Annotated in this window: 53 protein-coding genes; 30 read left to right on the forward strand and 23 right to left on the reverse strand. The window is 63.1% G+C overall.

Annotated features, from left to right (window positions below; genetic code table 11):
- Positions 1–111: 111 nt before the first annotated feature.
- Positions 112–999, forward strand: coding sequence for a sulfurtransferase (locus C446_RS12270; RefSeq protein WP_049920204.1), 888 nt, complete (start codon positions 112–114; stop codon positions 997–999).
- Positions 1,000–1,084: 85 nt separating this feature from the next.
- On the opposite strand, the gene C446_RS12275 is transcribed toward C446_RS12270, so the two are convergent.
- Positions 1,085–1,630, reverse strand: a complete 546-nt coding sequence (locus tag C446_RS12275) for a CDP-2,3-bis-(O-geranylgeranyl)-sn-glycerol synthase (protein ID WP_006673430.1) — start codon at positions 1,628–1,630, stop codon at positions 1,085–1,087.
- A 126-nt stretch (positions 1,631–1,756) separates the two neighbouring features.
- Positions 1,757–2,740: a D-2-hydroxyacid dehydrogenase gene (locus C446_RS12280; RefSeq protein WP_006673431.1), complete on the reverse strand. Its 984-nt coding sequence runs from the start codon at positions 2,738–2,740 to the stop codon at positions 1,757–1,759.
- A gap of 204 nt (positions 2,741–2,944) precedes the next feature.
- On the opposite strand from C446_RS12280, the gene C446_RS12285 reads away from it, so the two are divergent.
- The 3 genes from C446_RS12285 (at position 2,945) to C446_RS12295 (ending at position 5,927) form a co-directional block, all read left to right on the forward strand.
- Positions 2,945–3,781 (forward strand): proline dehydrogenase family protein, encoded by an 837-nt coding sequence (locus tag C446_RS12285; RefSeq protein ID WP_006673432.1) that lies wholly within the window; start codon positions 2,945–2,947, stop codon positions 3,779–3,781.
- A gap of 68 nt (positions 3,782–3,849) precedes the next feature.
- Positions 3,850–4,533: a DUF502 domain-containing protein gene (locus C446_RS12290; protein WP_006673433.1), complete on the forward strand. Its 684-nt coding sequence runs from the start codon at positions 3,850–3,852 to the stop codon at positions 4,531–4,533.
- A gap of 83 nt (positions 4,534–4,616) precedes the next feature.
- Positions 4,617–5,927: a DUF418 domain-containing protein gene (locus tag C446_RS12295; protein ID WP_006673434.1), complete on the forward strand. Its 1,311-nt coding sequence runs from the start codon at positions 4,617–4,619 to the stop codon at positions 5,925–5,927.
- 180 nt (positions 5,928–6,107) lie between these two features.
- On the opposite strand, the gene C446_RS12300 is transcribed toward C446_RS12295, so the two are convergent.
- Positions 6,108–7,037: a branched-chain amino acid transaminase gene (locus C446_RS12300; RefSeq protein ID WP_006673435.1), complete on the reverse strand. Its 930-nt coding sequence runs from the start codon at positions 7,035–7,037 to the stop codon at positions 6,108–6,110.
- Positions 7,038–7,218: 181 nt separating this feature from the next.
- Between C446_RS12300 and C446_RS12305 the strand changes: the two genes are divergently transcribed.
- Together C446_RS12305 and C446_RS12310 are read left to right on the forward strand one after the other, a co-directional pair.
- Entirely contained in the window at positions 7,219–8,508 is a 1,290-nt protein-coding gene (locus C446_RS12305; RefSeq protein WP_006673436.1) for a beta-propeller fold lactonase family protein, read from the forward strand.
- Between the two features lie 3 nt (positions 8,509–8,511).
- Positions 8,512–10,557 (forward strand): copper resistance CopC/CopD family protein, encoded by a 2,046-nt coding sequence (locus C446_RS12310; protein ID WP_006673437.1) that lies wholly within the window; start codon positions 8,512–8,514, stop codon positions 10,555–10,557.
- A gap of 366 nt (positions 10,558–10,923) precedes the next feature.
- Here C446_RS12310 and C446_RS12315 read toward each other — a convergent pair whose 3' ends face one another.
- A complete protein-coding gene (locus tag C446_RS12315) occupies positions 10,924–11,457 on the reverse strand; it encodes a winged helix-turn-helix transcriptional regulator (RefSeq protein ID WP_006673438.1) in 534 nt (177 codons plus the stop codon).
- 229 nt (positions 11,458–11,686) lie between these two features.
- On the opposite strand from C446_RS12315, the gene C446_RS12320 reads away from it, so the two are divergent.
- A complete protein-coding gene (locus C446_RS12320; RefSeq protein WP_006673439.1) occupies positions 11,687–12,082 on the forward strand; it encodes a DUF7471 family protein in 396 nt (131 codons plus the stop codon).
- Positions 12,083–12,179: 97 nt separating this feature from the next.
- On the opposite strand, the gene ribB is transcribed toward C446_RS12320, so the two are convergent.
- The 11 genes from ribB to glpK form a co-directional block, all read right to left on the reverse strand.
- Positions 12,180–12,881 carry a 3,4-dihydroxy-2-butanone-4-phosphate synthase gene (gene ribB / locus C446_RS12325; RefSeq protein ID WP_006673440.1) on the reverse strand — a complete coding sequence of 234 codons (702 nt, stop codon included), beginning with the start codon at positions 12,879–12,881 and terminating at the stop codon, positions 12,180–12,182.
- Positions 12,878–13,585 carry a DUF120 domain-containing protein gene (locus C446_RS12330; RefSeq protein ID WP_006673441.1) on the reverse strand — a complete coding sequence of 236 codons (708 nt, stop codon included), beginning with the start codon at positions 13,583–13,585 and terminating at the stop codon, positions 12,878–12,880. Before C446_RS12330 ends, ribB begins: the two co-directional genes overlap by 4 nt.
- 167 nt (positions 13,586–13,752) lie before the next feature.
- Positions 13,753–14,541 (reverse strand): hypothetical protein, encoded by a 789-nt coding sequence (locus C446_RS12335; RefSeq protein WP_006673442.1) that lies wholly within the window; start codon positions 14,539–14,541, stop codon positions 13,753–13,755.
- A 350-nt stretch (positions 14,542–14,891) separates the two neighbouring features.
- Positions 14,892–15,890 (reverse strand): 4-demethylwyosine synthase TYW1, encoded by a 999-nt coding sequence (gene twy1, locus C446_RS12340; protein WP_006673443.1) that lies wholly within the window; start codon positions 15,888–15,890, stop codon positions 14,892–14,894.
- A gap of 96 nt (positions 15,891–15,986) precedes the next feature.
- Entirely contained in the window at positions 15,987–16,274 is a 288-nt protein-coding gene (locus C446_RS12345) for a hypothetical protein (RefSeq protein WP_006673444.1), read from the reverse strand.
- A gap of 71 nt (positions 16,275–16,345) precedes the next feature.
- Positions 16,346–17,029 carry an HAD-IIB family hydrolase gene (locus C446_RS12350; RefSeq protein WP_006673445.1) on the reverse strand — a complete coding sequence of 228 codons (684 nt, stop codon included), beginning with the start codon at positions 17,027–17,029 and terminating at the stop codon, positions 16,346–16,348.
- 107 nt (positions 17,030–17,136) lie between these two features.
- Positions 17,137–17,337, reverse strand: coding sequence for a hypothetical protein (locus tag C446_RS12355; protein WP_006673446.1), 201 nt, complete (start codon positions 17,335–17,337; stop codon positions 17,137–17,139).
- Positions 17,338–17,411: 74 nt separating this feature from the next.
- The gene (locus C446_RS12360; protein ID WP_006673447.1) at positions 17,412–17,810 is read right to left on the reverse strand and encodes a hypothetical protein; all 399 of its coding nucleotides are present in this window, start codon (positions 17,808–17,810) and stop codon (positions 17,412–17,414) included.
- A 112-nt stretch (positions 17,811–17,922) separates the two neighbouring features.
- Positions 17,923–18,438, reverse strand: coding sequence for a universal stress protein (locus C446_RS12365; protein ID WP_006673448.1), 516 nt, complete (start codon positions 18,436–18,438; stop codon positions 17,923–17,925).
- Between the two features lie 122 nt (positions 18,439–18,560).
- Positions 18,561–19,670, reverse strand: coding sequence for a hypothetical protein (locus tag C446_RS12370; protein WP_049920205.1), 1,110 nt, complete (start codon positions 19,668–19,670; stop codon positions 18,561–18,563).
- A gap of 2 nt (positions 19,671–19,672) precedes the next feature.
- The gene (gene glpK, locus C446_RS12375; RefSeq protein ID WP_006673450.1) at positions 19,673–21,211 is read right to left on the reverse strand and encodes a glycerol kinase GlpK; all 1,539 of its coding nucleotides are present in this window, start codon (positions 21,209–21,211) and stop codon (positions 19,673–19,675) included.
- Between the two features lie 275 nt (positions 21,212–21,486).
- On the opposite strand from glpK, the gene glpA reads away from it, so the two are divergent.
- The 5 genes from glpA (at position 21,487) to C446_RS12400 (ending at position 29,745) form a co-directional block, all read left to right on the forward strand.
- Complete coding sequence (glpA, locus tag C446_RS12380) at positions 21,487–23,211, forward strand: anaerobic glycerol-3-phosphate dehydrogenase subunit GlpA (RefSeq protein ID WP_006673451.1); 1,725 nt, start codon at positions 21,487–21,489, stop codon at positions 23,209–23,211.
- Position 23,212: 1 nt separating this feature from the next.
- Positions 23,213–24,649, forward strand: coding sequence for a glycerol-3-phosphate dehydrogenase subunit GlpB (gene glpB, locus C446_RS12385; protein ID WP_006673452.1), 1,437 nt, complete (start codon positions 23,213–23,215; stop codon positions 24,647–24,649).
- Positions 24,646–26,118, forward strand: a complete 1,473-nt coding sequence (locus C446_RS12390) for an anaerobic glycerol-3-phosphate dehydrogenase subunit C (RefSeq protein WP_006673453.1) — start codon at positions 24,646–24,648, stop codon at positions 26,116–26,118. Before glpB ends, C446_RS12390 begins: the two co-directional genes overlap by 4 nt.
- Positions 26,115–27,371: a Cdc6/Cdc18 family protein gene (locus C446_RS12395; RefSeq protein ID WP_006673454.1), complete on the forward strand. Its 1,257-nt coding sequence runs from the start codon at positions 26,115–26,117 to the stop codon at positions 27,369–27,371. The genes C446_RS12390 and C446_RS12395 overlap by 4 nt, the downstream gene beginning before the upstream one ends.
- 133 nt (positions 27,372–27,504) lie before the next feature.
- Positions 27,505–29,745 (forward strand): hypothetical protein, encoded by a 2,241-nt coding sequence (locus tag C446_RS12400; RefSeq protein WP_006673455.1) that lies wholly within the window; start codon positions 27,505–27,507, stop codon positions 29,743–29,745.
- 62 nt (positions 29,746–29,807) lie between these two features.
- Here the strand turns inward: C446_RS12400 and C446_RS20285 are convergent, their stop codons facing one another.
- Both C446_RS20285 and C446_RS12405 read right to left on the reverse strand, forming a co-directional pair.
- A complete protein-coding gene (locus C446_RS20285; protein WP_006673456.1) occupies positions 29,808–29,942 on the reverse strand; it encodes a DUF7503 family protein in 135 nt (44 codons plus the stop codon).
- 373 nt (positions 29,943–30,315) lie between these two features.
- Positions 30,316–33,189, reverse strand: coding sequence for an oligosaccharyl transferase, archaeosortase A system-associated (locus tag C446_RS12405; RefSeq protein ID WP_006673457.1), 2,874 nt, complete (start codon positions 33,187–33,189; stop codon positions 30,316–30,318).
- A gap of 209 nt (positions 33,190–33,398) precedes the next feature.
- Between C446_RS12405 and C446_RS12410 the strand changes: the two genes are divergently transcribed.
- Entirely contained in the window at positions 33,399–34,538 is a 1,140-nt protein-coding gene (locus C446_RS12410; RefSeq protein WP_006673458.1) for a glycosyltransferase, read from the forward strand.
- 10 nt (positions 34,539–34,548) lie between these two features.
- On the opposite strand, the gene C446_RS12415 is transcribed toward C446_RS12410, so the two are convergent.
- Entirely contained in the window at positions 34,549–35,457 is a 909-nt protein-coding gene (locus C446_RS12415; RefSeq protein ID WP_006673459.1) for a glycosyltransferase, read from the reverse strand.
- 122 nt (positions 35,458–35,579) lie between these two features.
- On the opposite strand from C446_RS12415, the gene C446_RS12420 reads away from it, so the two are divergent.
- From C446_RS12420 to aglJ, 9 genes are all read left to right on the forward strand, one after another.
- On the forward strand, positions 35,580–36,728 hold the full coding sequence (locus C446_RS12420) for a hypothetical protein (RefSeq protein ID WP_006673460.1): 1,149 nt from the start codon (positions 35,580–35,582) through the stop codon (positions 36,726–36,728).
- Positions 36,729–37,106: 378 nt separating this feature from the next.
- Positions 37,107–37,661, forward strand: coding sequence for a hypothetical protein (locus C446_RS12425; protein ID WP_006673461.1), 555 nt, complete (start codon positions 37,107–37,109; stop codon positions 37,659–37,661).
- A gap of 295 nt (positions 37,662–37,956) precedes the next feature.
- Positions 37,957–38,511 carry a hypothetical protein gene (locus C446_RS12430; RefSeq protein WP_049920207.1) on the forward strand — a complete coding sequence of 185 codons (555 nt, stop codon included), beginning with the start codon at positions 37,957–37,959 and terminating at the stop codon, positions 38,509–38,511.
- Between the two features lie 153 nt (positions 38,512–38,664).
- On the forward strand, positions 38,665–39,813 hold the full coding sequence (locus C446_RS12435) for a glycosyltransferase family 61 protein (protein ID WP_239639503.1): 1,149 nt from the start codon (positions 38,665–38,667) through the stop codon (positions 39,811–39,813).
- A 1-nt stretch (position 39,814) separates the two neighbouring features.
- Positions 39,815–40,672, forward strand: a complete 858-nt coding sequence (locus C446_RS18795; RefSeq protein WP_160162972.1) for a hypothetical protein — start codon at positions 39,815–39,817, stop codon at positions 40,670–40,672.
- A 49-nt stretch (positions 40,673–40,721) separates the two neighbouring features.
- A complete protein-coding gene (locus C446_RS12445) occupies positions 40,722–42,164 on the forward strand; it encodes an oligosaccharide flippase family protein (RefSeq protein ID WP_006673465.1) in 1,443 nt (480 codons plus the stop codon).
- Positions 42,165–42,215: 51 nt separating this feature from the next.
- Positions 42,216–42,965, forward strand: a complete 750-nt coding sequence (gene aglF / locus C446_RS12450) for a UTP--glucose-1-phosphate uridylyltransferase AglF (protein ID WP_006673466.1) — start codon at positions 42,216–42,218, stop codon at positions 42,963–42,965.
- A gap of 120 nt (positions 42,966–43,085) precedes the next feature.
- Entirely contained in the window at positions 43,086–44,468 is a 1,383-nt protein-coding gene (gene aglM / locus C446_RS12455) for a UDP-glucose 6-dehydrogenase AglM (RefSeq protein WP_006673467.1), read from the forward strand.
- A 111-nt stretch (positions 44,469–44,579) separates the two neighbouring features.
- Complete coding sequence (aglJ, locus tag C446_RS12460; RefSeq protein WP_006673468.1) at positions 44,580–45,644, forward strand: S-layer glycoprotein N-glycosyltransferase AglJ; 1,065 nt, start codon at positions 44,580–44,582, stop codon at positions 45,642–45,644.
- Between the two features lie 167 nt (positions 45,645–45,811).
- Here the strand turns inward: aglJ and C446_RS12465 are convergent, their stop codons facing one another.
- Positions 45,812–46,141 (reverse strand): DUF5789 family protein, encoded by a 330-nt coding sequence (locus C446_RS12465; RefSeq protein ID WP_006673469.1) that lies wholly within the window; start codon positions 46,139–46,141, stop codon positions 45,812–45,814.
- A gap of 182 nt (positions 46,142–46,323) precedes the next feature.
- Between C446_RS12465 and C446_RS12470 the strand changes: the two genes are divergently transcribed.
- The 3 genes from C446_RS12470 to C446_RS12475 all read left to right on the forward strand — a co-directional run bounded on the left by C446_RS12470 (position 46,324) and on the right by C446_RS12475 (position 49,029).
- Positions 46,324–46,533: a ribbon-helix-helix domain-containing protein gene (locus C446_RS12470; protein WP_006673470.1), complete on the forward strand. Its 210-nt coding sequence runs from the start codon at positions 46,324–46,326 to the stop codon at positions 46,531–46,533.
- Between the two features lie 81 nt (positions 46,534–46,614).
- The gene (locus tag C446_RS19345) at positions 46,615–46,767 is read left to right on the forward strand and encodes a hypothetical protein (protein ID WP_169331365.1); all 153 of its coding nucleotides are present in this window, start codon (positions 46,615–46,617) and stop codon (positions 46,765–46,767) included.
- A 384-nt stretch (positions 46,768–47,151) separates the two neighbouring features.
- A complete protein-coding gene (locus C446_RS12475; RefSeq protein ID WP_006673471.1) occupies positions 47,152–49,029 on the forward strand; it encodes an aldehyde ferredoxin oxidoreductase family protein in 1,878 nt (625 codons plus the stop codon).
- A 24-nt stretch (positions 49,030–49,053) separates the two neighbouring features.
- On the opposite strand, the gene C446_RS12480 is transcribed toward C446_RS12475, so the two are convergent.
- Positions 49,054–49,686, reverse strand: coding sequence for a hypothetical protein (locus tag C446_RS12480; RefSeq protein WP_049920209.1), 633 nt, complete (start codon positions 49,684–49,686; stop codon positions 49,054–49,056).
- Between the two features lie 303 nt (positions 49,687–49,989).
- On the opposite strand from C446_RS12480, the gene fdhF reads away from it, so the two are divergent.
- Positions 49,990–52,098 carry a formate dehydrogenase subunit alpha gene (fdhF, locus tag C446_RS12485; RefSeq protein ID WP_049920212.1) on the forward strand — a complete coding sequence of 703 codons (2,109 nt, stop codon included), beginning with the start codon at positions 49,990–49,992 and terminating at the stop codon, positions 52,096–52,098.
- Between the two features lie 151 nt (positions 52,099–52,249).
- Here fdhF and C446_RS12490 read toward each other — a convergent pair whose 3' ends face one another.
- A complete protein-coding gene (locus tag C446_RS12490) occupies positions 52,250–52,678 on the reverse strand; it encodes a hypothetical protein (protein ID WP_006673474.1) in 429 nt (142 codons plus the stop codon).
- Positions 52,679–52,750: 72 nt separating this feature from the next.
- Complete coding sequence (locus tag C446_RS12495) at positions 52,751–53,440, reverse strand: hypothetical protein (protein WP_006673475.1); 690 nt, start codon at positions 53,438–53,440, stop codon at positions 52,751–52,753.
- A gap of 139 nt (positions 53,441–53,579) precedes the next feature.
- Between C446_RS12495 and C446_RS12500 the strand changes: the two genes are divergently transcribed.
- Positions 53,580–54,311 carry a VOC family protein gene (locus tag C446_RS12500; RefSeq protein ID WP_006673476.1) on the forward strand — a complete coding sequence of 244 codons (732 nt, stop codon included), beginning with the start codon at positions 53,580–53,582 and terminating at the stop codon, positions 54,309–54,311.
- 117 nt (positions 54,312–54,428) lie between these two features.
- A complete protein-coding gene (locus tag C446_RS12505) occupies positions 54,429–54,926 on the forward strand; it encodes a YciE/YciF ferroxidase family protein (RefSeq protein WP_006673477.1) in 498 nt (165 codons plus the stop codon).
- Positions 54,927–55,008: 82 nt separating this feature from the next.
- Here the strand turns inward: C446_RS12505 and C446_RS12510 are convergent, their stop codons facing one another.
- A complete protein-coding gene (locus C446_RS12510) occupies positions 55,009–55,299 on the reverse strand; it encodes a DUF5779 family protein (RefSeq protein ID WP_006673478.1) in 291 nt (96 codons plus the stop codon).
- A gap of 145 nt (positions 55,300–55,444) precedes the next feature.
- Between C446_RS12510 and C446_RS12515 the strand changes: the two genes are divergently transcribed.
- Positions 55,445–56,038 carry an AsnC family transcriptional regulator gene (locus tag C446_RS12515; RefSeq protein WP_049920213.1) on the forward strand — a complete coding sequence of 198 codons (594 nt, stop codon included), beginning with the start codon at positions 55,445–55,447 and terminating at the stop codon, positions 56,036–56,038.
- Positions 56,039–56,262: 224 nt separating this feature from the next.
- Positions 56,263–57,624, forward strand: a complete 1,362-nt coding sequence (locus C446_RS12520; RefSeq protein ID WP_006673480.1) for a LeuA family protein — start codon at positions 56,263–56,265, stop codon at positions 57,622–57,624.
- Positions 57,625–57,671 lie beyond the last annotated feature (47 nt).

Raw genomic sequence — 57,671 nt, forward strand, 5'->3', positions numbered from 1 at the left:
GTCCCTGATCTCTCGGCGCTGAAAGACTACATCTCACGAGGAGTGAACACGATCAACGAACCAAACATTTGGCCGTCTCTTACCGGTAAAGATTCGACCTAAACACTACGTATGATGGAGCACGACACCGACGTTCTGGTTTCGGCAGAGTGGGTCGAAGACCACCTCGAGGAGTTTCAGTCCGACGATCCGGAGTATCGTATCGTCGAGGTCAACAGCCCCGAATCACCGGCGGAGAGTGACTTCCCCTCGAGATACGACGAAGGGCACGTCCCGGGTGCGATCGGGCTTCAGTGGGACGAGGACCTCTCGGATCAGGACCAGCGCGACATCCTGAAAAAAGACGAGTTCGAGGACGTGGTCGGCGAACACGGCATCAGCGAGGACTCGACGGTCGTCTTCTACGGCGACGGCTGGATTCCGAACTGGTTTGCCCTGTTTGCCTACTGGGAGTTCAAATACTACGGCCACGACGATGTCCGCGTCCTCGATGGCGGGAAAGACTACTGGGTCGACGAGGAGTACCCGCTGACCGACGAGGTACCGGCGTTCCCCGAGCAGGAGTACGACGCGAACGGCCCCTTCGAGAGTATCCGCGCCTACAAGGACGACGTGGACAAGGCCCGCGAGGCCGGCATCCCGATGGTCGACGTCCGCTCGCCGGAGGAGTTCTCCGGGGAGATCATCGCCCCCGAGGGACTGCAGGAGACCGCCCAGCGGGGCGGGCACATCCCCGGCGCGTCGAACGTCCCCGTCAAGACGAACCTGCGTGACGACGGCCGGTTCAAGGACCCCAACGAACTCGAGGAACTGTACGCCGAGGCGGGGATCGACGGCGACGAGACGGTTGTCACCTACTGTCGGGTCGGCGAGCGGTCGGCGATCGCCTGGTTCGCACTCCACGAGTTGCTCGGGTACGAGGACGTCCACAACTACGACGGCTCCTGGACCGAGTGGGGGAACCTGATCCGCGCACCGATAGAGAAAGGCGAGGGGTAATCGGTTCTCCCGATCGAGAGCGATCTCGAGCAGTCGATCGACTACCGACCGGCCGCGGATAGCCAACTCCCCAGTCGGAGAGTCGCTACCACGGCTCGTCTTTCAGCCCGAGCTTGTACGCGATGACGTTCGTCGTCACGTGCAATACGGGCGTGAGCACGACCACCACGAGGATCACGTCCCAGGTGAACCACTCGAGGAACCACTCGGTCGCAAGCAACGCAGTCAACGGCAGCGAGACGACGACGAAGTCGAGTTGGTCCACGCCGGGGAACATCGCTCCGCGCTGGCGGCCGGTTCGGCGCTTCAGGAAGGACGCGAGAATGTCCCCCAACATCGCCCCGGCGGCCAACCCGATCGCAGCGAGCGGCTCGAACGCCGGGAGTTCGAACCCGAGTGCGGCGCTGACGTCGTCTGATAGCAGCGTAAGCACGGCTGCGAGCGCGAGACCAGCGGTGATTCCCGCGGCGGTGCCGCGCCAGGTTTTCCCGTCCCCCAGCACCCGTTTGTCTCCCCAGGTGCGACCCCTGTCGATCGGGCGGCCGCCGCCGGCGAGGACGGCGGCGTTGTTCGGTACGTAGGCGGGCAACATCGCCCAGAACGCGATCACGACTGTCTCGAGCAGTGTCATATCGGCCGGGACGAACTGACGGGTCTTAACCTGCGGTGGTTTTCGATCACCGTGGTCGGGGTGGAGAGAACGGAACGACAGCGGGTTGCGACGCCGGGTCGGTCGTTTCCGGACAGTTACGGACAGTTACGGTGACTGAACGACGTTCTCGAGCCGTCCGTCCGTCTCGAGTGCGTCGGCGTTGTGCGCGACGATGTCGGCCATCCGATCCCAGTGTTTCGGGGTGTGGCCTCCGGTGTGTGGCGTAATGAGGCAGTTCTCGAGGTCCCACAGCGGGTGGTCGTTCGGCAGCGGCTCGGGATCGGTCACGTCCAGTGCGGCTCCGCGAATCTTGTTCTTCTGCAAGGCCGAGAGCAGCGCGTCCGTCTCGACGATCCCCCCGCGAGCGACGTTGACGACGACGGCCTCGGTCGGCAGCGTCGCGAGTTCGGCCTCGCCGATCAGCCCGCGAGTCGTATCGGTTAGTGGGCAAGCGACGACGACGTACTCGCTACGGGCGAAGGCGTCGTGAATCGCCGCCTCGTCGAAACCGACGACCTCGTCGGTCGGACCGCCTTTCTCGGGAGTGTAACGAACCCCGATCGTCTCCACCTCGAACCCCTCGAGACGCTGGACGAGTGCCTGTCCGATCGAGCCCAGTCCGAGGATCGTGACGGTGCTGCCGGTAAACTCGCGGGACTGGAAGTGCCGCCACTCGTTGTTCCCCTTGCGTCGCCACCCCTCGTGGAGTCTGCGAGCGAAGACCAGCATGTTGCCAAGCGCCTGTTCGGCGAGCCCCGGTGCGTGGATTCCGCCGGCGTTGGTAACGGTGACGCCTCGGTCGGCGAGTGCGTCCGTCGGCAGGTGTTCGGTCCCCGCGGAGGTAGCGGCGAACAACTCGAGCCCGTCGGTGGCCTCGAGCAGGTCCTCGTCGATTCCGATGCCGGTGACGATCGACGCGTCGGCGACGAGTTCCCGTTCTTCGCGGGGTGTCCGCGCGAGCACGACCTCGTGATCCGGCAGTCGCTCGCGGATGGCGTCGGCGTACGCCGCCATCGATAGCCCCTCGGTTCCTTCACGGAGGACGACGATGTCTGGCTCGGTTCCGTCGTCGGTCGAACGTTCGCTCATTCTATCGGGCGTGTCGTCCGACGGGGCTTTGAGTTACCGGTCGCGGCTGGCGCTGCGTGACGTGTGGGCTGTCACGTCTCTCGTCGGGACCGTCACGAACCTCGTCACTTGGGCACGAATCCGTCCGTACGTGGACGACATCGGCGGCCGACGAACGACGCCGGTATACCAAATTCCTTATGACTGGCGTTCCTTCTCTCGCGTATGATCCCGCCGATCGCGAACCGGTTCGTCGCGGGGGAGTCGCCCGCCGAGGCGCTCGACCACGTCCGATCGCTCAACGAGCGCGACGTGGAGGCGATCGTCAACCTGCTCGGCGAACACTACGACGATCGCGAGCCGGCAAGCCAGGACGCAGCGGCGTATCGCTCGCTCGTCGACGATATCGCGGACGCCGACCTGGGAGGCTGTCTCTCGGTCAAACCCTCCCAGCTCGGGCTCGATCTCGGTGAAGAGGTCTTCCGCGAGGAACTCGACCCGATCGTCGAGGCCGCACAGGACCGCGATGTCTTCGTCTGGATCGACATGGAGGATCACACGACGACGGACGTGACCCTGGACGCCTACGAGGAGCTGGCCCGCGAGTACGGCGGTGGCGTCGGGGTCTGTGTCCAGGCCAACCTCAAACGCACCCGCGACGACGTCGAACGGATCGCGGACGTGCCCGGGAAAGTCCGGTTCGTCAAGGGAGCGTACGACGAGCCCGCGGACGTGGCCTACACCGACCGCGAGCGTGTCGACCGCGAACTCGAGGAGTTACTCGAGTACGCCTTCGAACACTTCGAGGGCGGTATCGGCGTCGGGAGCCACGACCCCGAGATCGTCGAACACTCGATCGACCTCCACGAGGAGTACGGCACCGACTTCGAGATCCAGATGCTGATGGGCGTCAGGACCGACACACAGTACGAACTCGCCGAGGAGTACGATGTCTACCAGTACGTTCCGTACGGCGATCGCTGGCTGTCGTACTTCTACCGCCGGATGATGGAGCGAAAGCAAAACGTCCGGTTCGCGCTCCGAGCCATCCTGGGGCGATGATCCCGCTTTTCGGTGCCCGAAGCCGATAAAGGAAAGCGCTCTTTATCCCCTGGTGTGAGTTGTCCTACATGGCTTCGTGGAAGCGGGACTTCGCGAGCGGGCTGATCGTCCTCGGCCCGATCCTCGTGACCCTTTACGTCCTTTACTGGCTCTACGGACTCGTGGCCGGGATCTCTCCCGACCTCATCCTCGATGCCGAGTCTCTAGAGGCACTCACTTTCATCGATGGCGAGCAGACCCGCGAGGAACTCGCCCAACTGCTTCGCGTGCTGATCGTGTTGACCGTCGTGACGGTACTGACCTTCTCGGTCGGCTATCTCATGCGAACGACCGTCGGCGGCCTCGTCGAACGCGTCGTCGACAACGTCGCCAACCGCGTGCCGGTGATGCGGGTCATCTACAACGCGTCGAAGATGGCCGCCGAAACGGCGTTCGGTGAACAGGAATCGCTCCAGACGCCGGTCAAACTCGAGGTCTGGGACGGGCTTCGAATGACGGCGTTCAAGACCGGAAAGACGACCGACGACGGACGACACGTCCTCTTCCTGCCGACCTCGCCGAACATCACGACCGGGTTCGTCCTCGAGGTCCACCCCGACAGATTCACCGAACTCGACGAGGACGTCGAGGACGCGCTGACTCGCGTGTTGAGTGCCGGCTTCGGCGACGCGGATCGGCGCGGCATGGATGCCGGCGTCCCGATCGATGTCGTCGACGAGCGGTCGGTGAAACGGTCCGAGGACGACGACTAGCCCGCTTATGTCCGGCGGTTAGCACGCCCCGATAGTTCGTAAACCTATATGTGGCGGCGGAAGAAAGATCGCACACTCCCGCCATGACGACCGACGATCCGCCCGCCCCCGAGCCCGACGCCGACGCGACGACCTCCGATTCGGAGGAGACGCAGGGTCCGACCGATCCCGGGGATCGGATTTTGAGTCTCGACGTGCTCAGAGGATTCGCGTTACTCGGTATTCTCGTCATCAATATCTGGCTGTTCGGGCTGCCGATGGCCGGCGCGCTCAACCCGACGTTGTACGGGGACTTCTCCGGGGGCAACTACGTGGCCTGGTTCGTCAGCCACGTTTTCTTCGAACGGAAGTTCGTCACGCTGTTTACGTTTCTCTTCGGGGCCGGCGTGGTCCTGTTCATGGAGTCCAAAGAGCGCAAGAACCAGCCTGCACGGCGGCTCCAGTTCCGTCGGCTCTTCTGGCTGCTCGTGATCGGGCTCGGCCACGCCTACCTGCTGTGGCACGGCGACATCCTCGTTGCGTACGCGCTCTGTGGCTTCGTCATCGTCTTCGTCCGTCACTGGTCGCCGAAGCGCCTGCTCGTTCTCGGTCTCGTCATGTTCGCGCTCCCGTCGCTGCTGTATCTGCTCGGTGGAGCCGGCTACGCGATGGCCGACGCCGACCTCCAGGCGGAGATCGAGGACGACATCCTGGTCGGGTTCGGTGCCGACGACATCCAGAACGAAATCGACACCTACCAGGGCGGCTGGCTCGAGCAGATGGACAACCGAGCCTCGACCGTGCTCACGCTCCAGACGGTCGGGTTCGTCTTCGAGTCGTTCTGGATCTACGGGGGGCTGATGATCGTCGGCATGGCCCTCTACAAGTGGGGCGTGCTCTCGAACGAGCGGAGTAGCCGGTTTTACCGACGGCTGCTCGTCGCGGGCAGCACCACCGGCCTCGCGTTGATCCTGACTGGGGTCTGGTACCGGGAACTGGTCGCCTGGGATACGGCGTACGTGCTGTTGATAGCCCACCAGTTCAACTACTGGGGATCGCTGTTGCTTGGGCTCGCGTACGTATCCGCCATCATGTTGCTGTGTCGCGTCGCTGCTGGCGGCCTCGTGACGGATGCGCTCTCGGCCGTCGGCCGGACCGCCTTCTCGAACTACCTGTTACAGACCGTCCTCGCAACGTCGATCTTCTACGGCCACGGGCTCGGGCTGTTCGGCCAGTTGAGCCGACTCGAGTTGCTGGGCGTGGTCGTCCTGATCTGGGCGATCCAGATTCCGCTGTCGGTGGCCTGGCTGAACCGGTTCCGGTTCGGTCCGGTCGAGTGGGTCTGGCGGACGCTCACCTACGGCGAACGACAGCCGTTGCGACTCGAGGAAGATACAGAGCAAGACGAAAGGTAGGGGACCGAACGCGAATACGAGTGTGCGTGTGAGTGCGAGTGCGAGTGCAAGTGCGACCGTACGAGACGCTCGTACTACTGGACGACAGTCAGGACACACCCGATCGCGTCTCGACGCTCGGCGCGGAAGGCGACGACGTCTCGAGTGCGATCGGTGTGTGCAGTGTTTCGTCCGGCAGTATCAGACGTACTGGAACCACTCGTCGTACTCGTCGGTTTCCCGCTCGACGACCTCGAAGAACGTCGACTGAATCTCTTCGGTGACCGGTCCGCGGGAGCCGTCGCCGACGACGACGTTGTCGACCTTGCGGATCGGGGTCACTTCGGCTGCGGACCCGGTGAAGAACAACTCGTCCGCCGTGTTGAGTTCGCCACGGGAGATCGAAACGTTGTCGTGGACGGTGTATCCGAGGTCTTCGGCGAGCGTGATCACGGTGTCGCGGGTGATGCCGTCGAGGATCGACTCCGAGAGCCCGGGCGTGTAGATTTCGCCATCCCGGACGAGAAAGAGATTCTCCCCAGGGCCTTCCGCGACGTCGCCTTCCTTGTTGAGAACGATCGCTTCGGCGTAGCCGTTCCGGCGTGCCTCCTCTCCAGCGAGCATGCTGTTGACGTACAACCCAGTCGTCTTGGCGTTGGTCGGAATCTGGCTCGAGGCGTGTTTCCGCCACGAGGAGACCATCACGTCGATACCGTTCTCGAGTGCGTCCTCGCCGAGGTAGGTCCCCCACGGCCAGGCGGCGATAGCGGTCTTCGTCGGACAGTCGCCCGGACTCACTCCCAGCGACTCGTAGCCGTAGAAGGCGATGGGCCGGATATAACAGGAAGCGAGATCCTGACGGCGGATGAGCTCGAGGGTCGCCTCGGTGAGTTCCGCCGCCGTAAACTCGATCTCCATCTCGTAGGGCTTCGCGGACTGGAAGAACCGCTCGAGGTGTTCCTCCCAGCGGAAGATGGCTGGCCCCTCGGCGGTGTCGTAGCATCGAGCACCCTCGAAGATGCCGCTTCCGTAGTGAAGGCCGTGGGTCAGCACGTGGATCTGCGCGTCGTCCCAGTCGACGAACTCCCCGTCCATCCAGATCGTGTCGACATCCATCTCGTCGAATCCCATGGTGGAGTGTGTCGAAAGCCACCGTACTAAGTGTTCGCTATTTTCGTGACGGAAACGGTCGCGGGAAACCGTCCACCGTTCGCTCGAGCGGCCGGTCGCTTGCTTCCGTCGTGAGTCTGCTGGGACGTTTTTTACAATCGCACCAGAACCCCCAATATGGCGGGTACTCTCTCATCATCGTATGAACGACTCGATCGACCGGCGACGGTTCGTCCAGGTAGCGACCGGTGGAACAGTGATCGCTCTCGCCGGTTGTCTCTCGGATGACGGTGACGGTGACGGTGACGGTGACGGGAACGAGGGCGAGGACGAGGGCGAACCCGACACCGGAGACAGCACCGACGAAGACGAGAACGGTGATGGCGAGTCACCTGGGGACGACGCCGACGGGAGCGAGGGACTCGTCTACGCGTTCGCCCCGAACACGATCGCAGTCATCGATCCCGAGGAGGGAACAGTCGTCGACGAGATCACGGAGGACCTCTCCGACGAGAGCTGGGCCGATCCACGGATCACGGCTGCGTACGACGAAATCTACGTCGTTCGGGAATCTCCCTCGCAGGTAGTCGTCATCGACACCGATGCCCGCGAAATCGTCGACGAGGTGGATATCGGGCCGAACCCGACCCACATGTACCATCCGAACGACGACGAAATGTGGGTCCACTCCGACGAGGAGGGGACGTTCTACGTCGTCGACACCGATACTCACGAGGTGACCGAAATCGTCGAGTCCGGACTCGAGAACGAAGGCCACGGCAAACTCCTCTATCACGAGGACTTCGGCTCGATGGGGTACGCGACGAACGTCAACGACCCTGCGACACTGCTCATCGACCTCGAGTCCTACGAGCGAACCGACTACGTCGAACTCGAGAACGAAGACGAGGGGACCCACTACAAGGCCTACGCGCCCGAGACGGGACTCGCGTACTTCGAGCACGGCGACGAAACCGCCGTCGTCGACACAGAGAGCGACGAGGTCGTCGAGTACCTCGACTTCGCCGGCGGCATGTATCTCTCCCCCGACGAGACGGTGCTGGGCGTCCTCGACGGGAACAGCATCCGATTCATCGACGCGACGACCGCGGACAGCGAGGAACACGGCGTCGTCGACGTCGACGAAGGCCCGGACGCGCTCCGGTACTACGAGGCCGACGACGGCACGCTGTACGCCTTCACTGCCCACACTCAGACCGATCAGGCGTCGATCATCGACGTCGAGGCACTCGAGATCGTCGAAACGGTCGATATCGGCGATATCGTCCGGCCCGAGGGTGCGCCCTTCCTCTACCGTAGCGGCGTGGCCGGCGGTGGCTACTTTATCTCCCCGGCGGACGACGACGGGATCGTCGCGATCGTCGACATGGCCTCACAGGAGGTCGTCGACCACGTCGAGGTCGAAGAGGGAGTCGACACGGTCCAGTTCGTCGGCGATTCCGGCGTCGGATACACGGGCACCCTTCGGTAGCCGATGGAACAGCACGCGTCGTCCAGTGGCGTCGATTCGTCCCCTCGCAAGACGCTACTGGCGTCGGTTCTCGTCGTGTTCGTCGTTGTACTTGCGGCCGGGCTCGTCGCAACCCCTGTCACAGCCCACGCGTATCTGAGCGAGTCGGACCCGGCAAACGGCGAACAGATCGACGACGTGCCCGACGAGATCACTCTCTCCTTCTCCGGCGACGGTATCGTCAACGCCGATGTCGCCATCGAGAATCCGGACGGTGAGATCGTCTCGAGCGAGCCCGAGATCGTCCCCGAGGATAGCCAGATCGTCCGCGTGCCGATCGAAGCGAGCGAGGACGACGCCGATCTAGAGGGGATGTACACCGTCGACTGGGAGGTCCTCGCCGACGACGGGCATACCACGTCGGGATCGTTCTTCTTCGCCGTCGGCGACGAACCACTCGATCGTGACGCCGTCCTCGAAGCCTACGAGGAGGGTGACGACGGCGAAGAAGACGAATCGATGTCGCCGCTCGAGGCCGGAGCGAAGTCACTGTTGCTCGTCGGGGTCGCTGGCCTGATCGGTATTCCCGCGATCGCAGCCGTCGCAGTCGGTCCCGTCTTCGCTCGGGCAGCGCCACAGCGACGTGACCGGGCCGACGACCGACTCGGACCGCTGCTTGCCGGCGCTGCTTTGCTCACCTCGGTCGGCGCGCTCGGGCTCGGGCTCGCTCGAAGCACAGCATTGGGACCACTCTCGGTCGGGACGATCGTCGAGTTCGGCGGGACGCCGCTCGGACGGGCCTGGCTCTTACAGGTAGTGCTCGCCGTCGGCGTTGCCGCTCTCGTCGCGGGACTGGTTTGCGGGTACCTGTCACGGCGCGAGTCGCTCGCTGGAACGTGTCTCGGAGCACTCGCCGTCGCGGGAACGATCGCGTGGACGAGTCACTCCGCGACCGCGATCGACCGGCTGACCGGGGCAGTCGTCGACTTCGTGCACGTCGTCGGCGCTGGTCTCTGGGTCGGCGGGCTGGCAGTCCTCGCGTTCGTCGTCGTTCCGACGGTTCGCGAGGCCGCCCCTGCCGACCGACCGGGCCTGCTCGCGGCCGTGATTCGCCGGTTCTCGGTTCTCGCGCTGGTCGGCGTGACGTTCGTCGTCACGACGGGATTCGTCCTCGCGTCGTGGCACGTCCCGACCGCCAGCGGGCTCACCGAGACGGTCTACGGTCTCGTGTTGGTGGTCAAACTGCTGGTCGTTGCCGTCGCACTCGCGCTTGGCGGGCTCACCAGGGTCGTCCTCCTGGGACGGCTCGAGTCGACCACCGCCACGGAATCGACCGCAGGCTCACGCCCGACGAGTGCTGACGGCGGGCGAAACGAGGGGGAGCCGTGGGTTTCCCGGATCGCTCGATCCGTCAGACTCGAGGTCACGCTGCTTGTCGTCGTCCTGCTGCTCTCGGGGATTCTCACCTCCGCGCCGACGGCCGCGGTCGCGGGGGTCGGTGCTGACGGCGACGAACCGATCGAGGCGACCATCGAGTACGAGTACGACGACGTGCTCGTCGAACTCACGGTGCTTCCGGCTGTGGCCGACTCGACCGACGACTCGTTCGAGCTTCGAAGCGACGAACCGACCGTCTTCGAGATCGGCTTTCTCGAGAACGAGACGCCGATCGAATCCGAACAGCCGGTTCGGCTGCTGGCGAGCGATCGGGAGGGCACGGAGATCGAACTCGAACTCGAGGAGACCGACGACGGTACGTACGCGACGGTACAGCCGCTCCCGGACGCCGGCGACTGGGAGCTTCGTATCACCGGCGCGCCCGATGGTACCTACATTAGTGAGTGGATCGAGACGACCGTCGTTTCGGCGCAAGCGGACTCGACTCACGAGCACGATCACGGCGGCAGAGAGGAGTCCCACGGCAGTTCCGGACACGACCACGACCGCGAGCCTGCCGACACGTCATCACCGTTCCGAACACTGCTCGAGTTCGCTGCCGTCGTGACCGCGATCGCCGGATCGCTCGCTGTCGTCGTCGACGCGCTCCAAATTCGAAGCAGGAGCGACTGAATAGTGATCCCGACTTCTCCCACGACTGAACTCGTGGGGGTGTACTGGCCACAGACCAGCGTCGGTCACAGATCGGCATCTTCACGTAGACGGTCGCCGGTCGGCTGCCGGCGTTCTGAAGTCAGTGTAGCTCCCGGGCGGGACACGCTGGGCTTGCCCCCACCTCCGCAGGCCACCCTACGGGCGGCCTGCCACTCGAGCGTACGCGCGTTATCCCAAGTGAGCGTTCGCGCTGTACCGACTGCGGATTTGACACTGATCGCCGATCCGTCTGGCGAGTCGGTGTGCACTGACTTGCAGTGGTTGCTATAGAAGGAGCGCTTTTCAACACGCTGATCAGGGAGATCGACCCGTCACTGACTTTGGCTACCGCGAACTCGAGCCTGCCGATCCCTCGAGTAGTTCGTCGATCAGCCGCGTGAACCGATCGACCAGCCGGTCGGGCACTGTGGGTTCGACCTCGCTCAACAGTCGCCCGACCCGTCCGGGCTCGACGAGTTCGAGTTCGACTCGGTTGCTCTCGTCGTATCGTTTCCTGACGATGTCGTGTTCGCCGAGCCGATCGAGGTGGTATTCGAGCGTGCTGCGTGCGATGCCGATCTCGGCTGCGACCGAACTCGGATCGGCGGGTTCGTTTTCGATCAGGTAGACGACGATCTCCCTGGTCGTCTCTCGCCGAAAGAGAGCGAGCGCGGCGCGTTCCCGGTCGTCGTACTCCGGCGGGTAGTAGTGAGTCCGGCCGTAGAACTCTTCACGGACGAGGTCTCCCCGGCTGATCAGCCGACGGACGTGATACTGTATCTGCCCCGGCGCGAACTCGGACTCCCGGACGAGTTCGTTGAAATGAATGCCGGCGTTTGCCTGCACGTGGGTTTTGATCTGGCGTCGGGTGTCGGTCATTGGTATCGATTCCAGTCAGTTAGCTGCGTCTAGTCCGGGTACACTGATAACGGCTTTTGCTCGTTCCTGCATATTGGGAACGGGTCATATGACCGGTCTACTGGCTATTGTATGCGGATCGGGGGTGAAAGGCGGAAGGGAGTCACGACTCGAGGTCGGACAGCGTACCCGATCGTTCCGTCCGACCGAAGCACATACGTAGCGTTCTCACCGACGTACAGTCCGGACGATGGATCACACGAGTCCGTTTCGGGTCGAGTGGGTCGATCCACAGCTCGCGCCGGTGTTGCTCGGGATCATCGTGTTAGCAGCGCTCGGAACCGCGGTCCTCTTTGCTTGTGGGCTCGTGGCCTATTCTCGCCGGCGCTCGATCCGGTACTTGCTCGTGACGGTCGTACTCGGCCTGCTCGTGGTTCGATCGGTGGTCGGGCTCGGGACGGTTTTCGGGGTCGTACCGATGACGTTTCACCACCTCCTCGAGCACGGGGTCGACTTCACGATCGCAGTGTTGATCCTGTATGCGGTGTATCGAACCGGATCGGACGGCTCGACCGACCCAGAATCGGAACCGGAAGCTGACACGGAAGAAGAGCCGAGCGAGCGGCGTTTCGAGACCGACGCCTGAGACGGATCGCTGTAACTAGTTACCATCGATCGACAGAACGAGGTCGGCAATCGGCGGTAAGTGACTACAGTAAGCCGTGTGAGAGGAGGAACTCGGCTTACTCGAGTCGTTCGAGCACGTCCCGGCCCTCGAGGTAGGTAAAGTCGTGACGCTCCGCGTAGGTTCGGGCGTCGACGGGCGAGAGGGCGTCGCCGGTTTCGTCGTCGAGCATCTCGCAGACGACAACCGCCGGCGGGAGATCGGCGGCTTCAGCGAGCGCGACGCCCAGTTCGGTGTGTCCTTCGCGTTGCTCGAGCAGTTCCGGAGCCGCCTTCAGTAGGTGAACGTGTCCGGGGACCCGAAACTCGTCGCTGAACGCCGTCTCTTCGGGAGCGGCCGCGGCCGAACCGAGCGCCCGGATCGTCTGCGAGCGGTCGTTGTCAGTAATCCCGGTGTAAGTGTCCCGATGATTGACCGTCAGAGAGAACGAGGAGCGCTCGTCGTATCCCAGGTCGTGGCTCCCAGCGGCGGGGTGGTCGATCTCCTCGGTGTAGAACGGCAGGTCGAACGCCTCGGCGATCCCGTGACCGAGCGCGACACAGACCAGCCCGCCGGCGTCGTTTCGCAGGCGGGAGACGGCCTCGGGTGTCACCGCGTCGGCGTGGTAGATCAGGTCCGTCTCCCCCTCGCGGTCGGCCGCGTCGTGGACGAGGATCGGCTCGCCGGCCTGCAGCGACTCGAGGGCGCGGTCGACGGTGGCGGTCGTCGACGTCTGTGGGTTCGATCCGCGGGAACGTACGTGACGGTCGGTTCCGGTCATCGGCGATCACCCACCGAGACGGTGACGTGCTCTCCGTCTTCCAGGTCGAGTTCCTCCCGGAGTTTGTCGGGGGCGATAACCTCGAGTTGGTCCTCGTCGTGGTGGGTTCGCTCGGGGGCGATCGTGTGTGCTTTCTCGTAAGTCCGCCCGTCGCCCGTTTCGATCGTCGCGGGGTAGCAGACGGCGGGGCCGTAGGTGCGCTCTTCGTCTTCCCAGCCGTCGATCGGCACCGGCTCGAGCGACGAAATGGCGCTGCGCCGGCGGACGCTGTCGTCCCGGAGGTCGACGTTCAGCGTGCCCGGGAATGGTTCGTAGCCGAGTCGATCCTCGAACTGTCGCTGGTAGCCCGACAGCGAGATGTAGTGGCGACCCTCTCCCATCCCGCTCGTGACGACACCCTCGAGTTCCACCTCGGCGTCGCTTTCGAACACGCGGCGGTAATCCTCGTACTCTGCGCGGAGGGCCCGTTCGCCGTCGTCGGTGATCGCAACCCACTGGCCGTCGCTGACGGTGTCGCGCTCGAGGAGGGCCTCCGACTCGAGACGCTGGAGCCGCCGCGAAGCAGTCTGGTTGGACGCCTCGAGGCGATCCGCGAGCTGTGAGCAGGAGACCTTGACGTCACCCGCGAGCCCACCCTCGAGTGCGAGAAGCTTCAACACGGCGAGTTCGTCGGGGCCGACGGCGGACTCCGTTGTCACTGACATACTGGCGACTTCGGACTATCCACCCAAAAGCGTATCGAATGTGGTATGCATCACAAAGCCGTGATGCTGTTTCCGATCGTTTACTCCGTACCCGATGGTTCGGCCTGTGGGGGAAAAACGCACCGATGTCGGAAGCCGGCGACCGCGGTCGTTCTCCGGCGGTCCGCTCACAGCCCCGTCGCGACGTACTCGTCGATCCTGGCTACCCGGTCGGCGTCGAACGTCCAGAACCCGTCCCAGACCCGCGGTTCGGTTTCGTACGAGACCAGCGCCGCGGGCGTCTCGTCGGCTGCATCCGGGTCGGACGGTCGGTGGACGACGAACCATCCCTTCCGGTACTCGTGGTCGTGGCCCGTGTGCATCGTCACGTCGAGGTCCGGCCGGCCGCCGTCGGGAACGCCGTAGACGTGAACCTCCACCGGGGCACGATCGAGTTTCTGGTATACCCTTCGTGTTCCCACTTCGTCGTTGAGCCGGGAGAGGGTCTGAAACGACGATCGAAGCGTACCGCCCGCGGCTGCCCACGCCTGGCGCTCGATGTACCGGGAAATGACGATCAACAGAAGCTTCTCCTTGTGAGCTAACGGATAGCCGCGAAGGCGGAGTCGCGTCTCGTCGAGATTCGCGAGCAAATCCGGCAGTTCGACGTCTTCGAGGCCGCGAGCGCCGGTGACGAACAGATCGGAGTTGATCGCCAGGATCGACTCGTACAGCTCCGGCAGTGGCGAAGCGGCCACCGGCGTCCCGTCTTCCAGGAGCACGGCGACGTCCGCGTCCGGATCGTCCATCGTCGCGGGATCGACGAGATCGCTCTCACCGTCACGCTGTACGGCGATGGGACTCTCGTCGAACGTCTGGGCGAGCATTCCGGTCAGCGGGTCGGCCGACTCGTCACCGACGATCGCAATCGCGTGATCGGGAGACCCCGCCGACTCGATGAACGATCGAAGACTCACTCGGTCTCGAGTTGGAACGACCCTACTATAAAAATTCTCGCCATCTAGACGGTTCAGGCCGTCCTTGTCGACGGTACGGCCAGTACAAGCGGTCCCTGAACGGGATCAGGCGGGAGTGATCGACGGACAGCCGATTCGGAGAACCGTCGGGAAACCCGGAGTGACTGCGGTTTTGGTGGAACGCCGTCCAACGACCCACCCCACACGGTCGACCTATCGGCTTCCCGGCTCGACTGTGCGGTGTTCGAGTCTGGCAACCGACCGACAGGCGTCCACCACATACGGTTTCCTGTCGGTCGTTTCCGTCGCAACGCACCCGGTGGCGGTTGTGCCAGGAAATCGTTACAGTATCAGTCGTCAGCTGTGCCAGTGACCGAGTCTCGCTCCCAGAACTCGCTGTCTTTCTTCAGCTTGGGAACCCAGGTGTCGCCGGTCTTCGAGAGCAGGGCGACTCGGGAAGGCGGTACCTCTTTGATCTCGGTGAACTCGGGCATGTGTTCGCCGACGGAACGGGCGAACGCTGCGACCTCCTCGTGGTCGGGCATCGACGAGCGGTCGAGGCGTCCGCGAGAGTGGCCGACGTGCATGTACGCCTTCAACTCGACGAAGTCCGGATCGGCCTGCCCGTAAAAGCCCGCGTACCAGTCGGGGTGGTGCATGTTCTCTCCCTTGATCAGCGTCGTCCGGAGAACGGTCCGGGTTTCATCCTTGTCGGCCAGGACATCCATCGTCTCGAGGTGGCGTTCCCAGGCGTCGTCTTCGACTGCCTTGACAACTTCGTCGAAGGTGTGGCGTTCGGGAGCGTCGACGCTGACGTACAACTGGGTCGGCTCACACTCCCGGAGAACGTCCGGGTTGGTTCCGTTCGAAACGAGGAAGGTGGTGATATCCCGCTCGTGGAAGGCCTCGATGAGTTCGGGCAGGTAGGGGTACAGCGTCGGTTCGCCGTCCAGCGAGATGGCGACGTGGCGAGGCTCCATCGCCTCCTCGAAGACCTCGCGCGGGACCTCGTCGTTGCCGCCGAATCCCGAAAGGAGCTTCTTCTGGAGTTCGATGGAAGCGTCGACGACTGCTTCGGGGTCGTCCCACTCGACGTCGTCTAACTCGTAGGCGTGGCCCTGGTGGTCCCGCCAGCAGAAGACACATCGCTCGTTGCACTTGACGACGGGCGTCATCTGGATACAGCGATGGGACTCGATTCCGTACCAGATGTTCTTGTAGCACTTGCCCTCGCCGCGTAAGGCGTTTGCCGTCCAGCCGCAGGTCTGGGCTGCCGTGTGGTTCTCGCTGTGGTAGTCCGGCGAGTCGACCTGACTGGGCTGACTCGGACTCCCGTCGGAATCGCTCATTGCTGACGGCCTATGCCTTCGACGACAAAAACCTCCGCGTTCGACGGAGCCCGTGGAACGGCGAGGTTCACGGGCGAGCGCTCTTTCACTCCACAGCTACTGCTCCGGGAGCCTGCCGGGTTCGGACGCATCGTCGTCTTCGGTCGTCACCTCGCGCTCGAAGCCGTACAGCACGAGCCCCGTGTTCGCAGTCATAATGATGCCAGTCGTCGGCACCGTCGCGAAGAGATGGAGTCCGACTCCGACGGCGAACGCGCCGGCAACGGCCGCGGCCCACAGCAGCGGCCGCGACACGGGAACACGGTTCGCATCCCAGTAGGTGCCGGCGAAGAGCCCAGCCGTCCCCACGACGCCGAGGACGGCCACGAAGGCGTCGAACATCATACTGCCTAGTTGGCCGGCCGGGGCAAAAACGTTCTGAGAGCGGCGACACACGCGACCCCAGGGCGAAGCAGCTACTCGCCCCTTCGAACCCGCTCGAGGACCGCCAGGGTTCCGTCGGCGTGAGCGTCCTCGAGCAGTTCGTCGGCGGCTGTCGTCGCCGCCTCGTCGGCGTTCGCGACCGCGAAGCTCCGACCGACCCGTTCGAACGTCGAGACGTCGTTGATCGAGTCGCCGACCGCAACCGCATCCGCGAGGTCGAACCCGACGTGGGCGGCGATCCGTTCGATCCCGTCGCCCTTGTTCGGTTCGGCGTCTTTGACGTGGAAGGCGTAGCCGGTGTCGATCACCTCGAGGCCGTAGTCGGCGGCGATCTCCCGGAGCGGTTCGACGGGCTGGTCTAAGCTGACGGCGATCTCGGTTTCACGCCAGCGATTGACCGTGTCTTCGTCGCCCCAGCCCAGGTCGTAGCCGGCCGCACGGTACTCCTCGGCGACGGCCTGGGCGGCCTCGCGGTCCGCGGTGAAGAAGACGTCGTCACCGGTGTAGACGACGCCGCCGTTCTCGGCGACGACGAGTTCCGGAATGCCGACGAAGTGACAGAGTGAAACGGGATAGGGAAACGCTTTCCCGGTCGCGACGACGACCGGCGCGTCCCACTTCCGGAGCGGGTCGAACACCCTCGGGTCGATACCCCACCCGTCGGGTCGAGTGAGGGTGCCATCGATGTCCAACACGAGCGGCGGATCGGAGTCCATACCGGAGGTGAGAATCCCCTCACCTAACAGTTGTTGGTAACGCGATTTTTCTCTCAGTCTGTGCGATGTTTGTCGGGCGAGTCATTCCGTCACGTCCCCTTCGATCGCTAGTACGCGGGTTTGACGGCGTTGATAAGGATCGTCACCACCAAGAAGACGACCGCACTGACGAGACCGACGACGAGACCGACGACGAGGCTGACGACGACGGTCTCGTCGACCTGCAACGTCGTCATCGCCGCCACGATCGCGGCGACGACGACGAGATTGCGAAGATCGCGGGACTCGATGCCGAATCGCTCGAGCATGGGTACTCCGATTCAGTGCGATCACATAACGTTGTTGTCTCGACCGGCCGTACGGCTGCTTCGGAACCAGCCTCTCACGATGGGAGAACGTATCTGAGAAGCACGAACGAGACGAGCCCGACACCACCACCAGCGAGGTACGCCTGGGTGGAGTTCGGTTTCGACACCATGACCGCGAGTGCCATAGCGGAGGCGATCACCACCGCTGCACCGACCGCACCCTGATGGTAGTTTCCGGTACCCTCGTAGTCCTGAATCGACCCGTCTTCGGGGTCGGTGACTCTAATACTGGCGTGGTACGGAATGTAGAGACGGACCCCGATGCCGGCAAACGCCGCGACGATCATGTTGAACTGAACCTCGCCGGTCAACTGTTCGGCGAGTAGAAAGGTCCCGATCGCGAGAAACAAGGCGACGATCCTGCTCCACTTGTCGGCTTTGAGAACCGACTCGTCGATCTGCTGTTCCGCCATACCAACAGCACGCTGCCGAACCCGCTTAACTGTTCAGTGTCGGCGAGCCACGACGGTCTCGAGTTCGGACTCTGGGATCGACTCGGTGGACCGCGACTCGGTCGGGTGGCCGTTACGCCGCGTCCGCGACTGGAACGGTCAGCACCGGTACGTCGGACGCTCGAACGACTTTCTCGGTCAGGCTGCCGATCAGGTAGCGCTCGAGGCCGGTCCGTCCGTGTGTCCCCATTACGATCAGGTCGATGTCGTTTGCGTCGGCGTACTCGAGGACGATCTTGTGGGGAGTGCCGCTCCGGACGACACCGTGCGTGTCGATATCGGGGAGTCGTCCGACGGCGTCTTTGACGACGTTCTCACCGTACTCTTCTGCCTCCGCTCGAATCTCTTTGGGTGACTCGCGGTCGCCGCCCATCGGCGTATCCGCACCCTGGGGATCGCCCACCATTCCAGGACTGGATTCTCTGTTCGGGTCCTCGCCGAGCCCGAACGCTGGATGTAACGTATCGACCACGTGGAGCACGTGGACAGTCGCGTCGTACGTCTCGGCCAGGTCGCGTACCTTCTCGAGTGCCACGCCCGCGCCTTCGCTTCCGTCGGCCGGGTAGAGGATGGTATCGAACCCAGACATCTGTAGATCAGACTAGCCGTACCACGACCAGGAGTTTAGCTATTCGCCTTGCTACGCCGACGGTCGTCGACCGATGCTGTCAAAAAAAGAGGCGAACGGCCGATTCGATCGGACCGGTTCGATCAGCCGGTGAAGCCGGGCACCCAGACGCCGGTCTGGAAGATGCCCAGGAACACCAGTCCGCAGATGAGTGTGTGCGTGATGAAGATCGATGCGGCAGGCGGGTCGACGTGGGTGTCCCCGTGGGCGTAGAAGACCCGCTGGAACGCCTCACCGATGAGCGCACCGAGGAGGCCGAAGAGGCCGGCGATAAACACCGCCGCCCCGGAACTCAACCCGGCAAGGACTGCACCCCCGGGCGCAACTGCCGCGAGATAGACCGTCCCTGCGGGGAGCGTCATGTGGTGGGTAACCGGAATCCGCTCGATTCCCAGGTTCAGGAACAGCAGGGTCGCGGCACTGATACCGAACCCGATGAACGGACTCCCCGTCTGCAAGGTCATGTACGCCGACGCGAGTCCGGCGAACAGCCCGATCGTGGCGACGTGGGACCACTTGTACATCTCGCCAAGCCACGGCTCGACAGCGAGCCGGTCTTCGGCCGCCATGCCGCCGTCGGCCACGACCTCACCGGGCTCTCTGTACTCTTCGCGCTCGAACGGGGTCATGTCGAAGTAGCCGTCGGCTTTGTCGCTGACGACGCCGACGATGCTGTACCCGAACACGATCCGGTGTAGGAACGCGCTTGCGACGACGGTAAACGCGATCGGATCGGTCGGCACCGCGAGATGCCGGAGTGTCTGTTCGAGCGCCATGCCGAACATACCGAACGCCGCACCGACGGCCAGAATATCGGGTCGACTACCCAGCGCGAACGTGATGTCTTTCCCGTTGTGGTAGTCGAACCCGGATTGCATCGTGCCCTTTTTCGCGGCGTACGCGGCAGCTGCAGCACCCGCGGCGAACGCGACGTGCGGACCGAACACTGGACCGAAGCCGAGGTCGACGCCGATCCCGTCCGCTGCCTCGCCGCCGAACACGCCGATGGTAACGAGGAAGCCAGTGAAGATGAACGCCGGCAGTGCACCGAGCGCCGCTCCGAAGGCCCCACCGGCGGCGGCACCGAGCCAGATTTCCGGATCGCTGAGGGCTTCGATTACGTCTGTGAACGACCCTGGATCGTAACTCACCTGCAACACGAGGTCAGCCGCGAGTGCACCCTCCACCGCCATCGTTAGTCACCACCATCGCGCGCCCAATCGAGCGAACGGTCGACTGCGTCCATCCAGCGGTCGTACCTCGCGTCGACGTTCTCGTCGGGATCGGGCTGGAACTCCCGGTCGATCTGCCAGTTGTTCCGCAGCTCTTCTAGGTCGTCCCAGTAGCCGACGGCCAGGCCGGCAGCGTAGGCCGATCCCAGCGCCGTCGTCTCGTCGACGACGGGACGGGCAATCTCCGAGCCGATGATGTCGGACTGAAGCTGACAGAGGTAGTTGTTCTTGACCGCGCCGCCATCGACTTTCAGGCTCGTCATGTCGATGCCCGAATCGGCTTCCATCGCCTCCGCCACGTCTCGGGTCTGGTAGGCGATCGACTCGAGGGTCGCACGGATGATGTGTTCTTTCCGGGTGCCACGAGTCATGCCGACGATGGTCCCGCGTGCGCGCTGGTCCCAGTGTGGTGCGCCCAGTCCCGTGAACGCGGGGACGACGTAGACGCCGTCGGTCGAGTCGACGCTGCGGGCCAGCTCCGCGGTTTCGGAGGGGTCGTCGATCAGATCGACGTCCTCGAGCCACTCGACCGCGGCACCGGTGACGAAGATCGATCCCTCGAGGGCGTACTGGACGTCCTCACCCGAGCGCTGGAAGCCGATCGTCGTCAGCAGGCCGTGGTCTGACTCGACGGCCTCGTTGCCGGTGTTCATCAGGAAGAACGAACCGGTGCCGTAGGTGTTCTTCGCGTCGCCGGCGTCGAAACAGGTCTGACCGAACAGCGCGGCCTGCTGGTCACCCAGCGCGCCCGCGACGGGGACCTCGGCCTCGAGGAACCCGTCGGGGTCGGTCGTCCCGTAGGTCTCTTCGTCGCTGGAGGGGCGCACCTCCGGTAGCATCTCCCGCGGGACGGAGAACTCCTCGAGGAGGTCGTCGTCCCACTCGAGGTCGTGGATGTTGTACAGCATCGTCCGCGAGGCGTTCGTGACCTCGGTGATGTGGTTGCCAGTGAGGTTGTAGATCAACCACGTATCGATCGTTCCGAACAGGATCTCGCCCTGCTCGGCGCGATCGCGAACGTCCTCCGGACGGGCGCGTTCCATCTTGATCGGGTCGCCTTCCTCGAGTAACCACTCGGCTTTCGTTGCAGAGAAGTAGGCGTCGGCCTCGAGACCGGTTTTCTCGCGGATCTCGTCGACCTTCCCCTCTTCCTCGAGTTGTTCGACGCGTTCGGTCGTTCGTCGGTCCTGCCAGACGATGGCGTTGTAGACCGGTTTGCCGGTCTCGGCGTCCCAGAACACCGTCGTCTCGCGCTGGTTGGTGACGCCGATGGCCTCGAGCTGGTCGGCCTCGATCTCGGCCTGTGCGAGTGCGTCCGAGATGACCGTCTTGGTATTCTCCCAGATCTCCATCGCGTCGTGTTCGACCCAGCCCGGCTCCGGGTAGATCTGTTCGTGTTTCTCGTAGGCGTTCGAAACCACCTGCCCTTCGTGGTCGAAGACGATGAACCGTGTCCCCGTCGTGCCCTGGTCGACCGCGCCAACGTACGTTCGTGCTGTCATTGGAAATCACCAAGCCAGACCATACTTTATCGATGGCCTTGACTTAGGAGTAAACGTGAGTAACGATCATAATAAATGTTACCGCTGAACGCCACCAACTACCAAAACTGATTACCGGTAGCAGACCCCTCTAGGTCGGTCGGAGATCGTGTGTAGCATCACGATCCGGTTACACCTGGTGAACTCATTAAGGGGTTGACTGTACAGATTCGTAACAATGGCTGCGCCGCCGTCGATAAAATAAAGATGCGGGCGACTAATCCTCCAATGAAGGAATGGCACGGGATACGGACGTCCTCGTTCTCGGGGGCGGCTCGACGGGCTGTGGCATCGTTCGGGACCTGGCGATGCGCGGCCTCGACGTCACCCTCGTCGAACGGGGCAACCTCACCGACGGGACGACCGGCCGAATGCACGGCCTGCTCCATAGCGGCGGCCGATACGCCGTCTCGGATCAGGCGAGCGCGCGGGAGTGCATCGAAGAGAATCGAGTCCTGCGCGAGATCGCGGGACACTGCGTGGAGGAGACCAGCGGGCTGTTCGTCAAACGGCCCGAAGACTCCGACGAATACTTCCAAAAGAAACTCGAGGGGTGTCGGGACTGTGATATTCCGGCCCAGGTCCTCTCGGGGCGGGAAGCCCGCGAGATCGAACCGTACCTCGCGAAAGACATCGATAGAGCGATTGAGGTCCCCGACGGCGCAATCGACCCGTTCCGGCTCTGTGTCGCCAACGCCGTCGACGCCGAGCGCCACGGCGCGCGGGTCGAGACCCACGCCGAGGTGATCGACCTGCTTCGCGAGGGCGACGACGTCTACGGCGTCGAGGTACGCCACGACTCCGGGCCGGGGAAACGGACCCATCGAACACCGGGAACGACCGAGGAGATCACGGCCGAGTACGTCGTCAACGCGACCGGCGCGTGGGCCGGGCAGATCGGCGCGATGGCGGACCTGGACATCGAGGTCCGGCCCTCGAAGGGCGTGATGACGATTATGAACGTCCGGCAGGTCGACACGGTCGTCAACCGCTGCCGGCCGAAAGGCGACGCCGACATCATCGTCCCACACGAGACGACGGCGATCCTCGGGACGACGGACGAAGAAGTCGAGGACCCGGACGACTACCCCGAAGAGCAGTGGGAAGTCGACCAGATGATCGACACCCTCACGGAGCTCGTTCCCATCCTCGAGGAGGCACGGACGGTCCGCTCGTTCTGGGGCGTCCGGCCCCTCTACGAGCCGCCGGGAACCGGCACACAGGACCCGACGGACATCACGCGGGACTTCTTCCTGCTGGATCACGACGAGCGGGACGGCGTCGCCGGCATCGCAAGCATCGTCGGCGGCAAGTTCACTACCTACCGCGCGATGGCCGAGGAGATCGCAGACCACGTCTGTGACGAGCTCGGTGTCGACACACGCTGTCACACGGCCGACGAAGCCCTGCCCGGCAGCGAGAACCTCGCCGAACTCGAGGACGCGATGGACGACTTCGGTCTGCGGTCGCCGATCGCCCGCCGGAGCAAGCAGCGACTCGGCAGTCGCTCACGAGAGGTCCTCGAGACCGACGAAGCGAACCCGGTGATCTGTACCTGCGAGGGAGTCACCCGCGCCGAAATACAGGACGCCATCGAGCAGTCGGGTTCGGACCTGAACTCGGTTCGTATCCGCACGCGGGCGTCGATGGGGAACTGCCAGGGCGGCTTCTGCACCCAGAAGATGGCTCACGAACTCCACCCCGAGTACGACGAACCGACAGCACGAGCGGCACTCGATGAACTCTACCAGGAACGCTGGAAGGGACAGCGTCACGCGCTGTGGGGCGAACAGCTCTCGCAGGCGATGTTGAGCTACGCCTTGCACGCGACGACGTTGAACCGCGATGCGGACCCCGCAGGGGTCGAGGATAGCCTCGAGTTCGAAGCCTTCGATTCGGGGCCCGACACGGCAACTGGAACCGCCGCGAACCGCCGCACAGACGGCGGGGAGGGCCGTTGAGATGGCGATCGAAGACGACGTGCTCGTGATCGGGGGCGGCATCGCCGGCGTGACCGCGGCGCTGTCGGCGGCCGACGGCGGCGCTGACGTTCGGCTCGTCACCCACAAACAGAGTACGTTGCGCAGTGCGAGCGGACTCATCGACGTGCTGGGCTATCTGCCTGCGAGCGCGGGTACGACCGGCACAGACGAAGAGAACGAACAAAAGGCGGGCGCAGGCACGGCCCTCGAGGGGCCCGTCGTCGATCCGTTCGAGGCGATACCGCAACTCCCGGAGAGCCATCCCTACCGAACCGTCGGCGTCGACACCGTCCGCGAGGCACTTGCGTTCTTCGACGAGATGCTCGGCGACGACTACGTCGGCGCTCACACCGACGACAACGCGCTCGTTCCGACTCACGGCGGGAGCGTCAAGCCGACTGCACGCTACCCGACGTCGACGGCTGCGGGGCTGGCAAGCGACCCACGGGACGTGCTGCTGGTCGGCTTCGAGACCCTGCCGAGCCTGGAAGCGCCGCTTGCGGCTGCCCACCTCGAGGCCGCGGGCGCTCCCTTCGAGGCCCGTGGCGTGACGCTGTCGTTCCCCGGTATCGTCCGGGACGACGCGAAGGTGACTCGGTACGCCCATCTGTTGGATCACGACGAGGCCGTCCCGACCGACAGCGGCGAAACGGGTGCTCGCGAAGCACTCGCGGCCGCCGTCGAACCCCACATCCAGGGAGAGTCGCGGGTCGGTTTCCCTGCCGTGTTGGGTGACGATCATCCCGACGACGTTCGAGCCACCCTCGAGGAGGCCCTCGGCGTCGACGTCTTCGAGGTGCCGATGGGGCCGCCGAGCCTCCCGGGGTTGCGTCTCGAGGATCGGTTGTACGCCACACTCGAGTCCGCAGGCGTAGAGGTGCGATCCGGCGTCCCGGTGATCGACTACGAGACCGACGAGAGCGAGGGCGACAGCCGGCGGATCGACCGCGTCGTCGTCGACCGCAACGGCGCGAAGCTCCCTCACCGAGCGACGGAGTACGTCCTCGCGACGGGCGGCTTGGTCGGCAAAGGAATCGGCTCGAACCGCGAGCGAGTGACCGAACCGATCTTCGACTGTCACGTTCCTCACGCGACGGACCGGTACGACTGGTTCAGCGAGGACGCGTTCGGCGATCACCCGTTCGCCCGGTTCGGCGTCGTCCCGGACGACGGGTTGCGGCCGCTCGACGGTGACGGCGATCCGGAGTTCGTCAACCTGCGGGCCGCGGGAGCCGTGCTCGGCGGCTACGACTACGCGGCCGAAAAATCCGGCTCGGGCGTCTCGATCGCGACCGGGTATCTGGCGGGACGGCGTGCGGCCGAACGGGTAGCCGAAACGAGAAACGCGGATGCAAACGGGGCGAGTGAGAACGCGAACGCGAACGCAAGCGACGCGGAGGTAACTGGAACGCAATGAGCGACGCCGAACGACCGATCGACGAGACGAGCAGCACCGACACGAACGACGAGACCAACCTCGAGCGCGCCGGCGGCGTCGGAACCGCCGGCCCTGAGGAGGAGTTCGAACCGGTCGACGTCTTTCCCGAGAGCGAGGAGATGGACCTCCGGCCCGGGGCCGACGACTGTTACAAGTGCTCGACTTGCGACACGAACTGTCCCGTCGCCGAGGTCGACGACGAGTTCCCCGGACCGAAGTTCCAGGGTCCCGAACAGTGGCGGCTCAAACGTCAAGAGGACAAAGACGTCGACGACTCGGTGATGAAGTGCTCGAACTGCATGCGCTGTGACAGCGCTTGCCCCTCGAGTGTTCCTCTCTCGCAGATGCACAACACGGCCCGCGGGGAGTACGTCGAAGAGCAGATGAACAAGCTCTCGCGGGAGTACTGGCGCAACCGGATGCTCGCAAACTACCGGCGGCTTGCGCCGCTTGCTGCCATGTTCCCCCGGACCTCGAATTTCGTCATGGGGCTGTCGCCGGTCCGCTGGCTCGGCGAGAAGCTACTCGGGGTTACGAGCGAGCGGGAGTTCCCCGACTTCGCGACCGAGACGTTCCACGCCTGGTGGGCCAAACGCGGCGGCAACGAAACCTCGAGGGAGCGAGCCAAGCAGGCCCGTGCCGAACGCGGCGAAGAGGGAACGGAAAAGCGCATCGCTTACTTCCACGGCTGCTATGCCAACTACAACACGCCCGAGGTAGCGAAGGCTCTCGTCCGGGTGTACGAACACTTCGGCTACGAGATTATGATCCCCGAACAGCGCTGTTCCGGCACGCCGATGTTTGCAAACGGCATGCTCGCGGACGCGCGCCGGGCCGCCGAGACCAACGTCGAAGAGCTCGCGGCCGCCATCGAGGACGGTGCCGACGTGATCGCTTCGTGTAGCTCCTGTTCGATGTCGCTTCGCCAGGAGTATCCCGAACTATTCGATATCGAGGGCATCGACGACGTAGCCGAAAACACCTGGGACGCCGTCGAGTACCTGCGGGTACACGAGGACCTGAAAACCGAACTCGAGGGAACGAGCGTCGCGGACGTCGAGGGAATGGAGGACTTCGCTTACCACGCGCCCTGTCACGCCCGCAATCAGGGCCTCGCTGGACAGACCCGTGAAGTACTCTCGCCGATCGACGGCGTCGACGTTCACGACGTGGGCGACTCCTGTTCCGGCATCTCGGGCACCTACGGCTGGAAGGAAGAACACTACGATACTTCCATGAAGATCGGCGAGGAAATGTTCGAACACATGGAAACTGCAGATGCCGAGGCCGGACTCACCGAGTGTCCGACCTGTTCGATGCAGATGGGTCACGGAACCGGGTACGAAATCACGCACACGCTCGAGGTACTCGAAGCAGCGCTGACTACGGGCAGTGAGAGCCAGGGGCGGCCGGTGGCGACCGACGGGGGTCCCGACGGGAATAAATGAACCTCCGCGACCGGATCGATCGCCGGCACAACGCACACGGCGACCGTCAACTGGCCGTCGATCGGGACCTCCTCGCGCCGACCGTCCATCGGAGTGAACCCGTCGGCAGGGGGCCGGCACTCGAGCAACTTCTCGACGCTCTCGAGCCGGTTTTCGACGGCGATCTGCCGCCGCCGCTTGCCGTTATCGGTCCACACGGTGCCGGTACGTCGGCCCTGGTCGTTGCCCTGTTCGACGCGTTGAACGATCGGTTCGGCGGAGCGGGTGGAGCGGTCGGCACGACGACGCGTGCCAGACCGTCGGAACCGACGGCCTGGTTCGTCCACGTCGACGGTCGTCGCGTCGACAGCGAGTTCTCGTTCTATCGGTCAGTTCTCGACGTTCTGTCGCCGGAACCGGTCCCCGAAAGTGGAATCGGGACCGACGACCTGCAAGCGCGGGTCCAGGACCGGTTGGCTGGGAACCGGCAGGCGGTCGTCGCGATCGATCACCACGACGAACCCGAGACGCTCGACTACGGCCGCGTTCGCGACCTGCTGAAGGTCGCCGACGTGACAGACAGCATCGCGACAGTCGCAGTTGGACGCCACAAACCCGACGACTGGGGCGGCGCAACCGTCTCGCTGCCGGCCTACCGGAGCCACGAACTCGTCGACATCGTCACCGACCGCGCGTCGTCCGGGCTGGTGGCGGGCGGCTTCGATCACGAATCTATCCGAACCCTAGCGGAGTGGGCCGACGGAAACGCCCACGACGCGCTGGCCGCACTGTTCGTCGCGACCACGGTCGCAGAGCGTGAAGACGCCGATCGGATTACCGAACGCCACCTCGAGTACGGCCGTATGGACGTTCACGAGAACGGCGTCCACGTCGACCGGGCGCTTGCGCTGTCGGAGACGCGTCAGCAGGCCCTCGCTCACCTGGTCTCGCTCGATCTCGACGTGACGACGACGCCGATCGGCGATCTCGCCAACGCCGTCGCCGAACGCTCGTCGCTCACGACAGGAACCGTCAAACGGTTCCTCTACGAACTCGCCGAGCGCGGTGTTCTCGAGCGCATCGAACTCGAGGCCGACGGCACTGGCCGAAATCCGAGCGCACTCGACCCACTGATTCCCCCGGCGGCGTTTCGAGAGCTCGCGGCGGTATCGTTCGACGCGAACGGGCCCACCGAGCTACCGGTGAACCACGACACCGACGCCGACGCGAGGCTGGAAGCACGACCGGACCGAGAACCGGATTCGGGGTCGTAGGCCCGGGAACCGAACCCGTCGCCGAGCGTGTTGCTATCGAAGATCGGGGAACGGACCGACAACCCCAGGGCAGTGAAGAACCCTTTTTGGTCGTGCAGCCGAATAGTTCCGTCATCGACGACGGCTCTCACTCATGATCGACTTCGACGCGACGACGAACCCGCCGGGGATCGAGGTGTACGACTCGATCGAGCAGCGGCGACTCCGCATCGGAACGGGTTCGACGCCCTCCCTGCCGACCGACACCGACGCCGCGACCGACGACGGCACCACGCTTCCAGCGGAGTTCCCGTTTCCCGTCGACACGACGTGTCGGATCGACACCGACGAACTCGTGTTCGACCAGCCGTACGCTGTCAAACTCCACGACGCCGAAGGCGTCACCGTCGATATACTCGAGATGGGAGAGACCGCTCGGATCGACGAAGAAACGAAGTTCCTGGGAGTCAGTGGCCCGATAAAGCTCTATTTCAGAATCGACGCGAGCGGAACGATCAAACGACAGGTCACGTCGCTGCGCATCTCCCTCGAGGAGGAGACGACGACGGTCGTCGGTGCCCGCTCGCTACACGATCGACCCGCGGGCACGATTACGACCACGACCGATCTCGAGTCGATGCTGTCGGCCGTCTCCGCTGCGGCTTCCGCGCTGAAGACGACCTCCCCCGAACGTACCTGGCCGACCCTCCGGGGTCACCCGCCCCTGATCGAACTCGGCGACCGCCTCGAGATTCCACCCGAGATCGAGCAACAGCGTCCGGACTCGGACGTGACGATAGTGATCCCGCCGAACCGCTCTGCGCTGTTTTCGGCGGCATCGCTTGCGTTTTTCCTCGGGGCAGACGTTCGTACTGCGGAACTCGAGAACGGACGTGACGACGCTGGTGAAGACATCCGAGCGCAGGCCCAACCCGGAACTGGAACCGGACCGGACGAACGCGTCTCGTCGGAACCCGCGCTTCTCACGGCTGACCTCGAGTATCCGCTCCCTGCTGGCGACGCGTTCGAAGACGCCGTCGCACGCTTGCTCAAGCGGTTCTTCCTCCTCGACTGTCTCACCCGGACGGAGGGCATCTTTCGGGACGATCTTCACGAGCGAGCAGCGCTCGAGGACGAACTCCCGTTCGACATCGAGGAACTGTACGACGCGCCGCTGTCCGTACGAGTCGAGCGCTACCTCGAGGTGTCCTATGACCGCCTCGAGCCACACGTCCCGCGGTGGCCGCTTACCGCTCACGTCCCGGCCGAACCCGAGACCGTCGAACTCCTGCCGTTTCTGATCAACGAACTCGGCATCGTCCGGACGGCGCGGGGAACCGAACGACCTGCCGCCGGTCCCGGCTCCGATCTCGAGGCGGCCTCGGTTCCGACCCCGGAGTCGGACGGTCAACTCGCACGTGCAGCGACCGACGGTGCTCTGACCCTCGATCGGGCCCCGAATCCGACGGACGATGCTCCCTCGCTCGTCGAGCCCGACGTTACGAGCGAATCGGTCGAACACGCCTGGTTCTGCGATGCGATTCCACGGGGAGCCTCGAAAGCGACCGTCGAAGCGTACCGAAACCAGCTCGGACGGGGCTCTCGGAAAGAATCGATCGACATCCTGCTGGTCTGTAACGACGTTCGGATGATAGAGGAGCACGACCTACTGGACGAAACCTACGGGAACCACGAACGAGTGCCGTTCGACGTCGACTCGGAGTTCGGCGTCGACACGGACCGGTTGGCCACGCTTCTGACCGACGAGGATTACGACTTTTTCCATTACATCGGTCACGCGACACCCGACGGACTGCGCTGTTCGGACGGCAAACTCGACGTTCGGGACCTCGAGTCGGTCGACGTCAGCGTGTTCTTCCTGAACGCCTGCCAGTCCTACGAACAGGGACTCGCGATGACTCGACGGGGAGCCTACGGCGGCGTCAGCACCTACAGCGACGTCGAAAACGAACTGGCCGTCGAGGCAGGCGAGACGATGGCCCGGCTGTTGAACCAGGGGTTCCCACTTCGCGGGGCCGTCGACATCGCTCGCGAGAACGCGTCGCTCGGGGATCAGTATCTCATTATCGGCGACGGATCGACCGACATCGCCCAGTCCGACGGCGGTGCGCCAGCACTGATCGAACTCGACCGCCGAGCAGACGGGTACGCCTTCGCCGTACAGTCGTATTCGACCAAAGAGTTTAGACTCGGAACAGCGACTGAGTCGACGTTACCGACAGTGTCTGATCGCCACCTTGGCCCCGGACAGACGACCTTCACCGAAGTCGATCGGCAGTCGCTTCAGGAGTACTTCACGTGGAACGAACCGCCAGTTCGTCTGAACGGAGAACTACGCTGGTTTCACGGTGTCGGATCGACTCCGCTCGAGTAAGGAATCAGTTGTACTGTAGTATCGATACGGCTATTCTGGTGGCAGTTGACGTGGATGAACTGTTATGGTCCAACCTCGGATGCAGTGGACGCTGCCGCCGTTCCTGCCTGACTCAGAAGGACGAACAGCGTGAACAGGACGCCGATCATTCGTGGGTGCTGTGCGAGGTAGTCGGACATGCTGTCTGCGTCGGACATTACATTCTATCGGTTGTTTCCAAAGGTAATCAAATTATCTTATACTTCCATATGTTATTAGTATGGAATGATGTGGCGAGAGAACGCGGATACGTCTCGAAAACCGACTCTCCCCACGACCAACTGGTGACTCGGCGTGTTCGGCTGGCCAAACAGCGACGGATCAGCAATCGGAACTGCTCGCTCGAGCTATAGTAGCCACTACACGTCAGTGTGCACCTGATCGCCAGACGAATCGGCGATCAGTGTGCAAATCGTTGCAGTTGTTACTAGTCACAGCGAAAACAGAAGGCACACGACTGCGCTCGTCCCAGACGCCAGGAGTCCGGACATCCGGGACGAAGAAAGACTGCAAGAAGCCGAAAAAAGCTAGTTACTCGTCGTCCCCGTCGGTCTCACCGTCCGTCTCGTCGTCTGCCGTGTCGTCGTCCGTCTCTTCGTCGTTCGCTTGTTCGTCATCCGTTTCGTCAGTCGGGTCCTCGATTTCGACTTCCTCGAGATCGACGTCGACGGTCTCACCGTGGACGACTGCGGACTCCGGAACCTCCGTCTGGCCCTCGTAGAACACGAGTTCCTCGTCCGGTGCGTCGACGACGACATCGTACGCATCGGTCGCTTCGACACTCGCGTTCGTGTGTCCGTCCTCGACACCGAGTTCGTCGTTCGTCGCGTACGGCACGGTGAGCTCGAAGCTCCCGTCGGCCTCGAGTTCGGCCTCCTGAACGTAGGTGAACGACTCGCGTTCGCCCGGCGTCTCGAGTTCGACGGCAGCGGTCGCCGTCGCGTCGTCGGCATCGATGTCCGCGTCGACGCTCCCGGTGATCGTTGCCCCTTCGACGCGTTCGTAGGTCTTGACTGCCGATCCCTGTCGTTCGTCGAAGAGTTCGTAGTCGAGTTCCGGCTGTCGCTCGAGTGCCTGAAGTTGCTGTTGGGTGTTCTGATCGACGCGCTGGTTGACGAACACCTGCGGGTCGCCGTCCTCGCCGAGCAACACTTCGTCCGTGCTCTCCTCGATCACGGCGTAGCTGACGAACGTCGACGTGTAGATGTCGTTCTCGTGGACGAGTCGGTAGTTCTCCATCCCGCTCGCGTCGTCGAAGTACAGCTGGGACAGCGTCGTGTTGTCGTACGGCAGGTCGCCGAAGCGGTCCTCGACATCGTCACGGTCGATCCGCTCGTTTGGCTCGAGGTCGGCCGGCGTCGTGTAGTGTTCGTAGTCCGGGCCGGCCCAGGCCGAGATGGCAGCGAACTTCCCACCGGCCATCTGGTCGTCGATCATCACGTACCGCATCTCCTCGTCGAGCTCTTCGCCGTCGACCATGTCCTCGAGTTCCTCGACACTCTCGTTTTCGGGCGACTCGCCCGCGGCGATCGCATCCAGGATCAGTTCGGCTCGCTCCTCGGACTCGGCGGTCAGGAACGCCGACGAAGACGTGGCTCCGGACTGGAACGGGTTCGAGTGTGGGATCCGTTCGCCCTGTACCGTTATCAGGTGGCCGTAGTCCCACCAGGACATGACGCCGTACGCTCCCTCGGGGTAGTCGAAGTTCTCGTCTCCGGGACGGTCGTAGGTACCGTAGTACTCGAGTTCGTCGGCGCGTTCGTGTTCACCCCAGTTGCCGGGTTCCGGCGTGTTCTCGTTCAGCCACTGGTTCGAGTCCTCCCAGATGATGGAGTCGGGATGCGGGCCCGCGCCGTCGGCGCGCTCCCACGCCGTCGAGTCGTCGGCCGCGACCGGCGGGAGAAGCGGCGCGAAAAGCAGCATGACGACCATCAGGAAGACGAGTACCTGGTAGGTCTCGACCTCTCTGAGCGAGTTGACGCCCGCTTGCAGGTCCAGATCGACGAGGCGAACGATGTCCGCGACGAAGACCGCGTTGACGACTGCAACGGCGAGCGCGAGGTAGTACGCGAACCGGATCTGGGTCGCCGACATACTGATCAGGAACAGCGACCAGACGAGGATCAGCGTGTACTCGGTCCGGTACTCACGACCGAAGTACGGACGAAGCGCGAGGAAGCCGAGTCCGGCGAGCATCGTGTAGAACGCGGTCCCGAACTCGTCGAAGACGTGTGCACCGAAGTCGGCGGGTGGTTGTGCCTCCTGAATCGTCTGGGCACCGGTCCCCGGGTCGAGCGGGAGCAGCCGGCTCGTGAGGTTTCCAACGAGCGTACTGTACAGGTCGGGAACGACTACTGCCATCGCGACGAACGCGCCGACGATGAGGCCGCCGATAGCTGCCGGATAGTATCGTCGATCGATATCGTACGCGTTCCACTGGCGTGCGAACCAGGCCATGAAGACACAGCCGATGGCGACGAGAAGGGCACTGATCGGCTGGAGATAACTGAAACTCGTCACGCTTACGCCAGGGCGTTCGATCAGAAGCGCAGTGAGAATCGCCGTTACTCCGAGGCTTACCGCGCCGACGAACGCGACGTGGTCGGGTGACACGTCTCGGACGTAATCGAGACACAGCTGAACGGTGAAAAACACCGCAAGGATGCCGATCAAGACGATGGCGGGCGGCCAGACCCAGATGTAGAGCGTGAGAGCGATTCCAGCTAGTGCGCTGTAAATCGTTGGCTCACGGAGGGCGTCCCAATCCTGATCGGCGACGAGTTCGTATATCGGTTGTTCTCGTTCGGCCACGCGGAGGGCAACCATCATGGCCAACACTGTACACGCCATAAACAGAATCTCGGCGACGTGGTGTTGGACCTGGCCGGTCACCGTTCGAGAGAGGAACTGACCGGGGATCAACGCGAGAACGAGGACGGAAACGATCCCCCCGATGGTACCGCCGAGTCGACGGCCCATGTAGAAGACGGGTATGGCGACGAGAGCCGCCATGGCTGGAACGACGAGCAGCGAAACGGTGTAAAGCGTCTGCGTCGACGGCTCTCCGAGCCCCACGATCATCGCGACCGTTACGATGATCTGGTCGAACAGGGTCCCGAACTGACCGACGTACTCGCCGGTTGGGAAACTGGTCCAGATTTCGTAGGGCATCGTATAAGGATAGTTCTCCGCGGTCCACTGGACGGTCCGCCAGTGGTACCACGAGTCGATACCGCCGAGCGCAGGGGTTCCGTCTTCGATAACAAAATTACCGTAAGCCTGGGTCCGCACCCAGAACATAAACAGCATCACAGCACCCAAAACGGGAATGTGATACCAGTCTTTCCACGTCTCGAGGAGGGACGTTTCGGTTTCCTCCCCGACGCGTTTAGTATCGCTACTCATTATCCCCCACCAGACGGATACGGTGAATAAACTTTATCATCTGACTATCGTATTTCGGACGACGTGACAGCCTTCTGGGCCGGAAAGTCAGTCCAGTTCTGGCGGACCGTTCCCCGATCTCGAGATCGGCAACCACCCGGACCAACAGCCGGCTGTGGAAGCCGCCGCTTCGTCAATATTTATGTCCGAACGGACGTACCGGCGAGACGATGCTGCTACTCTGGATCGGGCTGGCCGTCCTCGTGGTCGCTGCTATCCCGTATGCGCTCTATCTCGTCGGGTTTCGAATCGCCTCTCCAAGCGGCTCCCCCGCCCGAAAAGACGACACCGTCGAACCGGTAAGTATCGTACTGCCGACCTACAACGAGAGCGATATCGTTCGGAACACTCTCGAACGGCTCTGCTCGCTCGAGTATCCAGCTGACGAGTTGGAGATCGTCGTCGTCGACTCGAGCGACGACGATACCGCAACAGTCGTTCGCGACTTTTTCGAGGGAAAAGAACACCCCGAGTCGAGGCTCATCGAGGAAACCGATCGAGGTGGCGTCGCTCGAGCGGTCAATCGAGGAGTCGACGCCGCGAGTCACGACGTGATCTTCCGGACCGATTGTGACTCCCGTCTCCACGAAGACGCGATTACACATGCGGTAGCGAACCTCCAGGATCCGTCGGTCGGTGCCGTTACCGGTCGGCAAAAAGAGGTGCTCGGCGACAGCGATGTCGAAGAATCGTACCGCGACATGCAGGCTCGAAATCAGGCCCTAGAGTCACATCTCGATTCGACCTTCATCGTTCACGGGCCGTGTTTCGCGTTCCGCAAAGAGTACTTCGCCCCTATCGAAGAGGACTCGCTGGCCGACGATACGGAGATCGCTATCGGGGTTCGAAAACGGGGAAAGCGCGTTCTCATGGACCCTGCAATGCAATTTACGGAGGTCGGCGTCTCGGATATCCGTGACCGACGCGAGAGAAAAGACCGTCGAGCGATGGGGTTGTTGCAATTATTGGACAGAAACCGAGACATATTCGGAGGATACGGGCTCTACGGCTGGATCGTCGTTCCCTTCAACTGGTGGTTTCTCTCCGTCTCACCGTGGCTCTCGGTCGGCGGTGCCGCCCTCTCGTTGCTCGGGTTACTGACGACGGTGCCGGTGCTCGGTGGCGCTGTGGCCGCTGCGTTCCTCGGGTTCGTCATGCTCGGTCAACGAGATCGACTCGGACCGCTGCAGGCCCCGTACGCGGTTTTCGACTCGCATCTTTCGCTCGTCATCGCACGCGTTCGGCTTCGACGAGGGGACGAAGACGGCACGTGGTCGATCGACACGTCGTCTCGAGAGCTACTACGTTGAGACTCGTCCATCACGAGTCCGAACTACGACCGACGGCCGCTCCGAGTGTCGTTTTCAATCGATCCCGGAGTATCCGCGAACACTCACGATAGTACCCGAATCCCCGTGCTGCAGTCATCGCTACAGAGATAGCGGTGTAGAGCCCTCGGTTCATCGATTCGTCGTACTGCTCTCGTCGAATTCCGCTCGGCCGCGGCGGGATGCCGACCCGTCCGTACCGATCGGGATAGTAGCGCTGGAGCTGACAGTGCCCACGGCCGATCCGAACGTTTCGACTGAAAAGAGACCGAAACGAATCCCGCGTCGGATGGATTACCGTCGACTCGGGTGCGTATTCGAGATCGTATCCGGCTCGATAGACGCGGTTCCCGAACTCGAGATCGCCGCCCGAGACGAGTCGTTCGTCGAACTGTCCGACCTCCTCGAGGAGGTCGCGAGTAACGAACAGACACGATGTCGGGGCGTAATGGTGGTGTTCGAGGAAATCTTCGATCGGAAAGCCGGACACGAGGTTGTACTGAGCGACCGGCGACGGGTCGTCGGGTGCCTCGAGTTCGACATTCGGTGCGAGGTAGTGTGTGCCGCGGTCGGTTAGCCGATCGATCGAGTTCTCGAGCCAGCCGTCGGTGACCCGTTGGTCGGCGTCAAGAAAACAGAGACGGTCGCTCTCGGCGTGGTCGATGCCGGTGTTGCGGGCCGCATAGGACGATTGAACGTCACGCTCGAAGACGAGCGAGACCTCCTCGTGAGCGTGCGTGTAGTTGTCGACGACAGTCGGCGTGTCGTCACTCGAGTCGTTATCGACGACGACGATCTCGATGTCCCGGGACGGACGAGATAGTAGGGACCGTAGCGTCCTGTCGATCCCACGGGCATCGTTGTAGACGGGGATTATTATCGAGATGTCCGCAGTGGTCATCCGATCTGTAAGAGATGGAACGGCGAAAAAAAGCCGTTGGTTGGTCGACCTCAACTGTTACGCGATTGGTAGGCTACGTGACGGGACATTCTTCACCTCCGGCCACGATACGCCAGAGTATCATGGTTGATCTGTACGATGTTCTGACCGAGTGTGCGGATGCCGCTCTGGACGAAATATCCGAAGACGGATCTCTTCCTGCGGGAACGAACGGTCCGTGGAACGACCCGGAGACCCCAGTTCGGAACACCGGTCACTGGCTCCAGACGTTTCTCAAAGTCTACGAGGTCACTGGTGACGACCAGTACTACGCTGCTGGCGAGCAGGCGCTTGCATATTTGCTCTCTTCTACAGCCCGGCCCTACGAAAAAACGTTTCACCACCGAAAAGACAGCGAGCAGGATCGGTGTAACGGATTAATCGGCCAGGCGTGGTCCATCGAAGCTCTCGTTGCTGCGGCGTCAGTATTCGACCGAAGCAAACCGATCGAGACCGCGGAATCGATCTTCCTGAACCACCCGTTCGACGAACGGTTGGCAGCGTGGAAGATCGTCGACATCGATGGGAGCGTGGTTGGGTTCGACATGACGTTCAATCATCAGCTGTGGTTTGCTGGCGCTGGCGCGTTGCTGGCGGAGCATCCGGAAACGAGCGAGCGCGTCGAGGACCGAGTTCGACGCTTTCTCGACGAACTCGAAACGAACATGACTGTTCACGACTCGGGGGCGATCAAACACTTGCTGAAACCGGAGTTCGACGTACCGAAGTACGCGACGGTTTTCGTCGATGGCGTTCGCCGAGGGACCGCACACAAGATGGTCGCCGGGCAACTTCGGTCGCTTTTCGATCGGAGTGAGTCGGCAGAGTCAGCCGACGAGTGGTACGAGCGGGCGATCGGGTATCACTCGTTCAACCTGTACGGACTGGGAATTTTACACGAGTGGGACCCAACACACGAATTCTGGGAATCCGAAAAATTCGACCGAGCACTCACGTTTGCGACGAGTGAGACGTTCCGTACGTGTCTCGATGGGAACCCATACGGTTATCCATACAACTGTTCGGGCATCGAGTTAGCATACGCTCTCGGCGAGTTCGATGCGGCAACACGGTCCGAACAGCAGGAGTGGCTACGGCGGCAGTTTGCCCGTACGTACGATCCAGAAACAAACGCACTCTGTCGAAATACGGACGACCCAACGACGCTGACGGCACGGCTCTACGAGGCAACGCGGCTCCCGAACGTCCGAATCCCCGAGTCAGCGCTCTAGGACAGAAATCGAGGACGGATACCCACTGGCAGTTGTCCACTCGAGGTAAACCGTAATGTGAGCACTCCCTATAGCTCGAAAGATTTTTTCGACTCTCCGCGAATTTGATTCGCAGTGACATCGAGAGACTCTCCGAATCTATTGCGGCAAGGTGTTACTGTTCTCAGGCGGGATGGGTTCGGTGCTGCAGTGAGGGCTGCGCTTCGGGTACTGAACCTCAACTATCGTGGGTTTTGGTGGTACGCTCAATACCTCTATCGGAAGAAAGTCTGTCGAGACTGCCGAACGACTGATCCGTTTTCCGTCATCCGCGTCTCTCCCGACCGAATCAGTCGACAGCCAGCCCCCCCAGTCCGTCGTTGGGGTGACTTCGGTGCCGTGTTAGACGGTGACTGGGACCAGCCGGGGAAACCACTCGAATCCTCGCTCAAGTACCGGAGCGTAGTCGATCACTTCGAAAACGAAACGCCGTGGGCGGACACCGAGCTCTATCAGGTCGCTATCGAACACGTAGAAAACGGCGACCCCTTCTGGAACGGGTCACTGACGACGGACGACGTCGAACGACGAACGAATCACGTCGATGAGCTTTACGAAACGATCCGGGAAGAGGGGTACAAATCACAGGCGGAGCGACACGGGAAGCCGCTTCGGGAGATCGTTCTCAGCCGCACCTTCGATCGCTCCATGGAAGAGGTCGCAGTCGCGATCGGAAGGGACGGAGAGATACTGTTCGTCGACGGAAATCATCGATTGGCGATCGCACACGTTCTTGATCTCGAGGAAATACCCGTACACGTCGTCGCGAGACACGAACAGTGGGAAGAGATCCGGAACGCCGCGCGAAACGCAGCGAGCCCGGAGGGGCTCGACGACCGCGCCGCCCAGTATTTCCCTCACCCCGATCTCGTTCACCTAGTTGGCGATACGTAGTCGCCACTGATAGTGGACCGATACGTTCAAACAGAAGTCGTGACATTATAGACGTAGAGAAGTGCCGAACCAATTACGTTCTCTCTGTGGAACGGTTATCCACTATCCGCGTGCAGTCTCTCGAATTTTCCGGCAAAAGGGTCCCGGAGCTGTCTTACAGGAGGGTAGAGAACACCTCTGGTGGCGCTGGTACCGGATACGGATGCATCCACGATTCAGACGAGTGTATGCAACTGGACTCCGTACCGGTCGTCTCGTTCGGCGGTCACGGTTTACGGATGCAGATCCGTTCAAAGTGATCTATGTAGACCCCACGGCGATCGAACACCATGCAACGGACCTCCCGAAGGTATGGGGCCGCGTAGTTGGCGGGGAGTGGGAAACGGTTCCGTTCGAGGAAGATACTGCGTATCGGGCGATGAAAAAGCGGTTTGTCGACGACAAAGAGTGGGACGAAATTGACGAAAGGATAACTGACCCACAGGTATGGGAGACGCTCTATCACTCGATCAAGACTGAAGGGTACAAATCACAAGCGGAACTCGCTGCGTCGAACACGACTGACGACCTGTCCTGGGACTGTGAAATCGGTGTGGCAATCGATGCTGATGGCGACATCCACTGGGTAAAACGCGGCGCACGTCGGATTCGAATAGCGAAACTCCTCGAGGTCGAAGAGGTGCCGGTCCAGGTCCGGATTCGGCATCCACAATGGCAGGAAGTACGCGACGAGATCCGCACTGCAGAGTCAGTCACAGCACTGTCCGAGCGGGCACGGAAACACCTCGGCCATCCGGATTTACAGGATGTCTGTGGGACACTATCCACAAATACGAAGAGCTATGAATGAGACGCCGTTTCCGTCGATTAACTAGCCACCGCCACGATGTCTTTTCCAGCAACGCTGCTGCGTACGCGACGAAAGTATCGTTCCGATGGCGGAGCCGCGCTGCTCTCGGAAGCGATTACGAACGCTTTCGAAAGCGATCCAGTGCGGAAACTAGTGCGTCGAACGATTCTCGATCGTGCATCGATCGTCGACCAAGCACAACTGCGGGAAACCGCCGTGCGTGAGTGGGAGTGTGCACCAGAAGAGTCACCTGTGGCCTCCAGCACTGAAGTACCCATTCCCCGCAAACGGCGTCTTCCACACAGTGGCTCGTTCGAGGGACTCGAGAGCGATCTACCGACCTCACCTTTCGTTACAGAACTCGAGGACGTAACTGTCCTGGGCCCGTCAGGACTTGCTATCACGCCCGACTCGGGACTCGTCAAAGACACTGTCGCACCTGATTCCGCATCGTCGGGGCGAATCGAGAAAATCCTGGGTCGAAGTCTCAGACAAAACGGGTTTCGTCGAACTCGGGATATCGTCCGGTCGCCAACCTCGTACAGTAATGAACAGTATTCCCTTGCAACGACTCTAGTTCCCCTGTGGAACAACTACTATCACTGGACACTGGAATGTCTCCCAAAACTCCTCGGGATAGAGACCTACCGGAGAGAGACGGGGAACACACCGACGGTGCTCTTACCCCCGAATCCGTCGTCTTGGATGTTGGAGTCACTTGAGTTAGTAGCGAACGCGGAGATCGATACGGAACCGCTCCGGCCGGGTGCAATACGTGTGGATCGGTTCGTCGCACCTTCCTATCCGACACCATCCCGAAGGGAGTGTTTCTGGGTACGAGACCGGGTACACGACGCGGTCGATGTCGAGACTTCGGATTCCGAAGCGTATCCGTCTCGGATCTACGTTAGCAGACGGAATGCTACCGTCCGTCGGGTAGAGAACGAACCAGCGGTACTCGAGGCTCTTTCGGAGTTCGACATCGAACCGTTCGAACTCGAGACCCTGAGCGTGAGCGAGCAAGCACGACTGTTTGCAAATGCGGAGTTCGTCGTCTCCCCTCATGGGGCGGGGTTAGCGAATATAGTGTATGCCGACGATCCAACTGTACTCGAACTCTTCGGGCAGAAAGAAAAGACGACGTTTTCGCGGCTCTCGAAGTTACTGAACAACGAGTATCATGCACTATTCTGTGATCATACTCGAAAGGATATCGTAGTTGATACGGACGAACTCGTGTCCGTTATCACGGAGATATTGGCGGGGAACCGTGAGCCAGTCGTTCCCGGGAACGAGCAATAATATGTCCTCTCTCGAGCCTATCAAAGAAGCCGTCCGTGACCTCCGCGGCGTGATAACGAGAGCGATAACGACGTTGCGTGCTGGTGGTCCCGACCGTCTCCTCTTTTACAGTATGCGATATATAAGCTGGAAGGGAGAGTTCCATCGGCGTGTTCGGTCCCTTCCGGCCCCGATAGCGACGATCATGTATTCAGTGACCCGAACCGTCGTACGCTGTCTCACTCGGTTCTTCAGGATACTTTACCCCCAAAAGTATACGGATGCTGATCCATATAAATATATCCTCGCTGATCCGTCGGAAATAGAGTACACCACGGGAGAAATATATTCGAAGCGGCGTGGGTGGGTCGTCGACGGTAACTGGGACAAATGTGGCGAGCCGTATATGCAGCGACCGTATGCCAGAGCAATCAAACAACGATTCGTCGATGGACTGTCCTGGGAAGAGACCGCTCTCTCGGAACAGTACGACGAGCCGAGAGTGAAAAAACGGGGGAACGAAATCGAGCACCTCTACAACAGTATCCGGGAATCCGGATACAAATCGCAGTACCGTCTTCTCCGAGAGGACCCCAACACTGCATGGAGCAGCCTCAACGACGCGATGCATCCGCTGGCCAACGAGATTGCCGTCGATATCGGTCGAAACGGAGAGATACTGTGGAATCTCTGCGGACAACATCGCCTTGCAATCGCGAAGGTTCTCGATATCGATCGAATCCCGGTGCAGGTATTTCGCCGACACGCCGAGTGGCAAGCTATTCGAGATCGGGCCCGACGGGGAGAGGAGATTCCAGAAGAGTTTGCCGAGCATCCGGACCTCGAGGATGTCCTCGCCGACGAGTCGGCTGACCGATAAAACGGGAGTCTCTTAACGCTCTCTCGGAAACGCTTGGTCACGTCCCGCTATGCGTCTCGGACAAACTTCCGTCATCTATCTCGTTTCAAAATTCGGTGGCTCCGTGCTTGGCTTCCTCGCCACCATTTACTTCACCCGGACGCTTGGCGAAGAAGTATACGGCTTCTACGCGATTACACTCGCGCTCGTTTCTTGGCTCGGGATCGTCAAAAGCGTCGGTTTCGGGAAAGCGATCGTCAAGCGGATGAGCGAAGACGAGGAGCCGGACGCGTACTTGGCTGCCGGGACGACGATCAAAATCGTACTCACGACGGTGGTTTCTCTCGCCGTTCTCGTCTTTAGCGACCACGTAAACGCATATATCGGTCGACCGGTCGCCGAGTTCGTCGTACTGCTGTTGCTCGTCTCGATTTTCAGCGGGCTGGTCAATGCTGCCCTCAAAGGGAGCCATCGCGTCCACATTTACGCCCCCCTCAGCACCGCAAAAGAGGGTGCCCGAAGCGTTGCCATGATTGCTCTCGTACTCCTCGGCTGGGAGCTAACGGGGATGCTGGTCGGTCACGCACTCGGAACCGCGGTAATCGCGGCACTCGGACTGTTGATCGTTCGACCGACGATCACGGTCCCGGAGCGGCGACACGTCGTTCGATTGTTCGATTTCGCGAAGTTCTCTTGGCTCGGAAATATGCGCAAAAAGGCGTTCAGCGATATGGATATTATGGTTCTCGGCTTGTTCGTTCCAGCCGGTCTGACGGGGATCTACGCCGTTGCATATACGCTGGCGAAGTTCCTGGATGTCTTCGGAAGTGCTATCCAGACGACCCTCTTTCCCGAGTTGAGCAAACGGTCCAAAGCTGGAGACACCGAGATGGTACGGAAGCTCACGAACGACGCGCTCTCTTATGCGGGGTTGTTCCTGATACCGGGAATTATGGGCGCAGCGATCCTCGGAGATCGTCTCATGCTCGTCTACGGAGACGGCTTCGATATCGGTGCACGGATACTGACGATCCTGCTCGTAGGCATCCTCGCATATACCTACAACAAACAACTCCTCAACACGCTCAACGCGATCGATCGACCGGACCTCGCGTTTCGGGCAAACGGCGTCTTCATCGGTGCGAACCTGGTTCTCAATCTCGCACTCGTCTACAGTATCGGGTGGCTGGGCGCAGCGATCGCGACAGCTGCGTCCGCGACGATTGGCCTTCTCTGTGGATACTACTATGCGCGTCAGCACGTTCGGTTTCGTGTCCCTGTCGGGGAAATCTCGAGACAGGTCTTCGCCGCCCTGCTGATGGGAATCGTCGTCTACGGTGCTCGCGCCCTCGGCGAAACTCATCCCATCGCCGCTTACAACGAGGTGTTCGTCGTCCTGCTGGTTGGTCTCGGCGCGACCATCTACTTCCTCGTCTTGCTCGCGATTTCGAGTTCCTTCCGTTCGACCGTCTCGGATAACCTTCCGTTCGACGTTCCGTACATTACGAACTGACGTGGCGGTTTCTCACAAAGTATATACCATCCCTCAAGAACCATCCAAAACATGCAAGCAGTCGTGTTGGCCGCGGGCAAAGGAACTCGCCTCCGGCCGCTGACCGAGGACAAACCCAAGGTCCTCGTCGAAGTCGATGGCAAGCCCCTCATCGAGGACGTCTTCGACAACCTCCTCGAGGTCGGCGCGACGGAGTTTATCGTCGTCGTCGGCTACCAGAAAGAACAGATCATCGAACGGTACGGCGACGAGTACGAGGGCGTCCCGATCACGTACACCCACCAGCGGGAACAGCTGGGACTGGCCCACGCGATCCTACAGGCCGAACCCCACGTGGACGACGATTTCATGCTGATGCTGGGGGACAACGTCTTCCGGGCGAACCTCGGTGACGTGATCAATCGCCAGCGAGAGGAACGTGCGGATGCGGCGTTTCTCGTCGAGGAAGTCCCCTACGAGGAGGCCTCCCGCTACGGCGTCCTCGATACCAACGAGTACGGCGAAATCGTCGAGGTGATGGAGAAACCCGACGATCCGCCGTCGAACCTCGTGATGACCGGCTTCTACACCTTTACGCCCGCCATCTTCCACGCCTGCCACCTCGTTCAACCCTCCGACCGCGGTGAGTACGAGCTCCCGGACGCGATCGACCTGCTGATCCAGTCGGGACGGACCATCGACGCGATTCGAATGGACGGCTGGCGCATCGACGTCGGCTACCCGGAGGATCGCGACCGAGCCGAAGAGCGACTCGAGGATGGCGACGAGATCGACGCTCCGGAGCTGCAAGCCGACAGCTGAGATCGTGCCGGCTCCGAGTTGCCAACTCCCTGCGCTCCCGTCCCGTCCTGTCCCGTCCTGTTCCGTCCCGTCTTCGAGCCAACCAAAAACGACTAACGCCGATCCGTCCTCGCATATCGTATGAACGTCTCTATCGTCGGCAGCGGCTACGTCGGAACCACCGTCGCCGCCTGTCTCGCGGAGCTGGGCCACGATGTCGTCAACGTCGAGATCGACGAGGATATCGTCGCGACGATCAACGCGGGCGACGCGCCGATCCACGAGTCCGGCCTCGAGCAGCGTATCGCCGAACACGCGGGCGACTCGCTGCGCGCGACCACGGAGTACGCCGATGTCCGCGAGACCGACGTTACGCTGCTCTGTCTCCCGACCCCACAGAGCGACGACGGCAGTCTCGACCTCGCGCCGATGCGGGCCGGGACGGAGATGCTCGGCGAGGCCCTCGCCGAGAAGGACGACGAGCACCTCGTGGTCGTCAAGAGCACGGTCCTGCCAGGGACCACCGAAGAGGTCGTCGCGCCGATCCTCGCCGAACAGTCCGGCACCCCCATCGGCGAGGGGATCGACGTCGCGATGAACCCCGAGTTTCTCCGGATGGGGACCGCCGTCGGCGACTTCCTCGAGCCGGACAAGGTCGTGCTCGGGACCCGAACCGACGCCGCAGCGGCCACGCTCCGGAACCTCTACGCACCCATTCTCGAGACCGACGGCACTGCTCTCGTCGAGACCGACGTTCGCGAGGCGGAACTCATCAAGTACGCGAACAACGCCTTCCTCGCGTCGAAAGTTTCCCTCGTGAACGAACTCGGTAACATCGCTAAGGAGTACGGTGCAGACGCCTACGAGGTGCTCGAGGCCGTTGGGCTCGACGATCGCATCTCGGAACGGTTCATGCGCTCGGGCCTGGGCTGGGGCGGTTCCTGCTTCCCGAAAGACGTCGCCGCGATCCGGGCCGGCGCGCGCGAACAGGGGTACGAACCCGAACTGCTGGACGCCGTCGTCGCGGTCAACGACGAGCAACCGCGGCGGCTCGTCTCCCTGCTTGCCGACCACGTCGACCTCGAGGGTGCTCGGATCGCGGTGCTTGGCCTCTCGTTCAAACCCGGGACCGACGACATTCGGAAATCACGTGCACTGGATACGATCGAGTCCCTCCGCGAGCGGGGCGCGACGGTCGCTGCGTACGATCCGGTCGCGGTCGATAACGTGCGGGAGTATTACGCCGGCGGCGACGAGTCCGTCCTGGTTGACCTCGAGTTCGCCGATACTGCCGCGAGCGCGCTCGAGGACGCCGACGGCGCGGTCGTCGCGACGGACTGGCCGGAGTTCGACGACCTCGAGGCCGAGTTCGAGGGGATGGCCCGCACGGTCGTCGTCGACGGACGGCGGATCGACGTCGACGAGGACGCGCTCGAGGGGATGGCCCGCACGGTCGTCGTCGACGGACGGCGGATCGACGTCGACGAGGACGCGCTCGAGGTGTACGAGGGATTGACGTGGTAACCGCCGACATCGCCGAAAAACGACGGGAGCGGGGACAGTCCGTTCGTACTAGGGATCGAACGACGGTGATTTTCAGTAGTCTTTTGCGGCCCCAGCAGAGAGTGGCTGGCGATGGAACATGACGGGACGGTCGCGCAGGCGGACCGCGACGGCGATGGGGAGGTCATCGCCATGAGCGGTACCGAAACGGCGCGCGAGATCGCGTCCGACGAGGTGTGCGTCCTCATCCCGACGCTCGAGGAGGCCGCGACGATCGGCGACGTGATCGACGGCTTCCACGAACAGGGGTACGAGAACGTCGTCGTCATCGACGGCGGTTCCGAAGACGACACCCAGGAGATCGCACGTGACCGCGGCGCGACGGTGCTCGTACAGTCCGGCGACGGAAAAGGCCAGGCAGTCCGCGAGGCAGTCGACTACATCGACGTTCCCTACGTCCTCATGGTCGACGGCGACGGGACCTACGATCCTGCCGACGCCGGCCGGATGCTCGAACCCCTCTCCCGGGGGTACGAACACGTCATCGGGAACCGGTTTGCCGACATGGACGACGACGCGATGAAGGCGCTGAACGGGTTCGGAAACCGGATGATCAACCGCTCGTTTCGCTTTATCCACGGGGCGGACTACGACGACATCCTCTCGGGCTATCGGGCCTTCACAGTCGATTCGTTCGAGCGGCTCTCGCTGGACTCGGATGGGTTCACGATCGAGACCGAACTCGCCGTCGAGTGCGTAAAACACGGCGTCGACACGACGGTCGTTCCGATCAGTTACAGCGCCCGGCCCGAGGACTCGGAGACGAACCTCCACCCGATCAAAGACGGCGGGACGATCATCCTCGCGCTGTACTCGCTTGCCAAGACGAACAACCCGCTGTTTTACTTCGGCAGCCTCGGTGTTTCCGGCATCGTCGCCGGTGGGGCCGTCGCAGCGTACGTCCTCTGGCAGTGGGTCCAGCACGGCCAGGGTCACGAGATCCTCGCGCTGGTTGCGGCCGCGGGCATTCTGCTAGGCGTCCAGCTGCTGATGTTCGGCGTCCTCTCGGACATGCTCGTGACCCTCCACCGGGAGCAGCGCCGACGCCTCGAACAGATCACACGCGAAGCCCGCGAGGGCGAAGGCGATGCTGCTTCCGGCCACGACTCTCGAGAGCGAAACCGAAAGCGAGACTGAGAGCAAGACTGAGAGCGAGACTGAGAGTAGCCCCGGACTGGAGCCGAAACGGACCGAGCCGCGGACTCGAATCAGGACGGGAGCTGAATCGAGAACGAGCCGAGATCGTCAACCCGGTGCCCCGGAGCCGACGGCGAAAGCGACGATCGGTAGCGAACGTAGTTCCGTTAGAAAGGAAGCATCGAGCGAACTTGTTGAAAGACTCCCCCGGAGTGTTCCTGCCGGTACTCCTCGAAGGGGCCGTGGAGTTCGTTCAGCAGTTGTTGTCGTGAGCGAAACTCCGCCTGGTCGACTTCCGCGAGCATTTCCCCAAGCGAGACGTCGTTGCCGTGGACGTCGTAAGGGATGCGTTCAGTGCCGAGTTCGGCAGCGACGTCGTCTTTCGTAGCCGGAAAGGTGAGATCACTGTCCTTGAGACGAGCGTCGACGGCCGCGATACCGAACTCGATGCTCTCGGGTTCGTCGTCGTCGCCGTTCGATGGTGGCCGGACTCCCATAGCCCTCTATTGCCGGGCCGCTATAAAAACCGCTACGAAGACGCTCGAGCGGTCGCTTCGCGGTCGAGGCCTGCCGGGCGACTGGCCGTCGTCGACTCCCGTTCGTCGCGTCGCCGCTCCCGCTGTCGGTTCGGACGTGACCGCGCCGACACGTCTTTGGTGACCGCGACGGACGTTCCACTATGACCGACTACACCACGGTCTCGATCCCGAAGGAACTCGCCGACCGCGTCGAGGACACGATTGAGGGAACGAGTTTCCAGAGTACGAGTGACCTCGTCCGATTCCTGCTTCGCAGCATCGTCATCCAGCACCAGAAAGAGGGCGAGCTCACCGAGGCCGAGTTCGAAGAGATCACCGAGCAACTCCAGGGGCTGGGCTATCTCGAGTAAGGTGTGGCCGCGTCACGGCCCGTAGCCGAGGTGAATTTTATTCCGCTCGGGAGCGTACGTTCGGCCGGAGGTCGAAGGTGCATGCCACGCATCCCGGACTTCCCACCCACATCGGACGACGACGAGGAGACGGACGACAACCGGCATCGCGGGGGCATCATCGATCGAATTATCGACGGCGGCGTTCCAACCACGTCGTCGCCGGAACCGACGCCGGCCGTGACGAGTAACTGAGCGGATTCCCTCTCTTTCGTCGCCGAGTTCGTCGGTCGAGACGCTGTCTCGAGTCGCTCGCGGTGAGCAGCCGCGAGGTCTGCGTCCGTCAGATCGGCGACGGGGCGATAGACGGCACTCAGCAGGAACACCTAGTCCTAAGTATCGAGTGTCCGAACCCCGGGATGCACCGCATGGGTGCGATGGGGAGCGGTGAACCACCACCTACCGATCTGCCCGCTCCCCTCGCGGTGCTTCCTAGCGGAAGCGTTCGACCAGTTTTATCCGAGCCTACTAAATCGCGTTGGCCATTGGCGATATCCGAACGCGTTTCGCCCGGCTGTTCGGTGGTCGCCCGCGGTCGTAGGTATTTCTGTCTGCGGACGAAACGGGCTATCGATACGAATGGTCGACCGGCCGTCCGTCCTGCGTGCGAACCTCACCGCCGGCGAGGTCGAGAAAGAGCGGGTGCCGGACCAGTGGCGTCGGCGCTTTCTCGGAGGCAAAGGGCTCGGCGTGCGGTATCTCTACGACGCGCTCGAGGCGGGAGTCGATCCACTCGGGCCCGACAACCTGCTTGGCTTTTTCGTCGGACCGCTCGCGGGGGCGTTGCCGGGTGAGTCACGGTACGCCGCGGTGACGAAATCCCCGTTGACCGGGCTCTTTCTCGACTCGTATGCCGGCGGCGCGTTCGCGTCGCGGCTCGCCGGCTCGCTCGAGGACTGCCGTGCCCTCGTGGTGACTGGAGCCAGCGACGACCCCGTCCGAATCGTCGTCGAGGACGGAACGGCCGAGATCGAGCCAGCCGAGACGTGGGGGGCGGATACGGTCGAGACGGGGGCGGCCCACCCGGACGCAGCCGTCGCGTGTATCGGTCCTGCAGGCGAACGCCAGGTCCGGTACGCGACGATCGCTTCCGACGCGGGGGACCACCAGGCCGGCCGTGGCGGCGCGGGGGCCGTCATGGGCTCGAAGCGGCTCAAGGCGGTCGTCGCGGCTGGGCCGCCGGCCGATCCGCCGACACCCGAACTCGCCCGCCTCCGGGAGACCTACGCCGAGCGATACGCCACCGGCGAGACCGGCAGCTGGCAGGCGACCAGCGCGACGCTCGAGTCGATCGACTTCGCCGACGCGGTCGACGCGCTCGCCACGAACGGGTGGCGCGAGCGGACGTTCGACGGTATCGAGGACATCGGCGTCGAGGCGGCCCGCGACGCGTCCGTCGGCCGGGAATATCCCGACGAGCCGGTCCCGGGTGGCTTCCGCGTCGAGACAGACGACGGCGAGACGGTTCCTCGCGGGGCGACCCAGATGAGTCTCGGCGCTGGCCTCGGAATCGACGACTTCGATGCCGTCGCCGAACTCGGGGCCCTGTGTGATCGACTCGGGCTCGACGTCATCTCGGCCGGTAACGCGGTCGCCTGGGTCGCCCGCGCTCGCGAGGCCGGCGCGATCGAGGCGGCCCTCGAGTTCGGCGACGGCGAGGGGGCACGCGCGCTCATCACGGCGATCGCGGACGGCGTGCAGGCACTCGAGGATGCTGCAAGCGGTGACCTCGAGTTGCCCTGCGATCCCGCCGTCGTCGCGACGCTGCGTGACGGTGTCGACACCGCGGCCGCCCGGTTCGGCGTCGAACCGATTCCGACGGTGAAGTCGATGGCCCTGCCCGCGTACGACCCCCGTGGGGCTGCGGGGATGGCGCTTGCGTACGCGACCAGTGATCGGGGCGGCTGTCATCGCCGGGCTCGCCCCATCGAGGAGGAGGTGTTCGCCGCCTGGGACCGCGACGAGCGGGTCACGGCAGTCAGGGTCGCACAGGACGTTCGATCCGTGCTGTGGAGTCTCGTCGCCGACGACTTCGCCGGCGAGACGCTGTGGCACGACTGTGGCACGGAGTTTTTCGAGGCCTTGACCGACGCCGAGACCGTCGACGTCGCTTACCCGACCGATCCCGACGCGCTCTACCGGACGGGCGAGCGAATCTGGACGCTCGTGCGGCTGTTCAACGCTCGAGAGGGGGTCGACCGACACGACGACCGGCTGCCCGAACCCCTGTTCGCTGGGGACTCGAGCGACGAGGGAGGTGTCGACGTGGACGCAGGCATCGATCCCGATGCGTTCGAGGCTCTACTCTCGGCGTACTATCGCGCCCGCGGCTGGGGCCGCGATGGACTGCCGACGGAACGGACCCTCGAGCGGCTCGATCTCGCGCCGGTTCGGGACGAGCAGACGCCCGTCGGAACGGCGTTCGCGGCGGCAAGCGAGGGCGGCGGCAAACGGTAGCCGTCGGCCTGGCGGCTGGAGCCGTCACTCCCGTTCCGGCGAGCGTCGCCAGAGGGCGCGATACAGCGTCCACATGTCGTACTCGAACGCGAGTTCGCACTCGAGTTCGAGCCCGTCCGCCAGCGCCCGCGCGTGGTCGAGGTACATCCCGTATGCGTCGATCGACGGCGGATCGGGGTACGCACCGAGGTTCTCGGACGGACCGTACTCGCCCAGCGCCTCCCACTCACGCTCGCCGACGACGAGACGACGGTCGGGATCGCAAAAGAACAGGAACGCGGACGCAACCGGGACGTCGACGCCCTCGAGGACCGTCAGCCGCTCGAGGGCGTCCCGCTCGGCGGCGTCGGATTCGGCGTCCCCGCCGTCGGACACCGACTCGAGTGCCCCGGCTGCACCGACGATCGCGTCCCGAACCGCTCGGTAGTCGTTGCGCTCGAAGGCAGCCTCACGGCGTCGGCGTTCGGCGTTGGGCACGCCACCGATCGAGCGTCGGTAGTACCATCGGACGACCCACGCGGCGTCGCGCCAGCCGAACTCGCCGCGCCGAAACGCCGCCGGCAGCGTCTCGATTTGCTCCTGCTCGACGGGGAAGAACGGCTCGTGTTCGCGGTAGTCCTCGACGGCCGACTCGACTGTCGACTGGGAGAGCGCCATCGGCGGGAGTTCGGGGACGGGCGTGGTTAGCTTTTCCCCGCCTGCCCGGGTACAACCCGGTGGCGATCCTCGACGTTCCACGCGAACGGTCCGGAGGCTGTCGACTCCCGTCCCCGCCGTAGTCGCTCGAGAGTAAGTCACGTGCCAGAAAGACTCATTCGTGTGGGCGTCGATGGTGGGACCGTCGACTGACCGCGACTCGTGTTCGTGACCGCGAGTGAGGGTGAACCCGAGCACGATCGCGGCTGCCGAGGATCGACTACGAACGCGAACGCGAACACGAACGACGACGAGAGATACACCATGTCAAGCGACCAGTCAGACCCGGTCAAGACGATCTGTCCGTACTGCGGCGTCGGCTGTGGCATCCAGATCACCGGCGGTGACGAGCCGTCGGACGTCCAGTTCATGCCGTGGGGCGGTGCCCCCGTCAACGAGGGACGTGTCTGCATCAAAGGCGGCGCAGCGACGGAGGTCGTCGATCACGAGGACCGACTCACCGAGCCGCTCATCCACGAAGACGNTGTGTATAAGAGACAGGCCTACGACCGCGTCGTGAGCGAACTCGAGCGCATCCGCGAGGAGTACGGCCCCGACGCGATGGGCTTTTTCGGCTCCTCGAAGACGTTCAACGAGGAGAACTACCTCCTCCAGAAGCTCGCCCGCCGGTACGGGACCAACAACGTCGACAACTGCACGCGGATGTGTCACGCCTCGACGGTCTGGGCGCTGCGGACGAGTCTGGGCGCAGGGGCGATGACGAACAGCATGGCCGACCTCCGCGAGGAGTGTGACCTGTTCTGGATTCAGGGGGCGAACCCGGGTGAACAGCATCCGATCGCCAACAGCCAGTACTTCCGGCAAGCGGTGTTAGACGGCGCGACGGTGATTCAGGTCGATCCCCACGCGAACAAGACCACTCGCTCCTTCGGGATCGACGAAACCGATCGCCACCAGCACCTCCAGTTGAACCCCGGCACGGACATTCCGCTGCTAAACGTCGTCCTCAAGACGATTCTCGAGCACCACGAGGCCCACCCCGAGGACGGCTGGATCGACGAGGAGTTCGTCGCCGAGCGTACGGAAGGGTTCGAGCACCTGCGAGAGACGCTCGCGGACTTCGACAAGGCGGCCGCCGCCGAGGAGTGTGGACTGGAGCTCGAGGAGATCGAGCTGGCCGCCGAGAAGTACGCGAAAGCCGACAACGCCGCCATCTTCACGGGGATGGGGATGAGCCAGCACGCCTGTGGCGTCGACAACGTGCAAAACGAGATCAACCTCGCGTTGCTCACGGGCAACCTCGGTCGGCCCGGCACGGGCGTCAACCCGCTGCGCGGACAGAACAACGTCCAGGGGACCTGCGACGTCGGCGCGATGCCGAACGTCCTGCCGGGCTACCAGCTCGTCGACGACGACGAGGCCCGCGAGTCCGTCGAGGAGGTGTGGGGATTCGACCTACCGGACGAGCCGGGCCTCACGAACGTCGAGTGTTCCCACGAGTTCGGCGACTCGGTGAAGGGACTGTACGTCATGGGCGAAAACCCCGTGATGAGCGAACCCGACGCCAACCGGGTCGAAGAACGTATCCAGGAAATCGAGTTCGTCGTCGTACAGGACATCTTCCCGACGGAAACCGCAGAGTACGCGGACGTGATCCTGCCGGCGACGACCTGGGCCGAGCGCGACGGCACCGTCACCAACACCGACCGGCGCGTCCAGCGGATGCGCGGCATCGGGAGAGTTCACGAAAACACGAAACACGACCTCGAAATCCTCTCCGAGATCGGATCACGTCTCTTCGATCCCGTGGACTTCGACTTCGACGGCCCCGAGGCAGTCTTCGAGGAACTCCGCGCGGTGTGTCCGATCTACCACGGGATGAGCTACGACGCGCTCGGCGAGGAGGGGCTGCACTGGCCCTGTTACGAACCCGGCGACGAGGGCGACCCCTACCTCTACGCCGACGAGTTCGATACCGAGAACGGGCTCGGCCGGATCGAAGGTGTCAGCCACCAGCCGCCGGAGGAGACGCCGGACGACGAATACCCCCTGATCCTGACCACCGCGCGCCTCGAGGAACACTACAACACCGGGACGATGAGTACCCGTTCGCCGACGCTGAATCGGCAGACACCGGAGAACTTCGTCGACATCCATCCCGCGGACGCCGACCGATACGGGATCGAGGACGGCGACGAGGTCGTCCTCAAATCCAGGCGGGGCGAAATCACGGTCGAGGCGCAGGTCACCGAAGACATCACGGAAGGCGTCGTCTGGACGACACCACACTTCGCGGCCGCCTCCGCGAACCGGCTCACGAACGACGTACTCGACGAACGGGCCAAGATACCCGAGTACAAGGCCGCGGCCGCGGAGATCGACGTGAGCCTCGAGCCACCGGGAGACGAGTGATCGCTCTCGACGTTTTGTCGATCGACTGACGGCTGCGACGAGACGGATTTTACGGTGATCGACCTCGAGACGGTTGACTGGCGTACTCCCGGCAGGTCCTTCCCGCCGACGACACGGTGAACTCTCGAGGCACCCGGTACGACCCGAGCCCTCACGCCGAGAACGACTGCTCGGGTGGCTGGGCGTCGATGATCTCGAGTGGCTGGCGTTCGCCGGTCCGATCGAACGCACCGAGAGAGTCCTCCTCGTCGGTCCAGGGTGGTACCGCGACGAAGATCACCTCCGCGAGGTCGTCGCGTTTGGTGACCTCGAGCTCCCGCAGCGGGTGAGAGACGAACTGGCCCTGGGCCTGTCGGGCCGGCGTCGAGAGGTCGACGCCGAAGACGGCGTTGACCGCGTTGCCGGGGTCGGGGAGGAAAAAGTCCGTGAACACGGGCGTCTCCGACGGAATGGAGTCCGCGTCGCGACCCTCGAGCTCGCGGGCGGGCGTTACGGAGACGCCGGTCTCGATGCAATCGGGATCGGCGTCGCTCGCGAGATCGAGCAAGACGTCGACGAGCGCCCGCGTGATGTAGACCACGTCGCACCTTACGGACGGCGGGTAATTAGGTGTATTCCCCGCAAGTGCATCGCTCGTCTCGCCGTTTCGAACCTAGACGGGAAGCAGCGACCGCACCGTCTTTGCATACAGCAGCGGCGTCCGTCGGCGCGAGCCATCGAGGGCGTCCTCGAGCGCAGCGGTCGCCTCGGAGAGCACTCCCGATCCGTGGCCCACGAGGACCCGTTCCGGACGGAGGCCACCGAGCGTGCTGCGAGGCGGCACGGCCCGCCGCATCGGGTGGACGCCGAGACGCTCGTCTCGGACGCAGAAGTAGTCAGCCGCACCGAGCGACTCGGCGACGACCAGCGTCCCGCCGTCGGGATCGTAGAGCGCAGCCTCCTGCCAAAATCGGTTGTCAACCACCGTGTACGCCTGTAGGCCAGTGTCGGCGAGTTCGTCGTCGAAGCGGGCGATCGGGGTCTCTTCGGGCAGGTCCTCGGCAACCCCCTCGAAGAAGTCGGGCAGGTAGACTGGCACGTCGTGGCGGTCGGCGACCGACGCGGCGTCGCGTTTGTGCCGGTCGAGCAGGACGACGACGCCGGCGACCTCGCCGAACTCGGCGAGCAGGTCGTCCAGTTCCTCCGCGTCGACGGGGTCGATCACCCAGACCTCGCCGTCGATCTCGAGGGCGTGGCTGGCCCGTCGCATGCGCTCGTCGGGGTGGGCGATCCAGCCGACGCCGCCGTCGAAACGATCGATCTCCTGGAAGTCGGTCGCGCGCTCGTCGATGCGGAAGCTCATGGAATCTACCGTCCCTAGGGACGCTCGCCTCATAAACGGGGCCCAAACGGCAACACCGGCGATCGCGGTTTATCTTCCGTCTGCAGTTTCGACCCCGACCGGCGACGGTTCTTTTATCGCGCCTCGAGTAGGGACGGCCGTGCTCACTCGACTGGCCTGGCTCGCGCTCGAGGTCAAGTACCTCGAGCCGGCGCGAACGTTCTACGAGGAGACACTCGAGATGGCCGTCCGCGACGACCGCGCCAAGACGACGGCCCGAAGCGACGACGCCGGCGACGGTCCATCCGAGGTTGCCCTCGCCGCCGGCGACACCGATCTCGTGCTCCGTCGCCCCACTGGCGTTCCGCGAGGCGGGCTCCACACCCACTTCGCGCTCTCGGTCCCCGCCGACGAGTACGACGACTGGTGGGACCGCCTCGAGAAGCGGGGCTACGACCTCGAGGAGGCCCAGTTCGGCCCCGCGAGCTCGCTGTATCTCTACGATCCCGACGGGAACTGCGTCGAACTCGGACAGCGAGACGTCGAGGGGCCGGGCATCGACGGTCTCTTCGAGGTCGTCCTCGAGGTCGAGGACCTCGAGCGGGCCGAGACGTTCTACGCCGATCTCGGGTTCGAGACCGTCGATGCGGGCGACGATCGCACTCGCGTCCGGATGGATGGGCCGATGGCGCTGGAGCTGTGGGAACCTCACCTCGGGATCGCCGACGCCCGCGGCGGGGTCCACGTCGATCTCGGGTTCGAGACGAGCGAGCCGACCGCAGCGCTCGAGGGGGTCTCCGACCGGGTCGCTCGGGTCGACGAGGTCACGGACGAGCGAGTGGTCCTCCGTGATCCGGACAGTCACGTGTTGACGTTCGCGACGAACCCGTAGCCAGGCGCTCGCGGCGCGTTTGGCTTCGACGGTCGAACGATCCGTCTCCCGTCGCCGTCCGCTCTTGCAAGCCGACGACTTATCGACGCCAGCGGCTCAGGCCAAGACGGACTGTCCATGACCATCGATTCAACAAAAGACCTCTTCGTCTCCGGCCTGAAACACGCTTACTACACCGAAAAGCGCCTCCTCGACGCCCTCGAGGAGCTCGAGGAGACATCTACGAACGAGAAACTGCGGTCCGGCTTCGCCCAGCACCGCGAGGAGACGAACGTCCAGATCGACCGCATCGAGGAGGTGTTCGACCAGCTCGACGTCGAGGCAGAAGCCGAAGAAGACCCCGTCGTCGAGGGGATGATCGAGGCACACGAGGCGTTTATGAGCAAGGACCCAAGCGACGAGGCGATCGACCGGTTCAACATCGCCGCGGGCCAGCAGTCCGAACACTACGAGATCGCCACCTACGGGAACCTGATTCCGATGGCCGACCAGCTCGGGATGGACGACGCTGCCGATACCCTCGAGGAGACGCTGCGCGAGGAGCAAGACGAACTCGATAGCCTCTCGGAGATGGGCGAGGAGTTTGATTACGGGGAGCTATCGGTGTCGCAGTGAGCGAGCCAAGAGGAGCGGTCCGGCGAGTTCGTCGATCGCGACCGTGATCGTGGCAGTGACCGTGTCCGAGGTCCGGACGGACCTACAGTCGCTCCGTGTTCACGTCAACACCCGGCGGCGTCACGATCAGGAACCCGCGGAAGTGTACCAGGTTTCCACCGCCCTCTTTCACATCGCGGGCGAAGTCCGAGGCCAACTCGTTGACGTCGCCTTCGACGTTCAGGACCAACACGTTTCCACTCGAGATCGCCTCGAGCCACTGCTCTCCCGGCGTCGTCCCGTCGAGGACGCCGAGCACGATGCTCCCCTCGAGGTCGAGTTCCTCGTCGATGTGTTCCTCGACCGCTCGCAGATCGAGGTCGAAATCGCTCATGTGGGCCCCCTCGAAGCGCGACGAGAAAAACGTTCCTCTCGAGGGGAAGACGACGAAACCGACCTCGCTGTGTGACCCTCGGGACGATCACCGAACGGATCGAACACGGGATACACTCTTTTCGTTTCCCTTCGAACTCGACGGTATGCGTGACCTCGACGAAACCGACCTCGAGATACTCGAACTGCTCACCGAAGACGGCCGGCGGCCGTACAAGGAGATCGCCGACCACGTCGGGCTCACCCCGCCGGCGGTCTCCGACCGGATCGCCCGCCTCGAGGAACAGGGCATCATCCAGGGCTTTACGATCGACGTCGACCGCGAGAAACTGCGCGGCGAGACCGCCACACTGGTCGAGCTCGAGCCCGCGCCGGCAGCCGTCGGCGATGTCTACAGGGCGACCGCGGAACTCGAGGGTGTCGAGGCGATCTACGAGGGGATGGACGGCCGGGTGCTGGTCCACGCTACGCTGTCGACCGACGACATCCGCTCGTGGCTCGAGACCGAACTCGATCTGAGCGATCTCGAGGGGTACGACGTAACGTTGCTCTCGCGGTCCGATCGTCGGGTCGGCGTCTCGGCGGCCGGCTTCGCCCTCGAGTGTGTCGTCTGTGGGAAGGAAGTCACCGGCGACGGGGTCACGGCGACGGTCGGCGGGGAGGTCAAGACGTTCTGCTGTCCCTCTTGTGAAGATCGGTACGTCAGTCGCTACGAATCCCATCAGGACGCACTCGACTGATCCATTGGTGGACGAACGAACGCTATCCCCTCGTCTGGTGGACGAACGACTAGGTTCGGGTCGAAGAATTACCTCGAGGTGACCATCCGTCAACTCAGCGGCGCGCGCCAGCGTAATCGAACCCGAAAAATCGCTATTACCGAGTGGTATCTCCCCGCCGTGGCCGGTCGGTGGCGAACCGGGACCATATGATACCATGTCGTATTACCTGTATTAGGCCGTTGATGTCGTGTGGTTTTTCGAAACTGTTCGACCGGGAACACGACCCGTCGGCGGTCAATTCCGCCATCGGCACCAGATTTATATACGTTCTCCCGCCTGGGATTGGATTACAATGTCTGTACAAGACGAGCAGTCCTCTGACACCAGTCAGGGGGGTCGAGTTCTTCCAGGGCACGTTAGATTCCACTGACGAAATAGAGTCAGCACGTGTTTTCGACACGACCCTGCGAGACGGTGAACAGTCGCCCGGTACTTCGTTCTCGTACGACGACAAGCGACAGATCGCCTCGATCCTAGACGAGATGGGGACCCACGTTATCGAGGGTGGGTTCCCCGTCAACTCCGATGCGGAGTTCGAGGCCGTTCGCGATATCGCGTCTTCGACGTCGACGACCACCTGCGGGTTGGCCCGCGTCGTCGACAAAGACATCGAAGCGGCACTCGATTCCGGCGTCGAGATGGTGCACACCTTCGTCAGCACCAGCGACGTCCAGATTGAGGATTCGATGCACGCCACGCGAGAGGACGTCCGGGAACGCGCAGTCGAATCGGTCGAACGCGTCAAAGAGGCGGGCGTGACCTGCATGTTCTCGCCGATGGACGCGACTCGAACTGACGAGGCGTTTCTGGTCGACGTCGTGGAAGCGGTCTCCGAGGTCGGCGTCGACTGGATCAACGTCCCCGACACCTGCGGCGTCGCCACGCCGGGGCGGTTCCGGGAGCTGATCGCGAAAGTCGGCGACCACACCGACGCCCGGATCGACGTCCACACCCACGACGACTTCGGGCTGGCGACGGCCAACGCCTTGGCCGGCATCGAGGCCGGCGCTGACCAGGCACAGGTGTCGGTCAACTCCATCGGCGAACGGGCCGGCAACGCCGCCTACGAGGAGTTCGTGATGTCGGTCGAGTCGCTGTACCAGACCGACACGGGCATCGACACGACCCGCATCACCGAACTCTCCGAGATCGTGGCCGACAAGAGCGGGATGGACACGCCCGGCAACAAGCCGGTCGTCGGCGACAACGCGTTCTCCCACGAGAGCGGCATCCACGCCGCCGGCGTCATCGAGAACTCCGATACCTTCGAACCCGGCGTGATGACCCCCGAGATGGTCGGCGCACAGCGCCGACTGGTCATGGGCAAACACACCGGCACCCACTCGGTACGCGAGCGACTCGAGGAACGGGGCTTCGACCCCTCCGACGAGGAGGTCCGCGCGGTCACTCGCCGCGTGAAAGACTACGGCGCGGAGAAGCGCCGTGTTACCGTCGGCGACCTGGAACGGTTCGCCGAGGAAGCCGAAGTCCCTCGTCGCACCGAGGACGAAAGCGAGCGAGAGCGGGAGGAGGTGCGCGCCTGAGAGATGACGGCGTCTTCCCCGATTTCTACCGGTCGTGAGCGACGGGT

The sequence above is a fragment of the Halobiforma nitratireducens JCM 10879 genome (assembly GCF_000337895.1).
GTDB classification, from domain to species: domain Archaea; phylum Halobacteriota; class Halobacteria; order Halobacteriales; family Natrialbaceae; genus Natronobacterium; species Natronobacterium nitratireducens.

Excerpts from the sequence above, each read along its gene's own strand:
- C446_RS12270 (WP_049920204.1), top strand. The coding sequence starts at position 112 with ATGATGGAGCACGACACCGACGTTCTGGTTTCGGCAGAGTGGGTCGAA.
- C446_RS12275 (WP_006673430.1), bottom strand. The coding sequence starts at position 1,630 with ATGACACTGCTCGAGACAGTCGTGATCGCGTTCTGGGCGATGTTGCCC.
- C446_RS12280 (WP_006673431.1), bottom strand. The coding sequence starts at position 2,740 with ATGAGCGAACGTTCGACCGACGACGGAACCGAGCCAGACATCGTCGTC.
- C446_RS12285 (WP_006673432.1), top strand. The coding sequence starts at position 2,945 with ATGATCCCGCCGATCGCGAACCGGTTCGTCGCGGGGGAGTCGCCCGCC.
- C446_RS12290 (WP_006673433.1), top strand. The coding sequence starts at position 3,850 with ATGGCTTCGTGGAAGCGGGACTTCGCGAGCGGGCTGATCGTCCTCGGC.
- C446_RS12295 (WP_006673434.1), top strand. The coding sequence starts at position 4,617 with ATGACGACCGACGATCCGCCCGCCCCCGAGCCCGACGCCGACGCGACG.
- C446_RS12300 (WP_006673435.1), bottom strand. The coding sequence starts at position 7,037 with ATGGGATTCGACGAGATGGATGTCGACACGATCTGGATGGACGGGGAG.
- C446_RS12305 (WP_006673436.1), top strand. The coding sequence starts at position 7,219 with ATGAACGACTCGATCGACCGGCGACGGTTCGTCCAGGTAGCGACCGGT.
- C446_RS12310 (WP_006673437.1), top strand. The coding sequence starts at position 8,512 with ATGGAACAGCACGCGTCGTCCAGTGGCGTCGATTCGTCCCCTCGCAAG.
- C446_RS12315 (WP_006673438.1), bottom strand. The coding sequence starts at position 11,457 with ATGACCGACACCCGACGCCAGATCAAAACCCACGTGCAGGCAAACGCC.
- C446_RS12320 (WP_006673439.1), top strand. The coding sequence starts at position 11,687 with ATGGATCACACGAGTCCGTTTCGGGTCGAGTGGGTCGATCCACAGCTC.
- ribB (WP_006673440.1), bottom strand. The coding sequence starts at position 12,881 with ATGACCGGAACCGACCGTCACGTACGTTCCCGCGGATCGAACCCACAG.
- C446_RS12330 (WP_006673441.1), bottom strand. The coding sequence starts at position 13,585 with ATGTCAGTGACAACGGAGTCCGCCGTCGGCCCCGACGAACTCGCCGTG.
- twy1 (WP_006673443.1), bottom strand. The coding sequence starts at position 15,890 with ATGAGCGATTCCGACGGGAGTCCGAGTCAGCCCAGTCAGGTCGACTCG.
- C446_RS12345 (WP_006673444.1), bottom strand. The coding sequence starts at position 16,274 with ATGATGTTCGACGCCTTCGTGGCCGTCCTCGGCGTCGTGGGGACGGCT.
- C446_RS12350 (WP_006673445.1), bottom strand. The coding sequence starts at position 17,029 with ATGGACTCCGATCCGCCGCTCGTGTTGGACATCGATGGCACCCTCACT.
- C446_RS12355 (WP_006673446.1), bottom strand. The coding sequence starts at position 17,337 with ATGCTCGAGCGATTCGGCATCGAGTCCCGCGATCTTCGCAATCTCGTC.
- C446_RS12360 (WP_006673447.1), bottom strand. The coding sequence starts at position 17,810 with ATGGCGGAACAGCAGATCGACGAGTCGGTTCTCAAAGCCGACAAGTGG.
- C446_RS12365 (WP_006673448.1), bottom strand. The coding sequence starts at position 18,438 with ATGTCTGGGTTCGATACCATCCTCTACCCGGCCGACGGAAGCGAAGGC.
- C446_RS12370 (WP_049920205.1), bottom strand. The coding sequence starts at position 19,670 with ATGGCGGTGGAGGGTGCACTCGCGGCTGACCTCGTGTTGCAGGTGAGT.
- glpK (WP_006673450.1), bottom strand. The coding sequence starts at position 21,211 with ATGACAGCACGAACGTACGTTGGCGCGGTCGACCAGGGCACGACGGGG.
- glpA (WP_006673451.1), top strand. The coding sequence starts at position 21,487 with ATGGCACGGGATACGGACGTCCTCGTTCTCGGGGGCGGCTCGACGGGC.
- glpB (WP_006673452.1), top strand. The coding sequence starts at position 23,213 with ATGGCGATCGAAGACGACGTGCTCGTGATCGGGGGCGGCATCGCCGGC.
- C446_RS12390 (WP_006673453.1), top strand. The coding sequence starts at position 24,646 with ATGAGCGACGCCGAACGACCGATCGACGAGACGAGCAGCACCGACACG.
- C446_RS12395 (WP_006673454.1), top strand. The coding sequence starts at position 26,115 with ATGAACCTCCGCGACCGGATCGATCGCCGGCACAACGCACACGGCGAC.
- C446_RS12400 (WP_006673455.1), top strand. The coding sequence starts at position 27,505 with ATGATCGACTTCGACGCGACGACGAACCCGCCGGGGATCGAGGTGTAC.
- C446_RS20285 (WP_006673456.1), bottom strand. The coding sequence starts at position 29,942 with ATGTCCGACGCAGACAGCATGTCCGACTACCTCGCACAGCACCCACGA.
- C446_RS12405 (WP_006673457.1), bottom strand. The coding sequence starts at position 33,189 with ATGAGTAGCGATACTAAACGCGTCGGGGAGGAAACCGAAACGTCCCTC.
- C446_RS12410 (WP_006673458.1), top strand. The coding sequence starts at position 33,399 with ATGCTGCTACTCTGGATCGGGCTGGCCGTCCTCGTGGTCGCTGCTATC.
- C446_RS12415 (WP_006673459.1), bottom strand. The coding sequence starts at position 35,457 with ATGACCACTGCGGACATCTCGATAATAATCCCCGTCTACAACGATGCC.
- C446_RS12420 (WP_006673460.1), top strand. The coding sequence starts at position 35,580 with ATGGTTGATCTGTACGATGTTCTGACCGAGTGTGCGGATGCCGCTCTG.
- C446_RS18795 (WP_160162972.1), top strand. The coding sequence starts at position 39,815 with ATGTCCTCTCTCGAGCCTATCAAAGAAGCCGTCCGTGACCTCCGCGGC.
- C446_RS12445 (WP_006673465.1), top strand. The coding sequence starts at position 40,722 with ATGCGTCTCGGACAAACTTCCGTCATCTATCTCGTTTCAAAATTCGGT.
- aglF (WP_006673466.1), top strand. The coding sequence starts at position 42,216 with ATGCAAGCAGTCGTGTTGGCCGCGGGCAAAGGAACTCGCCTCCGGCCG.
- aglM (WP_006673467.1), top strand. The coding sequence starts at position 43,086 with ATGAACGTCTCTATCGTCGGCAGCGGCTACGTCGGAACCACCGTCGCC.
- aglJ (WP_006673468.1), top strand. The coding sequence starts at position 44,580 with ATGGAACATGACGGGACGGTCGCGCAGGCGGACCGCGACGGCGATGGG.
- C446_RS12465 (WP_006673469.1), bottom strand. The coding sequence starts at position 46,141 with ATGGGAGTCCGGCCACCATCGAACGGCGACGACGACGAACCCGAGAGC.
- C446_RS12470 (WP_006673470.1), top strand. The coding sequence starts at position 46,324 with ATGACCGACTACACCACGGTCTCGATCCCGAAGGAACTCGCCGACCGC.
- C446_RS19345 (WP_169331365.1), top strand. The coding sequence starts at position 46,615 with ATGCCACGCATCCCGGACTTCCCACCCACATCGGACGACGACGAGGAG.
- C446_RS12475 (WP_006673471.1), top strand. The coding sequence starts at position 47,152 with ATGGTCGACCGGCCGTCCGTCCTGCGTGCGAACCTCACCGCCGGCGAG.
- C446_RS12480 (WP_049920209.1), bottom strand. The coding sequence starts at position 49,686 with ATGGCGCTCTCCCAGTCGACAGTCGAGTCGGCCGTCGAGGACTACCGC.
- C446_RS12495 (WP_006673475.1), bottom strand. The coding sequence starts at position 53,440 with ATGAGCTTCCGCATCGACGAGCGCGCGACCGACTTCCAGGAGATCGAT.
- C446_RS12505 (WP_006673477.1), top strand. The coding sequence starts at position 54,429 with ATGACCATCGATTCAACAAAAGACCTCTTCGTCTCCGGCCTGAAACAC.
- C446_RS12510 (WP_006673478.1), bottom strand. The coding sequence starts at position 55,299 with ATGAGCGATTTCGACCTCGATCTGCGAGCGGTCGAGGAACACATCGAC.
- C446_RS12515 (WP_049920213.1), top strand. The coding sequence starts at position 55,445 with ATGCGTGACCTCGACGAAACCGACCTCGAGATACTCGAACTGCTCACC.
- C446_RS12520 (WP_006673480.1), top strand. The coding sequence starts at position 56,263 with ATGTCGTGTGGTTTTTCGAAACTGTTCGACCGGGAACACGACCCGTCG.